The following is a 55,484-nucleotide window of genomic DNA, read 5'->3' on the forward strand; positions in this document are numbered from 1 at the left end:
GCCGAGACCGCCGCCTTCTATACGCTCGGCGAAATGACGGCGCTGCCGCTTGCCGCTTCGGTGTTTGCCGTTGCCGAAGAATTGCTCAGGAATGCAGGGGCGTAACCTCCAAAATCGCCTTGCAGCCGACAAATTGTTTGGCCACATAGACTTATGATCCGCGCATCGCTTTTCCTTGCAGCTTGCCTCGCCGCCAGTACGGCAATCGGCGCGCGGCCGGCGCTGGCCGCCGAGTCGCCGTTCGAGCCGGGGCTGATGCGGCTGGCGGAGGTGCTTGGGTCGCTGCATTTCCTGCGTAATCTGTGCGGCGAGAAGGGCGACCGCTGGCGGGTCGAGATGGAGAAGCTGATCGCTTCGGAAAATCCGGACCCGGAGCGGCGCGCCCGCTTCATCGCCAGCTTCAATCGCGGCTACCGCTCCTTCGGCGGCACCTACACGCAGTGTACCGCCTCGGCGACCGAAGCCATCAGCCGCTACATGAAGGAAGGCGAGACGCTGTCGCGCGACATCGCCTCGCGCTACGGCAACTGACCTTGGCACCCCCTGCTTGTGTCCGGTGGCGTCTTAGTGCAATCCTTGTGTTGCACTTCTGCAACGGCATTAACGAAACGTTACCGCGCGGATGTGGAATTAACTCAAACTGAAGGTTTTCATCCCGCTCGCCGGCCTAATCGGCTAAGTTTGAATCGGATCGAACGCAGGTTTGCAAAACGTGACGAGCCCTTGTCGAAACGACCCTAGAAATGTCGTATTTACAAGTACTTACTTAACCTGCGTGTAAAAGGGACAGCCCAAGCCTGATCCGCATCTGCCGGATCGCCGCTTGAAAAGGGTGGACATCGCAATGGAACATGGCGTCAACGACATCGACGCGCTGGTCAGGGAAGAAAAGCGCCTGACTGCCGTGGAAAGCCACAGCGAGGCCTGGGCGGAAGGGCTTTCGGCCGGAATCGAGCCGGAAATCATCGCCGAGGCGGCCCTTGAAACCGCGTTCGGCGAAATGCTGCGCGCCAATGGCGAGACCTCGGCCCTTGCCCTGCTCGACCGCATGCGTGAAAAGGTGATAGCCGGGGCCTTCGAACCAGGACGGCTGCGGCACTGAACCGGCATCAGGCTCTTTGACCACGGCGTGCCGCTTGGGCGGTCATGCCCCGGGCACCTGGGCGGGCCTGGGCACCTGTAAGGGCCTGGGCATCTGTAAGGGCCTGGGCATCTGGACGGAATCATGGAGAGGCAGGCGGTGAACTTTTCGACGTCAGGCCAGCCGCGTGGCTTGGCCCTCAGCATCCGGCTCGCCGCTTTTTGCGCCGCGGTTCCGCTCGCGCTTTGCCTCGCAAGCAGCCCCGGATATGCGCTGAGTGAAATCAAGCGCGAGGACCTTCCTTCGCCGGTCGCGCCGCCCGCCGACGACGACATGCCGCCGCCGGGAACTGCGGTGCCGATGCCCGACCCGCTCGCCACGACGCCGCCTGCGGCTAGCCAGCCAACGCCCCCCGACGAGCGGGAACAGATCGAACCGGAGAGGCCAACAGACGATGGTGGCATAGCCAATCCGCAAGTCGACCCGGATGAACCCTTGCCCGAGGTCGTCTACGATCTCAGCAAGCTGCCGGAGCCGGTCAGGCGCATGCACGATCTGATTATCGGGGCCTGCAAGAGCGGCGACATCGAAAAGCTCCGGCCGCTGATCGGCCAGGGCGATACGATGACCCAATTGTCGCTGAGCGAGATCGAAGGCGACCCGATCACCTTCCTGAAAGGTCTTTCGGGCGACACGGAAGGCCAGGAAATCCTCGCCATCCTGGAAGAGGTACTCGGTGCCGGCTATGTCCATGTCGATGTCGGCACGCCGCAGGAGCTCTATGTCTGGCCATATTTCTTCGCGCTGCCGCTGGACAAGCTCGACGCCAGGCAGCGGGTCGAGCTGTTCAAGATCGTCACCGCCGGCGACTATGACAGCATGAAGCAGTTCGGCGCCTACATCTTCTACCGCGTCGGCATCACGCCGGACGGACAGTGGACGTTCTTCGTCGCCGGGGATTGAGCGGCTTGAAAGTCCGACGCTCTAGACCGCCAGCGCCTCGGAAAACTCCACCGCCCGGCCCTGCCCGGGCGTGACGATCTCGCCTTCCCACATCACGCGGCGGCCGCGCACGACTGTTCCGACCGGCCACCCGGTCACTTCTCTGCCGTCATAGGGCGTCCAGCCAGCCTTCGAGCCTGCCTGCGCATTGGTGATGGTCTCGCGACGTTTCAAATCGACGATCGTGAAATCCGCGTCGTAGCCGGCGGCGATGCGGCCTTTGCTGGCCATGCCGAAGATACGCTGCGGGCCGTGGCTGGACAGGTCGACGAAACGTTGCAACGTCAGCCGGCCGGCATTGACGTGGTCGAGCATGATCGGCACCAGCGTCTGCACGCCGGTCATGCCCGACGGCGAGGTCGGATAGGGCTTTGCCTTTTCGGCCAGCGTGTGCGGGGCGTGGTCGGAACCCAGCACATCGACGATGCCTTGCGCAATGCCGTGCCAGATGCCGTCGCGGTGGCGTGCTGCACGCACAGGCGGGTTCATTTGGATCAGCGTGCCGAGGCGTGCATAGTCGTCAGCGCTCAGCGTCAGATGATGCGGTGTCGCCTCGCAGGTCGCGACGTCCTTGTGCCGTTCGAGGAGGGCGATCTCCTCGGCGGTCGAGATGTGCAGCACATGGATACGCGCGCGGGCTTTGCGAGCAATGCGCACAAGGCGCTCGGTGCAGCGGAAGGCGGCGATCTCGTCGCGCCAAACCGGATGCGAGGCCGGGTCGCCCTCGATGCGTTCGCCGAGCCGCTCGCGCAGCCGGAATTCGTCCTCGGAATGGAAGGCCGCACGGCGGCGGGTATTCCTCAGGATCGAGGCGACGCCCTCATCGTCCTCGACCAAAAGGTCACCGGTGGACGAGCCCATGAATACTTTTATGCCGGCAGCACCGGGTAGCCGCTCCAGTTCGCCGGCATCCCCGGCATTGTCGCGGGTGCCGCCGACCCAGAAGGCAAAGTCGCAATGCATGCGGCCGGAGGCGCGCCGCACCTTGTCGGCAAGGGCTGCCTCGCTGGTGGTCAGCGGGTTGGTGTTGGGCATCTCGAAGACGGTGGTGACGCCGCCCAGCACAGCTGCCCGCGAGCCGGTCTCCAAATCTTCCTTATGCTCCAGCCCCGGCTCGCGGAAATGCACCTGGCTGTCGACGACGCCGGGCAGGACGTGCAGGCCACGACAGTCGACCGTCTCGCCGGCTGAAGTCTGGCCAAGATCGCCGATGGCGGCGATGCGCCCGCCGTTGATGCCGACGTCGCGCCGGCCCTCGCCATCGTGATTGACCACCGTGCCGCCTGTCAGGATGAGGTCGTAGGTCGTGGCCATGCTGATCCGGTCTCTTGCGGGGGGAGTGTGAGCGGCTTACGTAATGGCCGACTGTTTTGCAAGATCAGGTTCTTTTTCCGCCCATGCCCTTTGCCCTACTGAGAGATCGCGCACTCGTTTCCGTGTCAGGCCCGGATGCCGAGAACTTTTTGCAGAACATCCTGACCACCGACCTCGACGCACTGGCTGCCGGCGAAGCAAAGCCTGGCGCCTTGCTGACGCCGCAAGGCAAGATCCTGTTCGACTTCCTGATCTCCCGCGCTGGCGAGAATTCCTTCCGCCTCGAATGCCGAGCCGATGTATCAGATGATTTCATCCGGCGGCTGATGCTCTACAAATTGCGCGCCAAGGTCGAGATCGCCAAGGCAGATCAGGGACTTGTCGCTGTTGCGTGGGGGGATGACTCAACCGCTTCGCAGTTTGATTCAACGCCGGTTGCAGATGCACGGTTCCGCGACGCGTCCGTAACGCGCTTTTATGGCGGCACGGCCGCCGGCGGCGATCCGGCCGCATGGCAAGCTCTGCGCATCGCCCATGGGATTGCCGAAAGCGGCAGCGACTATCAGCTCGGCGACGCCTTCCCGCATGATGTGCTGCTCGACGAGACCGGCGGTGTCGGCTTCAGGAAGGGCTGCTATGTCGGCCAGGAGGTGGTCTCGCGCATGCAGCATCGCGGCACCGCCAGACGGCGGGTACTGATCGTTTCGGCCGAGCGGCCCCTGCCGGCTCCTGGTGCCGAACTGACAGTTGCCGGGCGACCGGTCGGCACGCTTGGTACTGCCGCCGGCACGGCAGGCCTCGCCATAGCCCGTATCGACCGAGTCAAGGCAGCGCTCGACGTCGGCCAGCCGATCATGGCGGATGACGTCACTGTGTCGCTCACCATCCCTGCCTGGGCGAAGTTCACTTTTCCGCTGGAAACCGTTGGCCCGCAGGAATCCGTCGGCGCGGAGGAGGCCTGATGGCGGCCGACCGTGCCGGCGCGCCGCCGCGCGCCTGGCAGCGCATGCTGTCGGGCCGGAGGCTGGATCTGCTTGACCCTTCGCCGTTTGATATCGAGATTTCGGACATCGCCCACGGGCTTGCCCGCGTCGCCCGCTGGAACGGCCAGACCAGCGGCGATCACGCCTTTTCCGTCGCCCAGCATTCGCTGCTGGTCGAGGCGCTTTTCGGCGAGCTGGCGCCGGACGCCCCGGCCGACGCGCGGCTGGCGGCTTTGCTGCACGACGCGCCGGAATATGTCATCGGTGACATGATCTCACCGTTCAAATCGGTGATGGGCGGCAGCTACAAGGAGTGCGAGCTGAGGCTGCAGCGCGCCATCCATCTGCGCTTTTCGCTGCCGGTCGAACCTAGTGCGGGCCTGCGCAAGGAAATCAAGCGCGCCGACCAGATCGCCGCCTATTTCGAGGCGACGCTGCTTGCCGGCTTTTCGACCGCCGAGGCGACCGAATTCTTCGGCCGACCGCGCGGCTTCAATGCCGAACGCTTCGATTTCACCCCGCGTTCGGTGACCTGGGCGCAAAACGCGTTCCTCAAACGGTATGCGGCAATCGAGAAATCGCGGCGTCAAACGCTGCAGCCGGCCGACTGAAAAACGGTAAATTAACCGAAAAGGACAACAGTGCCGTGTTCGATCACGGTCTGCAGGCACGCCTCATGTCCGTCACTCATGCCAAGGCTGGTTCGCCCGTCCGCGGACGGAGGGCCGAAGGTATAGGCCTGCCGCGACGGATAGAGGACGAACTGCGAAAACAGGATGATCGTTTTTCGGCCGCCGTCGAGAACATGTCGCATGGCTTGGCCATGTTCGATGCCGACGAGCGTATGATCATCTGCAACGGCAATTATACCAGCATCTTTTGCCTCGACCCCGAGATCGTGCAGCCCGGCATCCGGTTTTTCGACATCCTCCAGCACAGCGTCGACATCGGTGTCGCCTCGCACAGCGCCGAAGAACTCTACGCCATCCGCAAGCCCTATATCGACCGGGCGAAACCCTCGACCTACGAGGAAACGCTGTCGGATGGCCGCATCATCAACATCTCGCACCGGCCGCTGGCTTCAGGCGGCTGGGTGTCGATCTACGAGGATATCACCGAACAACGGCGCGCCGAGCAGGAGCTGAAGGAGCAGCATCGACGCTTCGACGCGGCACTCGCCAACATGTCGCAAGGCCTTTTGATGTATGACGCAGACAGCAGGCTGATCGTGCGCAACGAACGTTTCCTGGAACTCTACCACGTGACGCCGGCCGATTTTCCGCTTGGCATGAGCCACGGCGACGCGCTTGAGCAGCTCGTGCGCCTGGGTATCTATGCAGAGATCGACATCGACAGCGAGATCTCGAAAACCGCAGCCTGCCTTCAAGCCGGGGAAATGCGGTCAACCTATCGCCATCTTGCCGATGGCAGAACGCTTTTGGTCGTGCGGCGGCCGATGAGTGGAGGTGGCTGGGTCGCAACTTTCGACGACGTCACCGAGCGCAGGCGCGTCGAAGAGCGCATGACCCACCTTGCACATCACGACACGCTGACCAATCTGCCCAATCGCTCGATGTTCCGCGAACGGCTCGACCAGGCCTTGGGCGAGGCCACGGACCTGGCGATATTCTCGCTCGACCTCGACCGCTTCAAGTCCGTCAACGACACCTGGGGGCACCCGGCGGGCGACTGGCTGCTGAAATGCGTGGCCGAGCGGCTGCAAAATTGCCTTCGCAACGAAACGGACGTGGTCGCTCGTTTCGGCGGCGATGAGTTCGTCATCATCCAGTTCAATACAAAAGGTGCCGGCCCAAAAGGTGCCGGCGATGCGGAAAAACTGGCAAAACGCATTATCGATATCATCGGAAAGCCATTTCGCGACAAAAGCCGCGACATGCATGTCGGCATCAGCCTTGGCATCGCCCTTTTCCCCAATGACGGCAGGGATGCCGACACGCTGCTAAAAAACGCCGACATGGCCCTCTACAGGGCGAAAAGCGAAGGACGCAACGTCTATCGCTTCTTCGAGCCAGGCATGGATGCGATGGTACGGGCACGACGCGCACTCGAAACCGACCTGCAGGCAGCGCTGCGGCGGCGGGAATTCGAGCTCGATTTCCAACCCATCATGAACATCGCCTCCAGCGAAATCGTCGGCGCCGAAGCGCTGATGCGGTGGCACTCGCCGGCACGCGGCTTGGTGCCGCCAGACGACTTCATCCCGGTCGCCGAAGAAACCGGGCTGATCGTGCCGCTCGGGGAATGGGCGCTGAGGAAAGCCTGCACGGTTGCGGCGGGCTGGCCGCATGGGTTGCGTATCGCGGTCAATGTCTCGGCTGTGCAGATCAAAAGTGGCACCTTTGCCCGCAGCGTGATCTCCGCGCTGGCATTTTCCGGCGTGCCGGCCGATCGGCTTGAACTAGAAATCACCGAAACAGTGCTGATGGACGAGAGCGATACCGTGCTCAAGACGCTCAGGCAGTTGCGCGACCTCGGCGTCCGAATCGCGCTGGACGATTTCGGCATCGGTTATTCGTCGCTCGGCTATCTCCGCCGCTTCCCGGTCGACAAGATCAAGATCGACCGCTCCTTCATCCGCGACATCGACAACCGCGACACGGCCGCGATCGTGCGCACGGTTATCGGGCTCGGTGCGCAGCTTGCAACGACCGTCACCGCCGAAGGCGTCGAAACCGGAGCGCAACTTGAATTCCTGCGCAGGGAAGGCTGTGTCGAGGCCCAAGGCTACCTGATCGGTGTGCCGTCGAATGCGGCGGATATCCAGCGCCTGCTGAAGTCGAGCGCGGTGGTCAGACAATCCGGTTGAACGCGACAGCGCCGAGCCAGTCATCGGCTCGGCCTGAGATACCTGCCATCAGCGCAATGTTTCGATATATTTTTCCTGGAAGCGCACGTAACCGGCTTCGATCTCCTTGAGATGGCGCTCGATCAGCGCGTGAAACGCCGGCAGTTGATGGAACGGCACACCCGGATAGGCATGATGCTCGGCGTGAAAGGGCATGTTCCAGGCGAGCTTGCGGACAAACCAGTTGGTCAGCGTCGTCCGGGTGTTTTCCAGCATGTTGGCCACGAAAGGGCAGCGGCCATGCTCGGCCAGCAAATAGAGGCGTAGGAACGGCTGCCCGAGAAGCGCCGGCACGATCCAGACATAGACGAGCGTGGTTGCCCGGAACCAGACGGCCAGCACAAGCACGACGGCATAGAAGGCAATCATGGCGCGGGCCTCGGCGCGCACCTTGGGCCGGCCTTTTGGCGGTACGCAACTGTCCTGGCATCTGCCGGTGGCGTTGATGTAGAGCCTCTTGAAGTGGCCCCACCACACCGGAATGCCGGAGACGTGGACAATATACTGCCGCAGCGTTTCCGGCTTGGGAAAGGCCAGTTCCGGGTCGTTCTCCGGATCCTGGGTCACTATGAATAGCATCTCTCCGTCTCCCCAAGTGGAACGGTTACCGACCCTGTCGGTCGAGCCGTTCCAGGAACCACTGCGTCAGCCGCACCCAGACCTCGTCTTTTTCGCCGGAGTCCTCCCAGCCATGGTCGAGATTGGGATTGTCGTTGACCTCGATGACGAAGACACCGTCCTTGGTCTCCTTGAGGTCGACGCCGTAGAGGCCATCGCCGATGCAGCGCGCCGCCCTCACCGCCGTCTCGACGACATGGGCCGGCGCCTCCTTCAAGGTAAAGGTCTTGATGCCGCCCTGGTCCGGCTTGCCGTTGGCCTTGTGGTTGACGATCTGCCAGTGCTTCTTGGCCATCAGATAGTGCACGGCAAACAGAGGTTGACCGCCGAGCACGCCGACGCGCCAGTCATATTCGGTCGGAATGAATTTCTGCGCGATCAAGAGATCGGAATCCTCCAGCCATTCGGTGGCAAGCGTCTTCAGTTCCTCGAAGGTGGCGCATTTCTTGACGCCGCGCGAAAACGACGAGTCCGGGATCTTCAGCACCAGCGGAAAGCCCAGCGCCCGCGCCGCAACTTCGAGATCCGAGGTGCCGGCGATCATCACCGTCGGTGGCACCGGCACCTTGTTGTAGGTCATCAGCTCGTTGAGATAGACCTTGTTGGTGCAGCGGATCATCGACAGCGGATCATCGATGACCGGCATGCCTTCCTGCTGGGCGCGGCGCGCGAAGCGGTAAGTGTGGTTGGAGATCGAAGTGGTCTCGCGGATGAACAGCGCGTCGTAATTGGCGAGCTTGGCCAGATCCTTTTTGGTGATCGGCTCGATTTCGACGCCCATCTTTTCGGCGATCTTGGCCCAGTAGCGCAGCGACGAAATCTCCGACGGCGGCAACTCCTCATGCGGATCGACCAATGTGGCGAAGGTGTAGCGCGCCGGCGTGCGGCCCTTGGTGTCACGCCATTCGCGGTTGGTATAGGTCTCGAGGCACTGAAGGAAGCGCTTTTCTTCCTCCTCGGTCATCCTGGCCAGCGGATGGAAGCCGATCTTGCGGACCGACGCCCATTCGGCGCCGTCGGTGATGCGGACTTCCAGCGCCGGCGCTCGAAACCAGTCGAACAAAAGCTTGGCGAAGCGATCCCATATCCTCGACGGGCCGATGCCGAAGAAGATGCAGACTTTTTGCGGAAAGGCGCCGCCCAGATCCTTGCGGCATTTGTTGAGCGCGAGTTCCAGCTCCGGCAGCGCGTGATCGTAGAGCTTGCGCTCGGACAGGTCGATCATCGTCTCGACCGTCGGGATGACCTTGTGGCCGCGCGAACCGGCCAGCAGCGAGGCATAGTAGCCGCGGCTTTGGTAGCCGTAATTGTTCGACAGGTTGATGACCTTCGGCCGCTGTCCGCGAAACAGCGCAGGATGGGCAAGGTAGTCGCGATTGGTGATGATCTTGTGCGGTGTCGCCACCTGATCGAGATCGTTCTGCCGGCCGGTAAGGATGACCCAGGTCATTGTCTGTCGCGCTTTCCGAGGGTAATGGCGGCACGCAATCCGTCGCGGCCGAACTGCGCCATGTTCATGAAGATGCCGTAAGGCACGGGAATGTTGGCGGCATCAAGAATGGTCTCCTGTCTCTCGTCTTCGACCCAGGGATCGTGGATCAGGATATGGTCGCCGTCGTCGCCGATGGCCAGCACCCAGTGCGGAACCTTCTTGCCGAACATCAGGAAGCCGCTGATCAGGACCAACACCAGTTTCCCCTCGGCGATCGCGGTGCGGATATCGTCGATGGCGAATGGACGGTAATTCACCGGGATGCCGTAATGTTCCGCGCGCCGGCGAAAGTCGACCTGCGCCAGTTCCATCACCCGGCGCTTGTCTTGGCTGCGCACCGACTGCAGGAACAGCGCGCCATGGAAGGAGACATATATCTCGGCAGAGAGCCCGCTTTCATGGCCGGCAACGGCGAGGCCGAACGGCTCGCAGCCGCCAGGCCCCGACATCATGAAAACGGTGGTCGCCTCGCGCCACAAACGGATTTCCATGACCGGGTCGGGCACGAAGCCGGGCTCGAAATTGGCCATTGCCATCATCAGGCAGCACGGGCCGCAGGTGAATTCGCAGGTCTGCTGGTAGAACGGCACCCTGGTGGCGACCGGAATGTCGCCCCGCAAGGTCTTTTCGTAGCGCAGCGCCGAGGCGCCGTCCTCGTAATAGCCCGGTTCGCGGCCGATCTTGCGGTAGCCGCTCTGCTCGTAGATGCGAATGGCTCGGCTGTTGTCCTCGCGCACCTCGAGGCGCAGCATCATGCGGTTGTGTTCGAAGGCGGTCTCCTCCGCCGATGCCAGCAGCATGCGGCCAATGCCGAGCCCGCCGAAAAAGGGACCGATGGCGATGGAATAGAGCCGCGCGACGCCGCTGCCTTTGCGAAACAGCACGACCGCATAGCCGGCGACGCGGCCGTCGCTTTCGGCAACCAGCAGCTCGGCACTTTCGCGTTCGATCAACTGGCGAAAGGAGCGGCGGGAAATGCGATCGCTCGAGAAAACAGCCTTCTCGATGACGGCGAGGTCATCGACGTCGGACGCGCGGGCCGTGCGAATCTCGGCAGGCATGCGGGCTCGGAAAACCTCGATTGCGTTGTGGAAAAGGCCCTGGTCAGAAGTGTCGACAACACAGCCGAAGCGCCAGCATCCGTCAAGCGCTATCGCACCTCGATTCGGGCTCAATTGTGACAGTTTCGCCGGGTGCACGGCCCGAAAATCGAAATCGATTTTCGGAAAGGATCATGCGCAAAAATTAAAGTGCTACAGCGTCCTTTGCGCGTCCAAAGGACGCGCGGCGCTGTAGACGCAACCTTTGAAAAACAGGCGCAGCTCAGCTGGCCAGCCCGGCAAGAAGCTGGCTGTAGGCGCTCTTCGCCACCGCAGTCAGCTGCGCGCGCGGCAGCGAGCCGACGACGGCGCAGCCATAGCCCTTATCCAGCCAGTAGACGGCCTCGGGGCCGTTCTCTTCCGACCCATAGGTGCCCTTGGCCTTCTCGGCCGATTCGGCCGTGACGAACAGCGAGATGCGCTCGCCTTTGTCGTCCTCATAAAGCAGCATCGCGGCCTTGCTCTCGCCAGCGGGCAGCAGCCGGCCGCCGACGAGCTGGAATCCTTGCGCCGCCAGATCCGGTGCGACCAGCTTCAGGCCGACCCGATTGGACAGCCAGGTCTGCAGATGATCCTTGTCGCTGGCGGGCACTTCCACCGCATGTCGCTGCTCGGCGGCATAGATGACATGGGCTGCGATCGCCTGCTCGGCGAGTTGGTCCTCGGCGGGGTCTTCCAGGCCGAGATGGTCGATGCCGGCGAAATAACCGCCAACACCGCCAATGGCCAGCATCGCCGCTGCGGCAGCCGGGAGCCACCAGCGCGAGCCCAATGGCACCGTCTTGACCGGCGCCTCGCCGAACACGATCTTCTGCAACCGCGCCGGCACCGGCTCGTCGAGCACGCCGGCAAAGGCGGCACGAAGCGCTGCGCGGTCGGCGACATAGCGGGCGCTCCTCGCCTTCATTTCAGGATTGGCGTCGAGCCAGGCGTCATAAGCCACGCGCTCGTCAATCGGCAACTCGCCATCGAGGGCCATGTGGATGTCGCGTTCGGAAAAATCGCGCCGGGTCATTTCTCGACGATCCTTATCGCCCGGCGACGCGCGGCGTCATCCAGCAGCCCGCGCAACTCATCACGCCCGCGCGCGATGCGCGACATCAGCGTGCCGGCCGGCACGCCGAGGATGTTGGCGGCTTCGGCATAGGAAAAGCCTTCGATGGCGACCATGACCAGTGCTGCGCGCCGATCGGGGCTTATCGCCTGCAACGCGTCGATAATTTCGCGCGAGGCGATGCTCTCCACCTGCTCGGCTGGTGCTGCCTGCGCCTCGCTCGCTTCCAGCGGCAGCATCGCGGCTTCGCCGCGCCGGTTCACCTTGCGCATTTGGTCGATGAACAAATGATGCATGATCGTAAACAGCCACCTCCTGGGGCTTTCTCCAGTCTGCCAATTGTCGAGCCGCACAAGCGCCCGTTCGAGACAGTCCTGAACGAGATCGTCGGCGGAATCGCGGTCGCGCAGCAGCGAGCGCGCATAACGGCGCAGGCGTGGTATTTCGCCCAGGATTGCTGCCTTCTTTTCGTCCATGACCGCTGGTTCTGAGGTCGCCCTTGTTCATCCGATTGAACGCGCCTTCACGGCGCGGCGCAAGCGGCCAGCGCGAAGCGGTCCGCCGCCCCGGCCACCCAAGCAACAAGATAACGCGGCCGGCGGGCGATTTATTCCCGGCCGGCGCTGGAGGGCCACCTGTCAAGGCGCCGCACGCCATGAATGAGAGGTGTGAGGTTGAAAGCGCGCCCTGAAGGCGTATATTCGAAGTCATATATTTTGTATATTCGACTTGGAATATACGTTTGGAGAAATCGATATGTCTCTGTACATCCGCGATAACGAGGTCGACGCGCTGGCTCGTCAGTTGCAGTCCGCCATCAAGGCGCCCACGAAGACTGAAGCAGTGCGAATCGCTCTCAAGCGCGAGCTTGAACGAGCGAACTCTGTCCTTCCGCTGAGCGAGCGTATCAAAAAGTATCAGGATGCCGCGAGCGCACTTGGTCCCGATGACCCCACCTTCGATATGAAGAAATTCATGGACGAGGCCTGGGGGGAACCCGATGTTTCTTGATGCGTCCGCCATTATTGCGCTGATTTTGAGAGAGGCAGATGCGGCTCGTCTGCTGAGAAGGATTGAAGCTGCCGAGACGCTCTATTTCTCGCCGAGTTCCGCTTTTGAAGCTATCCTCGGAATCGCCCGCAGGAAATCTGTGGCTGAAAGCGGCGATCAAGCTCCGACACCGCCTGCTCTGATCGATCAATGCCAAACGATCGTCATCGGCTTCTTGGCCGAACTCATGGCCGTGGAAGTTCCACTGGATGCTGCCATTCGCGAACTCGCAGTAAAAGCCGCGCGCGACTACGGTCGATACGTCGGCCATCCCGCCAAGCTGAATTTCGGCGACTGCTTCAGCTATGCATGCGCCAAGGCCTACCGGGTACCCCTGCTCTACAAGGGCAATGATTTCTTGCAGACCGATCTGGCCTGAATACTATCCGGCATCGGATTTGACCGTTCTTGTCAGCAGACGCTGATAGAACAGGCCGATGCCGATCAGCACCGCGCCGAGGCCGATGAAGGACAGCGCCCTCAGCACGCCTTCCAGTTCCGACATGTCGAAGAGGAAGACCTTCAACACGGCGACCGAGATCAGCGCTGCCGACGCAATGCGCAGCGCCTGCGACTTCAGCCAGACGCCGGCGGTGAGCAGCGCCACGCCGATGATCAGCCACAGCGCGGAATAGGTGTAGGTCTCGAGCTGGCCGAGGCCGCTCCAGAGGCCAATGAACTCGCCCTTGAACAGCCGCCTCACCGACAGCGTCGCATAGGCGAAGGCAAGCAGTGCCGCCGCCAGCGCCAGCATCGCGGCGTACCATTTCGGCCGCTTGTCTCTGGTATAGAGCGCGAGCCCCCCGGCAGCGACGGCCGGCAAGAGATAGGCGAGGAACAGCAGGTTGAACACCAGGATTCGCCCGGTCGATTCGTCAGTAAACAGCGGGTTCAGCGCCACAAAATGCTGGATGACGATGAAGGCGACCGAGACCACGCCCGCGGCAAGCGAACCATAGCGCAGCACCGAGCTTGGCGAGCGCATGTCGATGGCGACCAGGATGGCGCCGGCGCCGATGGCGATCAGCGTATAGATTGCCTGCTCGGCGAGCGTGATGGCACCCGTGTCGATGACGCCGCCATGCATGGCGTGGCGCACCAATATCGCAACCGTGAGCAGCGCAAAGAATGCTGCGCCAGCTTCCATGGCGAGGCGTGGCCGGCCATTTGTGGTGCGGGCAAGCTGCCAGGCGGCAAAGCCGAAGGCAAGCGCCGGCACGCCGTAGCCCGGCAGCAGCCAGTTGAATACCGGCGTCGTCGACAGGAATTCGGCGCCGACGATTGTCGGATCGAAGGCGACGCGGCCGAGCACCGCGATGACCGTACCGACCGAAATCCAGCCGAGCACCGGATAGGCGCGCCAGCGGGTGACCAGCGCCGGCACGATGGCCGCGGCACCCAGGAGGATGGTGGTCCAGCCGGACCCGAAAGCCATGTAGATCATCAGCAAGGCGGCGACTGCTGTCCCGCCAAGCGCGAAGGAGACGGCAGCACCGCCCTGTAGCGGCGGCTCTTCACCGCGCGCGATCCACTCGCCGCCGGCGGCGAAGACCACGACCAGAAGGGCTGCAACCGCCGCGTAGACAAGATCACGGTCGAGATTGCCGAAGGTGAACCAGAGCGCCAACAGAATGACCAGCGGCGCGACAGCGCCCCATGCCGCCCATGAGGCGGCGCGGATTTGTGCCGACGCGGCAAATTTGCGCGCAGCCCAGAATCCGGCGCCGATGAACATAAGTCCAAGAAAGATACCGATCCTGAGCATCAGCGTATCGGCAACTCCCGCCGGCAGACCTTCGACGTCGAGAACGCCACCTGAAAACTCTGCAGCGACGGAGGTTGGCGGAATAATGCCGAGATAGACCAGCACCGTCGCCAGCCCTGCGGCGTGCAGAAGCGCCAGCGCCAGCGGCCGGTAGAGCGCTACCGCGACCAGGGCTGCGATAAGGGCTGCTCCCGGCAGAGCATCGCCGGCAGCGTATGCCGGGTCGACGAACAGCGCCATCGCCGAAAGGCCGACGAAGAAGCCAGGTGCGATCGACGGCCAGTCGAAGCCCCTGGCGGGCTCTGCTTCGCCACCGCGACGGCCGAGCCATACGAAGGCAAGCACGGCCAGGGTCACCGCATTGATGAAGAGGATGACAGGCAGGTCGGTGCCCGGCGCATCAGTCATGTAAAGAATGGTCCAGAGGCCGGTGCCCACAAACGCTGCCGCCATCAGCAATTTCCAGTCGCGCAGGCGGGCGATGACGCCGGTGGCGGCGAGCACGATCGCCAAATAGCCGAACAGCGCCCAAGGATTCGGTGCCTGCGAGGCGACCAGCATCGGCGTCACCACCGCGCCGAGCAGGCCGATGCCGGCCAGCGCCTGGCCGTGGACGAGGGCGGCCGCGATGGTCGCCACACCGATGGCGCCGAGCAGCGTGAAAGCGAGCGCCGGCCCGATGAAGCCGTAAACGCCATGCGCGGCATAAACCGTGCCGAACAGGATGAAAGCACCGGCCGCCGTCAGGATCGCCGGAATATAGGCGCCGGCGACGCCCTGCACCGGCACCCTGAAGCCGGTGCGGCGGATGAACTCGCCGACGGCGACCAGCACCAGCCCGAGCATTGCTGCCATGCTCAGCCGCACGCCGGGACCGAAAATGCCGGCCTCGATGGTGTAACGGATCAGGAACAGGCCGCCCAGCGCCAGCGCGATGCCGCCGACCCAGACCGCCCATCGGGTACCGAGCGCCGTTTCAATGTCAGGCTTTTGCGTCGCTTTCGCCGTCGCGGCGGCCGGTTGCGCAGGTGCAGATCCAGCCGGCGCCGCTTCGCCCGCAGCCCACGGTCCGGATGCAATCTCCCCGGCTTCAACCTCTGTGGACGGCTTTTCCTCAGCCTCGCCCGCCGATGACGGGACAATTTCGGTCACGGCCGCAACTGCCGCGTCTGTTGACATGCTGTCGTTTGCGGCCTGTTCTGCCGGCTTGGCCTGCGGCGGGGCCACATGCGCGCCCGAAAGCACGAGGCTGCGCAGCGCACCAAGTTCGCGCTCCATCAGGCCGATGCGGCTCTGCTGGCGCGAGATAATGACGAACAGCGCGATGATCGCGACTAGGCCGATCAGGCTTTCGAACATGGCGGTTCCCCCAAACCAAGCCAGTAGTTACTGACAAATACGGCGGCCAGACGGCCAGCCGAGTCAGCGCGCCGCCAGATTGGCGGCCGGAAAGATCGAGCACGTTTCGGTGCCGAAAGCCAGCAGCTTGCCGTTGGCATCCTTCAGCGTCGCTTCCGAAACCGCCAATGTGCGGCCCTTGTGCACCACCCTGCCCTCGCACACCACCTCGCCGGTCTTCGGCGTGATCGGCCGTGTCAGGTTCACCTTGAACTCCGCCGTCGTATAGGCCTCGCCCTTGTCGAGCAGCGTTTGCACCGCGCAGGCAAGAGCCGAATCCAGCAGCGTCGCGGCCCAGCCGCCATGCACCCCACCCAGCGGATTGAGATAGCGCTCGTTCGGCAGGCCGCGAAACACCGCACGACCTTCGGACACTTCGGTAAGGTCGAAGCTGAGCTGGAAGGAAATCGGCGGCGCCGGATATTTGTTGTCGATGATGCGCTGGAGCAATTCCAGGCCGGTATATCTATGGATGTCGCCGTGCGGAATGGTGCCGAGGCCGAGCGGCGAGACCCGGCCGGGATAGAGTTCCACTTCGCTCATCTGGTGATTTCTCCGGCGGCGGTCTCGGCGCCAATCTCTTTGCCCGCCGCGTGGTGCTTGCGCAAGGCGGCGAGGAAGCCGGCTCGGGCACCGGGCGCCTCAATGCCGCGCGGCTCGTAGACATGGCGGGTAAAAAAGAAGCCGGTCAGCCGGAAGGCGTCCTCGATCGCCGCCGGATCGGCGCGCAGGCTGGAGCCGCGCTGCAGGAAAGCGGGGAGCACCAGCATCTTGTCGCGCCATGGCGCGCCGGCCTGGCGCGACACGGCGCGCCCGGACTTCGGCGAGACATAGGCAAGGTCTTGCCTGGCGCCGGTCGCAGCACACTGGCTGAGATCGAGGCCGAAGCCGAGTTCGTCGAGAATCAGCAATTCGAAGCGCGCCACCAGCTCGCCGGCGGCGTCCGCATCGTCTAGATGGGCGATCATCACGGCCAGCGTCTCGTAGAGGCCGTCATGGGCGTCGCGCTCGGGCAGCAGGCGCAGATGCGCAGCCATGGTCTGCAGCCCATAGATGGCGACGGCGCTGTCCATGAGCCGGGCGGCGTTCATCTCGATCGCCTCGGCCTGAAAGGTGCCAAGATGTTCGTCGAGCCGCGCCCGCCACAGCAGGTCGACGCGGTTGCCGGGCTGCAGAACCGGCTGCTGCTTGCGCGAGCGGCCGCCGAGCACAAGGCCGAGGTGGCGGCCATGCGCACGCGTCATGACCTCAAGAATGGCGCTGGTTTCGCCATGCTTGCGGGTGCCGAGAATAATTCCCTCGTCGCGCCATTCCATGAACGGAGCTTGTCACCGCTTCGGTGGCGAAATCAAGTTTTTCAGGCGCTCTGTGGGTGCCCTCCGCGGCGGTCCGCGCGGAGGTGATCGGCAAGCACTTCATTGATCACGCGTCGCGACTTTTCAACTTCGACTGGATTGATGTCTATATGGCCGGCGATCGTGATCAGCGCTTTCCATAGCGTCCAACCACGGCCCCGTGCCCAGGTTGCCTCATCGGCATGAAGAACCGCGCGAAACACCTCTCGGCTTTTCCCTTCGAGGAGCGCCCACGCAATCGCCAAGTCGCACGAGGGATCGCCCACGCCGGAAGTCCCGAAGTCGATCACGGCGCTCAAAGCGCCTTGCCTGACCAACAGGTTTCCCCAACTGACGTCACCGTGGAACCAGACGGGCGCACCATGCCATGTCGCGGCAAGCGCTGCTTCCCACACCGCGCTCGCAGCGCCAGTGTCGATCTTGCCGTCGAGGGCCGCAATTGCCTGCCGGGTCTCGCCGTCATAGACGCTCAGTGGTCCGCCGCGAAAAAAATTGTGCTGCCCTGGCGCCGGTCCACCGGCGGGATCGATCCGTTGCAAGGCGACCAGGAATTGGGCCAGGCCGGCCGCGAATTGCGGCAGGCTGGCAATACGCTCCAGCGTCGCCGTCTCGCCTTCGATCCAGCGGTAGACGGACCAATGCCAGGGATAGCCGTCGGCCGGGGCTCCCATCGCCAGCGGGACCGGGACAGGCAGCGGCAGCAGAGGCGCAAGCCTTGGCAGCCAGCGATGTTCCTTTTCCACTTGCAAGGCATAGGCCGCCGCACTCGGCAGTCTCACCAGCATATGGTCTCCGAGATGAAAGGTCCTGTTGTCCCATCCGCATGATGAAACCGGCCGGACAGCAAGATCCTTCCATCGGGGAAATTGCGTGGCGACCAACCGGCTCACGAGGGCTGTGTCGATAGTAACTTCGTGTTTGAGCATGATCTTTGCCGAAAACCGGCTCCCACTTTTCGGGAACATGCTCTAATGCGGAAACTCCAGCCCCATCTCGCGATAGCGCTCGGGGTCGTCGCCCCAGTTCTCGCGCACCTTGACGAACAGGAAAAGATGCACTTTCTGTTCGAGGATACCTGATATCTCCATGCGTGCCGCCTGGCCTATGGCACGGATCGTCTCGCCCTTGTGGCCGAGCACGATCTTCTTCTGGCTGTCGCGCTGGACATAGATGGTCTGGTCGATGCGCACCGAGCCGTCCTTCTTCTCTTCCCATTTCTCCGTCTCGATATGGGAGGAATAGGGCAGTTCCTGATGCAGCCTGAGATAGAGCTTTTCGCGAGTGATCTCCGCCGCCAGCTGACGCATCGGCAGGTCGGAGATCTGGTCCTCCGGGTAATACCAGGGGCCGGCAGGCAGGGTTTCGGCCAGATAGTCGAGCAGGTCCTTGCAACCCGACCCGGTTAGCGCCGAGACCATGAAGGTGCGCTTGAAGGGCACCCTTTCATTCGCTGCCGCGGACAGCGCCAGCAGCGCCTCGGGCTTGACCCGGTCGACCTTGTTGAGGATCAGCACCATCGGCTGGCGGACATCCTTCAGCCGTTCGAGGATCGCGTCAGCGTCGCCCCTGATGCCGCGCTCGGCGTCGATCAGCAACAGCACGATGTCGGCGTCCTTGGCGCCGCCCCAGGCGGTCGTCACCATCGCCGTGTCCAACCGCCGCTTCGGCTTGAAGATGCCCGGCGTGTCGACGAAGACGATCTGTGCGTTACTGTGGATGGCGATGCCGCGCACGATGGCGCGCGTCGTCTGCACCTTGTGGGTGACGATCGACACCTTGGCGCCGACCAGTTGGTTTACCAGCGTCGATTTCCCCGCATTGGGCGCGCCGATCAGCGCAACGAAGCCAGAATGCGTGGTGGCGGCTTCTGTTGCCGGCGGGACGTCTTCGGTGGCGGTCATGCCGCGCTCCCCTTATTTAGCCAGACGCCTTCGCGCAACAGCAGTGCAGTAGCGGCGGCTTGCTCGGCCTCGCGCTTGGAGCGCCCGCTGCCGGTCGCCGGCGGATAGGCGCCGACCTTGACGCTGACAGTGAATAGCGGATCGTGGTCCGGTCCCTCGCGGCTGTCAATTATGTAGACCGGGACGGCGCCTGCCGCCTGATGCGCCCATTCCTGCAGTTCGGTCTTGGCATCGCGGCGGGCGGCACCGATGGCCTGCGAGCGCGGCCGCCAGTATTTGTGGATGAAGGCGCGGGCCGCCTCCAGCCCGCCGTCGAGATAGAGCACGGCGATCAGCGATTCCAGCGCATCAGCCCGCAGATTGACGCGTTTGCGCCCGTCCAGGCCGCGTACGTCCGAGCCGGCACGGATCAACTCCGGCAGGCCGATCTCCTCGGCGATGTCCGCCAGCACCTCGGCATTGACCAGCGCGTTGAGCCGGAGCGACAGCTCACCTTCGGCAGCGTCAGGATACGCCGCCAGCAGCATGTCGGCGACGACCAGGCCGAGGACGCGGTCGCCCAGGAATTCGAAACGCTCATAGTCGATGCCGGCATGGCTGCTGCGGGCGCTGGCATGGGTCAGCGCGCGCTGCAAGCGCTGGCGGTCGGCAAAGGCGTGGCCGGTGCGCTCCATGAGCGCTTCGGCGAGCGCGTCGACGGTCAGCCGTTTTGTTGCCGCCATGACCCTAATTGACGAAATGGAGCAGGCGCGACGCGCGCATCAGCGACGGCCATTTCCAGATTTCGAGCGGGCTGGCGCTGCCACCGATCGAGAAGAAGATGAGATTGGCGCGGCCAACCAGGTTGTCGTCGGGCACGAAACCGACGGTGAAGCGGCTGTCCGAGGAATTGTCTCTGTTATCGCCCATCATGAAATAGTGCCCGGGCGGCACGTCGAATTCCTTGGTGTTGTCACCGATCGAGTTGGGTATCAGGTCGAGCGTGTCATAGCTGACGCCATTCGGCAATGTCTCGCGATAGACGTCGACCGGCCCGCTCTCCTCGGTGATGTCGCGATTGTCGATCTGCCCGACCTTCTGGCGTGGCACGCCGACGCCGTTGATGAAGAGCTGGCCGTCCTTGACCTGGATCTTGTCGCCCGGCAGGCCGACGACGCGCTTGATGTAGTCGACGGAGGGGTCCGGCGGGAACTTGAACACCGCCACGTCGCCGCGCTTCGGCTCGGCGCCCCAGATGCGGCCCGAAAAGAGGTCCGGCCCGAACGGCAGGGAATAGCGGGAGAAGCCATACGACCATTTGGTGACGAAGAGATAGTCGCCTTCGAGCAAGGTCGGCCGCATCGACCCGGACGGGATAGAGAATGGCTGAAAAAGCAGCGTGCGGATGACCAGAGCGAGCAACAGCGCCTGGACGATGACGCTGACGGTTTCGCCAAGCCCGCCGGATTTCTTCTGGGATTTTTCAGCCACGCTCATGTCGTCCTCGATTATGCGTTGGTTGGTATAGAGTCTCGGCGTGCGCTGGGCAACGTCATGCCGGTGGTCAGATGCAATCAATATGGCGCTTCTTCGACGGGCAACGCCTCGATGATCACAAAGGCTTGAGCAAGCGGAAAATCGTCGGTGATGGTGAGGTGGATCGCCGCCCTGTGCCCGTCAGGCAGGATTTTGTCCAGCTGCGCCGCCGCTCCGCCGGTCAACGCCATGGTCGGCTGGCCGCTGGCCAGGTTGACGACGCCCATGTCGCGCCAGAACACCCCTTGCGCCATACCGGTGCCCAGCGCCTTGGCGCAGGCCTCCTTGGCAGCGAAGCGCTTCGCATAGGAAGCGACGCGGGCGCCGCGGTTTTCGGAGCGGGCCTGTTCAACCTCGGTATAGATGCGCTGGATGAAGCGCTTGCCATGGCGCTCCAGCGATTTTTCGATGCGTCTGATATCGATCAGGTCGCTGCCGATACCAATGATCATTCGGCGGGAACTTCCCGTCTGGCGATTCCGGCTCTGTCCGCCAGGCGCAGCGAGCGCGAGAACGAGCGGCATCGCCATAGATAGGTACGCACCCGCTCGAGAAAACCTTCAGGCTTGCGGCGTCGAAAAAGCACTCTGTTCCTGTCCTGATATCCAAAGCTGCCGCTCCGACCATCCCGGGCCGGGCACGACAGCTACACTTTGCGGCCGTCGAAAGGCAACAACGACCTTGATATAGCGATACGCTGGCCGCAGAACAACCGTAGCTACATGCCGTCCGCTTGCTGTCGCCTGCGGGGCCGGCGTTTCGCCACTCCGGACACAGTATAATCGCGGCGGATTTGAGGAGGCGAGTCGCCGCAGAAATCGGCAGCAACTCCAGCTATCTACGGCCCATACTCGCTGACCTCGACGAGATTGCCGTCCGGGTCGCGGAAATAGACCGACATCATCGGGCCACGGGCGCCGATCCGCTCGACCGGCCCGACTTCGACGGCAACGCCGTTGGCCGCCAGGCTGGCGCATATCTCCGAGAGCGGACGGCCGGCGACCAGGCAGAAATCCGCGGAGCCCGGAGTCGGCGCCTTGGCCTTGGGCTCGAAGGTGCGCCCGACCTCATGCACATTGACCTTTTGCGTTCCAAACAGCAGCGCCGTCGGCCGGTTCGGCTCGTCGAGGCGCCTGAAACCAAGCACGCGCTGATAGAAGGCGCAGGTGTCTTCGACGGAGCGAACCGTCAGTACGAAATGATCGATGCCTGCAATCACGGCAGCGCCTCAGTTAACGTTGTTCTATGCATGTCATTGTCCCAAAACCGCTGCGCACTTTTGGGCGACATGCATCAGATATTGCGGCTGCCCGGCTTGACGGCCGGTATGGCGGCGAGCTCGGGCGGCAGCCTGTCGACCGGGTAGGCCGGAACCTCGTACTCGGCGAGCGCGATCAGCGGCACGCCGACATCCGTCTTGCCGGCCGAGCGGTCGATGATGCAGGCAGCGGCAACGACCTCGGCGCCAAGCGCGCGCAGGCAGTCGACGGTCTCGCGGATCGACAGGCCGGTGGTGACGATGTCCTCGACGATGACGACGCGCGAACCCTTGGCGATCTCGAAGCGGCGGAGCCTGAACTCGCCCCCTTCCCGCTCGACCCAGATCGCCGGTGCGCCAAGATGGCGCGAGGTTTCGTAGGCCGGGATCAGCCCGCCGATCGCCGGGCCGACGACGTAATCGATCCTGCCGGACACAGCAGCGCGGATCTTTTCGGCCAGCGCCTTGCACAGGCGCTCGGTCTTGTCGGCATGCATGAAGACCCGCGCCTTCTGCAGGAAGACCGGGCTTCGCAAGCCCGACGTCAGGATGAAATGCCCTTCGAGAACGGCACCGGCTTCACGGAAAATGCCCAGCACTTCGTCGGTGTTCATTGTTCGCTCCCTATTCACCCGTTCACGCGCCGCGCATCGCTGACGCTCGAATTGTCCTTGAGCTGCGACAGCAGCCGGTTCAGGTGCTTCAGGTCCCAGACTTCGAGATCGATCAGCATTTCGGTGAAATCGGGCGCGGTGCGCACCATCGACAACGTATGGATGTTCGCGTCGTTGGATGCAACGACCTGCGCGATGTCGGCCAGCGAGCCCGGCGCGTTGATGGCGGTGACCGAGACTCGCGCCGGAAATCGTTCCTTGGTGCGCTCGTCTATGTCCCAGCGCACGTCGATCCAGCGTTCGGGCTGGTCATCGAAGGCCTGCAGCGCCGGCGACTGGATCGGATAGATGGTGATGCCAGTTCCCGGCTGCACGATGCCGACGATGCGGTCGCCGGGCACGGCACCTTCCGGCGCGAAGCGCACCGGCAGGTCGCCGCGGACGCCGCGGATCGGCACGGCGCCGTCCTTTGGCTGGTCCTTGTCCTTGCGTGCGGCGCGGCCCGGAATCTGGAACAGCATGCCGGCGGCGTTGCGGATCTTCGACCAGCCCTCTTCGCGCTGCTTGGGCGCAACCAGCGTGACGCGCTCGTCCTTGTAGTCGGGAAACACCGCCTTCATCACGTCGGTGGAGGCAAGTTCGCCGCGTCCGACCGAAGCCAGCACGTCCTCGATGTCCTTGCGCGCCAGCCGGTGCAGTACCGACTTCAGGCTTTCCTTGGTGAAGGTCTTGCCGGACCGCTCGAACGCACGCTCCAGAATACGAACGCCGAGACCCGAATACTGCTTGCGGATGGCGGCCTTGGTGGCGCGACGGATTGCCGAACGCGCCTTGCCGGTGACGACGACCGATTCCCACGCCGCCGGCGGCACCTGCGCCTTGGAGCGGATGATCTCGACCTCGTCGCCATTCTTCAGCTCGGTCATCAGCGGCATGATGCGACCGTTGACCTTGGCGCCGACGCAGGTGTCGCCGACATCGGTGTGCACGGCGTAGGCGAAGTCGATCGGCGTGGCGCCGCGCGGCAGCGCGATCAGCATGCCCTTGGGCGTGAAGCAGAATACCTGGTCCTGGAACAGTTCCAGCTTGGTGTTTTCGAGGAAGTCCTCGGGATTGTCGCCTTCGGCAAGCTGCTCGATGGTGCGCCGCAGCCAGGCATAGGCGTTGGTTTCCTTCGAGATCGCATGGGCAGTGCCGTTCACCTTGCCGCCGCTGTCCTTGTAGATCGAATGCGCGGCAACGCCATATTCGGCAATCTTGTTCATCTGATAGGTGCGGATCTGCAGCTCGACGCGCTGGCGCGACGGTCCGACGATGGTGGTGTGGATCGAACGGTAGTCGTTCTGCTTCGGCGTCGAGATGTAGTCCTTGAAGCGGCCCGGCACCATCGACCATGTCGTATGGATGGCGCCGAGCGCCCGGTAGCAGTCCTCGACGGTGTCGACGACGACGCGAAAGCCGAAAATGTCGGACAGCTGCTCGAAGGACAGCGCCTTGGCCTCCATCTTGCGGAACACCGACCACGGCTTCTTCTGGCGGCTCTTGACCTCGGCCTTGATCGCATATTTGTCGAACAGCGTGGACAGCGCCATCTCGATCTCGGACAGCACGCCCTTGTTGCGCTCGAAGATTTCGGCGAGCCGCGCGGTGACGGCGCGATAGGCTTCCGGATTGATGAAGCGGAAGGCGATCTCCTCAAGCTCCTCGCGCATGCCTTGCATGCCCATGCGCCCGGCCAGCGGCGCATAGATATCCATCGTCTCCTCGGCGATGCGCAGGCGCTTGGCCTCGGGCACATGGTCGAGAGTGCGCATGTTGTGCAGGCGGTCTGCAAGTTTGACCAGCAGCACGCGAACGTCTTCCGAGATCGCCAGCAAGAGCTTGCGCAGGTTTTCAGCCTGCTCGGCCTTCTTGGAGACGAGGTCGAGTTTCTTCAGCTTGGTCAGGCCTTCAACCAGCTTGCCCATTTCCGGACCGAACAGCTCGTCGATCTCGGCCCTGGTCGCCGTGGTGTCCTCGATCGTGTCATGCAGCAGGGCAACCGCGATGGTCGCCTCGTCCATGTGCATTTCGGTGAGGATGGCGGCGACTTCGAGCGGATGCGAGAAATAGGGATCGCCGGAGGCGCGCTTCTGGTGACCATGCTTCTGCATGGCGTAGACATAGGCCTTGTTGAGCAGCGCCTCGTTGACGTCAGGCTTGTAGCGCTGGACGCGCTCGACAAGCTCATACTGACGCATCATGGGCGGGATCTCGCAAGGCTGAAATGAATCATGCGCCGCACTGGCGTACGGCGCATGTCATAGATAACCACGAAACCGCCGACGCGAAAGTGTCGGCAGCCGCGGCGAAGATCAATAATCGTCGCTTTTTTCCGGCGGCACCAGACCTTCGATGCCGGCCAGGAGATCTTCCTCGGTCATGCGGTCGAAGGTGATGTTGTCCTCAGTATCGTCGGCATCGGTTGCCGCGGCGGCGGTACCGGTCTGGTCGGCGATCGCCTCGCCATCGGCTTCCGGCTCGTCGACCTCGACATGCTTCTGCAGCGAGTGGATCAGATCTTCCTTGAGGTCGTCGGGCGACAATGTCTCCTCGGCGATCTCGCGCAGCGCGATGACCGGATTCTTGTCGTTGTCGCGAGGAACAGTGATCTGCGCGCCTTGGCTGATCTGACGGGCGCGGTGGCCGGCCAGAAGCACGAGCTCGAAGCGGTTGTCGACCTTGTCGATGCAATCTTCAACGGTTACGCGGGCCATGAGCTGCCCCTTTCATGCCTGGATTTGATGGAAAACAGGCGCGGTCCATAACCCGAACGCCGCCAAAATACAAGCTTTTTGGCAATGCCAAGATCGGGGCCAGGGCCGGGGCCGGGGCCAAGGCCGTCTGGGCGCGCGCCGCCTGCGACGATACGGCACCGATCACAATTGCTTGCTTGCAGCATCATACCCTTGGATTGCCGTAAAACCGGCGCTATCTCGAATGACGAAGGTCAGCCGGTTATTTCAAGCCGACCGATAGTCACGCGCATTTAGACGACCGCTTTTTTTCGAAAAGGAATATTTTCCATGTTCGACCCTCGCGAAAAAATCGCCCTTTTCATCGACGGTGCCAATCTTTACGCCACGTCGCGCGCGCTCGGCTTCGATATCGACTACCGCAGGCTTTTGTCGAGCTTCCAGAAGCGCGGCTATCTGCTGCGTGCTTACTACTACACCGCGCTCGTCGAGGATCAGGAATACTCCTCGATCCGGCCGCTGATCGACTGGCTCGACTACAACGGCTTCAAGGTGGTGACCAAACCGGCCAAGGAGTTCACCGACTCGACCGGCCGCCGCAAGATCAAGGGCAATATGGACATCGAGTTGACCGTCGATGCGCTGGAACTCGCCGATGTCGTCGATCACTATGTCATCTTTTCCGGCGACGGCGATTTCCGCACGCTGGTCGAGGCGCTGCAGCGGCGCGGGCGCAAGGTTTCGATCGTCTCCACCATGGCTTCGCAGCCGCCGATGATTTCCGACGATCTGCGCCGCCAGGCCGACCATTTCATCGACCTGATGACGCTGAAGAGCGAGGTCGGCCGCGATCCGTCCGAGCGGCCGGTGCGCCGGCCCGAGCCGGCCGAAGTCGACGAGGACGATTATTGACGGCGGCGGTCTTGACCGCTCCCCTGGTCGCATCCCCCGAGCCGGATCGCGACTGCCCGCTCTGCCCGCGGCTGCATGATTTTAGAGCGCAATGGCGGCAGCGCGAGCCGTCCTGGTTCAATGCGCCGGTGCCGACCTTCATGGCGCCCGAGGGCGAGGATACGGTGCGGCTGCTGATCGTCGGGCTGGCGCCGGGCCTGCGTGGGGCGAACCGCACCGGACGCCCCTTCACCGGCGACTATGCCGGCGACCTGCTCTACAACACGCTGATCGCACACGGCTTTGCGCGCGGCCAATTCAAGGCGCGGCCCGATGACGGGCTGGAGCTTGTCGGCACGGCGATCACCAATGCGGTGCGCTGCGTGCCACCGGACAACAAGCCGGTCGGCGCCGAGATTGCCACCTGCCGGAGGTTCCTGGTGCCGACGATCGCGCGGTTTAAAAACCTGCGCGCCGTGCTGGCGCTGGGCTCGATCGCGCACCAGTCGACTGTGCGGGCGCTCGGCCAGCGTGTTGCCGCCTACCCTTTCAGGCATGGCGGACAGCAGCAAACCAATGGCATCACGCTGTTTTCCAGCTATCACTGCTCGCGCTACAACACCAACACGGGCGTGCTGACGGAAGCGATGTTCGTCAACGTGTTCAGGGAGATAGCGGCGCTTCTCGAGAGATAGATTCGGGCGGCGGCGCAAACAGCTCGGCCAATTTCTCCTGCCCGCCCTGAAGGACATTCAGATCGACATCGCCAGTGATGCCGTCGACGCGACCCCTGTCGTGGTACTGCCAGTAGATCCACTCGTCATGACCTGGCTGTAGCGCCAGCGAACGAACCCAGTGCGGGCGGCCGACAATCTGCCCGGCATAGGCCCGCGCCGCGTCGTCGGTCACGTAAAGGATCGCCGTTTTGCCGAAGGCTGCTTCGACAGGACCAAGGAAAGCGGAGAGTTCGACATTCAATTCTTCGGGCGATGGCCGCCGCGGACAATTGCCGACGAATTCGATATCCACCACCGGCGGCAGCAGCGGTTGACCGCGCGGCACGACGGAGATGAAATTCTTCGCCTGATCGGCGCCAGGCCTGCAGAAGGTGAAGAAATGATAGGCACCGACCGCCAGACCGGCCGCACGGGCCTCACGTAGATTGGCGGCGAAGGCGTCATCAATATAGTCGCCGCCTTCGGTTGCCTTGATGACGGCGAAGGCGACATCATCGGCGGCAACACGCCGCCAGTCGATCTGCCGCTGATGATGGGAAACGTCGATGCCCCTGACCGGATATTTGCCGCGGTCCGGAGAAAACGGATGGAAATAGACATAGCCGCCGACCGCGACGAGGCACGCCAGGATCAGGCTGGCCGCACCCCAAAAGACGATCCGGTTCTTCAAAAGAGTGGCTCCCAGCCTACCCACGCTCCTTCAGCAGCCGGCCCTTCTCGCGCGACCAGTCGCGCTGCTTTTCGGTTTCGCGCTTGTCGTGCAATTTCTTGCCGCGGCCGACGGCGAGTAAAAGCTTCGCCCGGCCCTGGTCGTTGAAATAGATTTTTAGCGGCACCAGCGTCATGCCTTCACGATCGACGCTCTGCGCCAGCCTGGCCATCTCGCGCTTGTTGAGCAGGAGTTTGCGGCGCCGGCGCGGCTCGTGGTTGAAGCGGTTGGCCTGCAGATATTCCGGCAGATAGGAGTTGATCAGCCAGATCTCGCCGCCCTCGACCGAGGCGTAACTGTCCTGGATGTTGGCCTGGCCCTGGCGCAGCGACTTCACCTCGGTGCCGGTCAGCACCAGGCCGGCCTCGATCGTGTCGAGCACCTCATAGGAAAACCGCGCCTTGCGGTTTTCCGCAACGGTCTTGTTGTTGGGGTCGGCTTTTCTGACTTGATTCATGACGCCTAGAGTCCGTTTCGAAACTCGCTCCTGCGAGTCAGATGATGGTGGCACTAGAGCGCCGCGCGTTTTTCAAACGCGCAAAGGGCGCTCTAAAAGTCTGACTTTGCGCATGGTCCTTTCCGAAAGCGAACGCTTTCGGGGCCATGCGCGAACCGGAGCGGAGCGTACATATAGTACGTGAGCACCGGAAGCGCAGGTGACGCCTTCAGATGGCCGCAGGAGTAGAGTTTCCAAACGGGCTCGCTAATTAATCAAGCCGGCGTGCTTCATCGCCGCATCGATCTTCTCGGCGGTCGACTGCTCGACGGTGACCAGCGGCGAACGCAGCACGTTCTCGACCTTGCCCAGCTTCGATAGCGCATATTTCGCGCCGGACACGCCAGGTTCCAGGAAAATCGCCTTGTGCAGCGGCAGCAGGCGGTCCTGCAAGTCCAGCGCCTTGGCGTTCTCGCCGGAAAGCGTCGCCTCCTGGAATTCGGCGCACAGCCGCGGCGCGACATTCGCCGTCACCGAGATGCAGCCGACGCCGCCATGGGCGTTGAAACCGAGCGCCGAGGCATCCTCGCCGGAAAGCTGGATGAAATCCTTGCCGCAGGTGGCACGCTGCTCGGAAACCCGCTCGACCTTGCCGGTGGCGTCCTTGACGCCGATGATGTTCTTGAAGTCGTGCACCAGCTGGCCCATCGTCTCGGGCATCATGTCGATCACCGAGCGCGGCGGAATATTGTAGATGATGATCGGCAGGCTGGTCGCCTTGGCGACCGCGGCGAAATGCGCGTAGAGGCCGCGCTGCGTCGGCCTGTTGTAGTAAGGCGTGACGACGAGTGCCGCGTCGGCGCCTGCCTTCTCGGCATACTGGACCAGGCCGACCGCCTCTTCGGTGTTGTTGGAGCCGGCGCCGGCGACGACCGGAACGCGGCCCTTGGCTACCTCGATACAGACCTTGACGACTTGGCGGTGCTCGTCATGCGACAGCGTCGGCGACTCGCCGGTGGTGCCGACCGGAACCACGCCCGTCGTGCCTTCAGCGATCTGCCAGGCGATGAAGGCGCGAAAGGCTTTCTCGTCGAAACGGCCGCTCTTTTCGAACGGTGTCACGAGCGCGGTAAGCGAGCCTCTCAGCATGTCGTCCAACTCCTTGGGACTAGCGCATGACCCGAAAATCGGTGTCGATTTACGGAAAGATCATGCGCCAAATTTAAAGTGCTACAGCGTCCTTTGCGCGTCTGAGAAGACGCGCGGCGCTGTAGGTGTTTTGTCGTGCGCGCCTTCTAGCCGAAAGCGAAGCGGCGCACCATAGTCTCGACACTGTTGCGCGGCAAGCGTGGCGTTAGTGCCAGCAAGCGCAATTTGAAAGACCTCGACAGCCTTTGTTTACGGGCTCTTCATCACAGCCAACTAGGCTTCAGTTGATCTGTGCCTGTTGGTAATGTGCAAGGCAGGAATGATGAAAGCCATGCCGACCAGGCAGCCTCATTTTTTCGCGCTGCTTGGCGCAATTCTCCTGTTGACGCCGAGCCTTGTGGCCGCCGGCAAAGTCGATGTGCAGGTCACTTCGGCCATTCCGATGCCAAACCTGCAGGATACGGGCCCGCAGGGTCCGGAATCCCCTCCCGCCAGTGTCGCCAGGCTGAAGAGCGGCCTCGATGCGCTGGCGGCAAACGACATTGCCGGCGCGCGTCGAGTGCGCGATGCCCTGCCGGTCAATTCGCTCGACCAGCACATCCTTGCCTGGTCGATCGCGCTCTATGGCGGCGACAAGGTGCCAAGCGGCGAGATCGCCGATGCTGCGAAAATGCTGCCGAACTGGCCGGGCATGATCGCCTTGCGCAGGAACAGCGAGCGCGCGCTCTACCGTGAAAACCCCGCGCCGGAGATCGTGGTGCAGGCTTTTGGCGGCAGCCAGCCGCAAACAGTCGAGGGCGTGGTGATCCTTGCCCGCTCCTATGTGTCGCACGGCAACGTCGAGGCGGCGCGCTCGGTGCTGTCGCCTTTCTGGCGCACCGAAAAACTGGAAGCCAGGGACGAGGCGGCGATCATCCAAGAATTCGGCAAGCTGATCGCCGCCGCCGACCACCGATTTCGCATGGAGCGCATGTTCTATGCCGACCGGATCAATTCGGCGCTGCGCGTCGCCGACCTTGCCGGCGCCCGGCAGCTGGCTGACGCCTGGGCGGCGGCGGACAGGGGCGACAAGAATGCGGCCAAACTGCTGAAGGCCGTGCCGGCCGCGCAGCGTTCGGCCGGCTATCTCTTCGCGCAAGCCCAATATCTGCGCAAGCAGGAGAAGTTTTCCGACGCCGCCGCTATGGTGATGAAGGCGCCGAGCGATCGCATCGCGCTTGTCGACCCGGATGCCTGGTGGGCCGAGCGCCGGGTGCTGTCGCGCGAACTGGTCGACCAGGGCGATATGAAGACCGCCTACAGAATAGTCGCCGCGCACGCCGCCGAAAGTGCTACCAACGCGGCGGATGCCGAGTTCCATGCCGGCTGGTACGCGCTGCGCGGCCTCAACGACCCCAACCCCGCTGCCAGGCATTTTACGCGGATCGCCGTTCTCACCCAGGGGCCGATATCGCTGTCGCGCGCCTATTACTGGCTCGGCCGTGCGGCCGAAGCCGGCGGCCCCGGCAGTGCGAAGGATTATTTCATCCGTGCCGCCGCCTATGGCACGACCTTCTACGGCCAGCTCGCCGGCGAGCGCGTCGGCCGGCAGGTCCTCAACATCGCCCATCCGCAGCCGAGCGCCGCCGATCACCGGAATTTCGCCAATCGCGAGGCGGTCAGCGCCATCAGGCGGCTGCAGGAGGCGGGCTATGAGCGCTACGCCGACACGCTTTACCGCGACCTCGCTGGACAGTTGACCAGCCCTGGAGAGCTGGCGCTGCTGGCCGCGATGGCGGAAAAGCAGGGCAATCACTTCCTGGCGCTGAAAGTCGGCAAGATCGCCGGCGCGCGCGGCATCGCTGTCGGGGCGCTGTCGCATCCGCTCGGCGTCATTCCCGAGACCGCCAACACTTCCGGCTCGGGCAAGGCGCTGGCCTATGCGATCGCCCGCCAGGAAAGCGAGTTCAACATCGGCGCCGTCTCCAGCGCCGGCGCGCGCGGGCTGCTGCAGCTGATGCCGGGGACCGCCAGGCAATTGGCGAAGAAGGCCGGGATGATCTTCTCGCAGGCGCGGCTGACCACCGACGCCGGCTACAATGCGACCTTGGGCGCCGCCTTCCTTGGCGAGCAGCTCGGCCGCTTCGACGGCTCCTATGTGCTGACATTTGCCGGCTACAATGCCGGCCCCAGCCGCGCCGCCCAGTGGGTGGCTAGATATGGCGACCCGCGCGGCAAGGACATCGACGCCGTCGTCGACTGGATCGAGCGGATTCCCTACACGGAAACAAGAAGTTACGTCCAGCGCGTGATGGAGAATTACGAAGTCTACAAGATGCGTATTACCGGTAAGTACGATATTGTCGGAGATCTGGTGAACGGGCGGAGTTGAAGGGCGCGATTGGACAAAAGCAAGCGATCTTTCGCGCCCCCCCTCTGGCCTGCCGGCCATCTCCCCCACTTGGGGGCACTTGGGGGGGAGATTGGATGTCACTTCGGCCTTCGCCAATCGCCAACGTCGCAGAACTGGCGGGGCGCCCGAACTGCCAATCTCCCCCCAAGTGGGGGAGATGTCCGGCAGGACAGAGGGGGGCGCTGTCCCGCCGACGGCTAAGCCGATTTGACCACCCCCGCCCTCGCCTGTAGCAGTCTCGACGATCCGGCAACGGCGAGGAATCGAGTCCAAATGTCGAGCGGTTTTTCCGATTTTTTCTACCCCTCGCCGGACGGGCTGCAACTCCACGCCCGTATCTATGGCGAAGCGAACTCCGGCCACTGGCCGGTCGTCTGCCTGCCCGGCCTGACTCGCAATTGCCGCGATTTTCATGAGCTGGCGCTGCACCTGTCGCGACGGACGGAAAGTCCGCGAAAAATTATCGCCTTCGACTATCGCGGGCGCGGGCAATCCGCCTATGACCCCGATGTCGGCCACTACAATGTCGGCGTCGAAGCCGGTGATATCCTCGCCGGGATGGCGGCGCTTGATATCGAGGAGGCAGGTTTCATCGGCACGTCACGCGGCGGGCTGATCATCCATGTGCTCGGCGCGATGCGCCCGGCCGTCCTGAGGGCTGTCGTACTCAACGATATCGGCCCGGTGGTCGAGGCCGGCGGCCTCGCCCATATCCGCTCCTATCTCGAGAGCGTGCCGAAGCCGAAAACCCGCGCCGAGGCGGTCGGCGCCCAGCGCGGCGCGCATGGCAGCGACTTTCCTGCTCTGACCGAGGCGGATTGGGAGCGGATGGTATCGGCCCTCTACCGAGAGACGGATGAGGGGCAGGTGCCGGATTTCGACCCGAAGCTGGTCGACACGCTGGCGGGACTCGACCTGACCCAGAACCTGCCTGACCTGTGGCCGCAGTTCGAGGCGCTGACGGCGATTCCGTTGCTCGCCATACGCGGTGCCAATTCGAAGCTGCTGTCCACTGAGACGCTCGAACAGATGCGAAAGCGTCACCCTTGTGTCGAGACGATCATGGTCGAGGGCCAAGGCCATGCGCCTTTCCTCGAGACCGGCGGCCTGCCCGGCGCCATCGCCAACTTTTTTGATATGGCCGAGCAATGCTTCGCCGCAAAGTAAGACCTCCAAGACCCTCAAAAAAAGCGCTGCCACCCAACTCTTTGACATAGCAAGTTTGACAGATTGGCTCACCCTTTGTCGGTGGCGATCGCACACATTTCTCCCTTCGTCATCCTGGGGCGGAGCAAGGAGCGAAGCGACGCGGCGCAGACCCCAGGATCCATGCCGTGACGTTTACGCGTCGCAACGGTGCAAGCTCTGCTTCCCCCTTGGCGACTGCACTCGTCGAACGACCATCCTGAGCCGCTGCATTCTTTGGCTGATGTCACGGCATGGATCCCAGGGTCTCCGCGACGTCGCTTCGCTCCTGCTTCGCCCTGGGATGACGAAGCTGGGAAAGGCTTCGGAGCAGGCTTTGCAGGGGATTCACGGGATGGATTCGCTGGACTTGTCCTGCGAAGCGCGAAGCGCGAAGCAGGATGGCGGAGAGGATGGGATTCGAACCCACGAGAAGCTTTTGACCTCTACTCCCTTAGCAGGGGAGCGCCTTCGACCACTCGGCCACCTCTCCGTTGCGCCGGTGGATAAAGAAAAGCGCCGGCACAATCAACAAGCCTGACCCATTATCGTTGAAAAAACCGGCTTCTGCCGAAACGGCGCTTTTGCCATGCGGCGATTCTGCGGCAATCCCTTGGCTGACGACTCACGACATCGTCGCAATTCCGGGAGGGGCAATTGCCGGAATCGGCCGGATTGCAAGGGCTCGCCCAAGGGTCTCCGACAGCTCAATGGTTAACGGGAGCTTTCCGAGTGAGGCCAAATCGTGTCATTTGTGCAACAACGCAGGGGGATAGCACCCGCACAGACCTTTCGCCGATGCGATGGTGGTTGAACGCCGCCGCCTCATGGGTAATGTCGAATTCGAAGGAGCGGCGCGGTGCGCATCTTTTTCGGTAGTGGGGATGGGGCAGGGAACGCTGTCCTTCAGCAAAGAATACCCAGACCCGTTTTTTAACTTTTGACTGGAGGTCAGAAAATGAACATCAAGAGCCTTCTTCTTGGCTCCGCTGCGGCACTGGTCGCAGTTTCCGGTGCGCGCGCCGCCGACGCCGTCGTCGTTGCCGAGCCGGAACCCGCTGAATACGTCCGCATCTGCGACGTCTACGGCGCTGGCTATTTCTACATCCCCGGCACCGAGACCTGCCTGCGCATCGGCGGCTATGTCCGCTACGACATCGGCATCGGCGACGTCGGCTCGTTCGACGGTGCTGAGAACTTCGACGTCGAGGATGGCGACATCCAGGACACGTACTACAAGCAGGCCCGCTTTAACTTCAAGACCTGGACCGGCCAGGAAACCGAGCTCGGCACCTTGAAGACCTACACCGAGACCCGCTTCAACTTCGGCAACCGTAACCGGCACGTCAGCGCCACATACGTCCCCGGTCCCGATCCGGACGGCGCGGGTCCGCTGCCCCCGCTGCCAGGTGAGACGATCTATGTCTTTAACCCTGCCGAAAACAAAGGCATTTCGCTGAACTTCGCCTGGATCCAGCTCGGTGGGCTGCGCGTCGGTAAAGACGAATCGGCCTTCGATACGTTCATCGGTTATGCCGGCAACGTCATCCAGGATACGCTGGTTCCCTACGGTGGTTTCGACACCAACGTCGTTCAGTACTACTTCGATGCCGGCAATGGCTTCTCGGCCGTGGTCTCTCTCGAACAAGGTTATGGCGACTTCACGATCGACAGCTATGTTCCGAATGTCGTCGGCGGCGTGAAGTGGACGCAGGGCTGGGGCGCCATCACCGGCGTCATTGCTTACGACGCCAACTATGAAGAAGTCGCCGGCAAGGTTCGCCTCGACGTCACCCCGATGGAGAACCTGTCGCTGTTCATCATGGCCGGCTACGGCACCGACGACAACCTCACGGACGGCGGCTATGCATTCCCCGCCGCCGGCGGCCGCGGCTTCTACAAGCTGTGGTCCGGCAACTGGGCGGTCTGGGGCGGTGGCACTTACACCATCAACGAGAAGACCTCGTTCAACACCCAGATCTCGTATGACGAAGGTGAAAACCTCGGCATCGCCGCCAACATTGCCTATGACATCGTTCCCGGCCTGACGATCACGGCCGAAGTCGACTACCTGCACGCCGGCGAGTTCGGCGAGGACGGCTTCTCCAACTGGACCGCTGCGGACGACGAAGACAGCCTCGGCGGCATGCTCCGCTTCCAGCGCTCGTTCTAATCAGCAGCATTTGACTGAAATCGAACCCGGCGGGCAACCGCCGGGTTTTTTCGTGTCGGCGTGGCTGTCAAGGGCGGAATGTATGGCGCCGCCAATGCCGGCCAAGGTCGTTCGCTGCTGGATCTCGGTCTGTGATTTCTGACAGGTTGGAAGCCGATCGGCTGCGCAGAATGAAAGCAGCAGCGATCCTTCGCGCCCCCCTCTGTCCTGCCGGACATCTCCCCCACAAGGAGGGAGATCGGCAGCTTCGCTGACAGCGCCTGTTCATAAAGGTTGGAGATTAGCGAAAGCCGCAATGACGGACATCTCCCCCCTCGTGGGGGAGATGTCCGGCAGGACAGAGGGGGGCGCTGTCCCTCCAGCGTCTTGAAAGATTCTGCACCGCAGCAGCGCTTGGAAGGAACAGGATAAGCCGTTCGCTCCGCCCTGCGAAGGCATGGTGGCCTGCGGCCAATCGCAGATGTTGGGCATTTGGCGGCTGAAGATCAGCCTATGCTCTTGCGACCCTCGCGGTCCACACAATGCGGACCGCCCGACCTCGAGTCAAATCTCTGCGAGATCGCCCAGCGACTGTATAAGCGGCTGAATTTCGTTTTCATAATTCTTCCAGCGCTTGACCGACGATTTATAAATCGGTTGACGAACCTGCCAGCGACTGGGCGTGTTGACCGAACCATCCCTGTCAAAAAAGCGCAGGCAGGCGTCGTCCCAAGGCAGCCCGAGGTAATCTATCAGGCGGCGTGACTGCGCTTCCTGGTCCTCGACCAGCGTCTCGTAGCGATTTTCGAAGATAAGGCCCGGAAAAACCTCGTTCCAATGCTGCATCAGGCGATCATACTCGCGATAGTACAGGCCTAGTGTTTTCAGGTCGGTGTTATAGCTGTGTGCCTCGCTAAAGTTGAGGACAAAGCAGGAGACGCAATTGTCGATGGCGTCGCGACGGCAATGAATGATGCGCGCGTTGGGGAAGAGAAGGCCGATAAGGCCGATCAGTTCAAAATTGTGCGGCATCTTATCCACGACGCGAAGCGCGGCAGGCGCCCGCTCCCGCAAATAGGACAGATGCTCTTCGGCCAGCGTTCTGGACAGGACTTCTGTGATCGACGTAATTGGCTGGTTCAAATCTCCAGCCGATGATGTCTTGAGGCCGATCGCATTCGCGACCCGCCTTAGTTTGCTAAGCTCCCCTGCACCATGAACATTTGGATGGCTGGCGCAGATCTGCTCCGTGAGCGTCGTCCCCGAGCGTGGCATGCCAACCACGAACACAGGCACTTCGGAAGGATTTCCATAGCCGGCCCGAGCAGCTAAAAAATCCGGCGTGAAGGTTTCAATCATCGAATCGATCCACCGACGATACAAGTCGATGTCGAACTTGTAGCCGGAGGCCTGTTTCGCCCTGTTGAAATGGTCGAATGCCTCATCGTAGCGCTTGAGGTCGTTCAGCACCTTGCCGGCGGCGTGATGGAGTTGCTGCGCGGCTTCCGAACCAAGTTTCGGATTGCCAAGTTCACCAAGGATGGATTGGAGCTCCTCGGGCTCCTCGGTGAACTTTCGCGTCTGTACAAGGTCGTTGTAGGCAGCCGGCACCCCAATACGGCGATCGATCGCTTCTTTCAGATAGACGGCGGCTTCATCCATACGCCCCAGGCCGCTGAGCGCGCCGGCCAGCCCGGCTCGCACCTTGGGATGATCGCGGTTGATTTTCAGCGCCTTCTCGTAAAGCGGCAAAGCCATGTCGGGCTTGTCAAACGCCGTGTAGGTGAGGCCCAATGCGCAAAGTGCTTCGATAAGGCCGGGCTGCAGTTCCAAGGCGTACTGCATATGCCTGATTGCGGGCGAATACTCGCTGACCTTCACATAGGCCTCGCCCAGGCTGAGGTGGTAGTAGGGGTTTTTAGGTTCCTCGCCGACCGCCCGTGCGAAATATCGCAAGGCCCTCTCATCATCGTAACCCAGGTATACGGTCCCCAGGATGTACAAGGCGAGCGGATGGTTCGGCGTGCGCGCCAGAACCCGAAGGCATAGGTCCTGAGCCTCGTCGAGCCGCTTGGCCTGCTGAAAGGCATATGCCTGTTTCAGCAGCGCGTCGTCGGCCTGCGCACGCGACTGGGCGTTTCCTTTCTGCGGGCTCGCTAACGGCTTCGCTATCGGCACCTTCGCTTTCGGCGCGGGTCCGGGCTTGATGTGCTTTGACCAAGCAGGTGGGAGTCGATTGTTCATGAACATCTCGCTAGCAAAAAGAGATATCTCGCTAGCAAAAAGAGCGGGGGGAATCCAGCATGATGGTAGCAGCCAAGGCGGGAGCTTGCGCGGCCAACTGTGCCGCGCTAGCAAGAAGGCCCTTTTCGAACGAGCCTTTGCCATGCGCCAGCGCCCTTCCCTCACGCCAATCGTCAGTGCGCTTCCCTCGACGGTGCCGTTTGTCGGCCCGGAGGCGCAGGAACGTGACCGGGGCCGCGCGTTTCGCGCCCGCATCGGCGCCAATGAGAGCAGTTTCGGGCCCTCGCCGCGCGTCGTCGCCCGCATGGCCGGCATTGCCAGCGACATGTGGATGTATTGCGACCCCGACAATCACGATTTGAAGGTGACTGTTGCCGCGCATCTTGGCGTTAGCACCGAAAACGTGGTGGTCGGCGAAGGCATCGATGGGTTGCTCAGCCTGGTGGCGCGCATGTATGTGGCATCAGGCGACGCGGTTGTCACCTCGCTCGGCGCCTATCCGACTTTCAATTTCCATATTGCCGGCGTCGGCGGCCGGCTGGTCGCGATTCCCTACGAGAACGACCGGGAAAGCCTGGACGGCCTGTTGGCTGCGGTCGCCAAGGAGAATGCGCCGCTGGTCTACCTGTCCAACCCGGACAATCCGATGGGCAGCTGGTGGGAAGCGGCCGAACTCATCCGCTTCATCGAAGCCTTGCCGGAGACCACAATGCTCGTGCTCGACGAGGCCTATGGCGAGTTGGGCCCGGCCTCGGCGCTGCCGCCGATCGATGTCGCGCGGCCCAACGTCATCCGCATGCGCACCTTCTCGAAGGCCTACGGGCTGGCCGGCATACGCTGCGGCTACGCGGTGGCCGACGCCCAGGTGATCCGTGATTTCGAGAAGATCCGCAACCATTACGGCGTCAGCCGCATGGCGCAGATCGCCGGCGTCGAGGCGCTTGCCGATCAGGACTATCTCCAAAGCGTGGTGACGCGGGTTGCTGCCGGCCGCCGGCGCATCGCTGAGATAGCCGAGGCGAACGGGCTGAAGCCGCTGCCGTCTGCAACCAATTTCGTCACCATAGATTGCGGCGGCGACGGCGCCTTCGCGCTGAACGTGCTGCAGGCGCTGCTGTCGCGTGACGTGTTCATCCGCAAGCCGATGGTGCCGGTGCTCGACCGCTGCATCCGGGTCAGCGTTGGCCTCGACCACGAACTCGACATTTTTGCCGAGGAATTGCCCGGTGCGTTGGCGGCGGCGCGGGGGAACTGAAGGCGCTCTTCCTTCTCCCCTTGTGGGAGAAGGTGGATCGGCGCGTAGCGCCGAGACGGTTGAGGGGTGTTGGACGGAGTGCCGGCGGTGCCAAGCTGGAACACCCCTCATCCGACCTCGCGGAGCCTGTCCTCGGGCTTGCCGGAGGCAAGACCCGTGGGCGAGGCCACCTTCTCCCAGAAGGGGAGAAGGAAGAGCCGCGCGGCTTGCGCCGTCTCGCCTGCCGGAACGTTCGATCCACATCCCTTGAATTAATTGAACGTTCGTTTTATTGTTGCCTCTCGATGAGGTGGCCATGGCGCGCACGACCGGTTCCGACGGAGAAAAGACCGAAGCTGCGGTCCGCGAGGCGGCGGTCAGCCTGATCGCGCGTCTTGGCTACGAGGCAATGTCGATGCGCCAACTGGCCGCCGAGGTCGGCGTGCAGGCGGCGGCGCTCTACCGCTATTTTCCGACCAAAGAAGACCTCTTGTTCACGCTGATGCGCGAGCACATGGAAGGGCTGATTGAGGCATGGAATACGGCGCGCCCCGTCGTGGCCGATCCGGCGACGCGGCTCGCCGCCTATGTCGAAAACCACATCGCCTTCCACATCGAACGCCGCCATTCCACCCATGTCTCGAACATGGAATTGCGCAGCCTGTCGCATGATAGCCTGACGCAGATCCTGCGCATGCGCACGACCTATGAAAAGGAGCTGCGCGCCATTCTGCGCGATGGTGCAGAAGCCGGCGTCTTCGACATCGAAGACACGGGGCTGACTGCCATGGCGCTGATCCAGATGATGACCGGCGTCATCGTCTGGTTCCGGCCGGGCGAACGGCTATCGATGTCGGAGGTAACCGCCACATATCTTTCAATGACGATGCGCCTGGTTGGAGCAAAGGCCCACGGCGCGACAACGACCGACAGCGCCGGCGAGCAAAGGACGCTGTAGCACTTGATTTTGCGCATGACCCACCGCGAAAATCGAATTCGATTTCGGGGTCGTGCGCCGGGAGGAACGGCATGTACACGCACACACTCAACTTCGGGCTTGACGAAGACATCGAGGCGCTGCGCGACCTTGTGCGGCGCTTCGCCCAGGAAAAGATCGCGCCGATCGCCGCCGAGATCGACCGCTCGAATGAATTTCCGGCGCATCTGTGGGCCGAGCTCGGTGGGCTCGGCCTGCTCGGCATCACCGCCGATCCGGATTTCGGCGGCACCGGCATGGGCTATCTCGCTCATGTTGTCGCTATGGAAGAGATTTCCCGCGCCTCGGCATCGGTCGGCCTCTCCTACGGCGCTCATTCCAACCTCTGTGTCAACCAGATCAATCGCTGGGCAACGCCGGCGCAGAAGCAGAAATATCTGCCTGCGCTGTGCACCGGCGAAAAGGTCGGCGCGCTGGCAATGTCGGAATCCGGCGCCGGCTCCGACATCGTGTCGCTCAAACTGCGTGCCGAAAAGCGCAACGACCACTACGTGCTCAACGGCACCAAGATGTGGATCACCAACGGCCCGGATGCCGAAACACTGGTCGTCTACGCCAAGACCGAACCGGCGCTTCATTCGCGCGGCATCACCGCCTTCATCGTCGAAAAATCGATGGCCGGGTTTTCCGTCGCGCAAAAGCTCGACAAGCTCGGCATGCGCGGCTCCAACACCGGCGAACTTGTGTTCGAGAACGTCGAAGTGCCGTTCGACAATGTGCTGCATGAGGAAGGGCGCGGCGTCGAAGTGCTGATGTCGGGCCTCGACTACGAGCGCACCGTGCTCGCCGGCGGCCCGCTCGGGCTGATGGCGGCTTGCCTCGATGTGGCGGTACCTTATGTGCACGAACGCAAGCAATTCGGCCAGCCGATCGGCGAGTTCCAGCTGGTGCAGGGCAAGCTCGCCGACATGTATACGACGATGAATGCCGCGCGCGCGTATGTCTATGCCGTCGCCGCCGCCTGCGACCGCGGCCAGACGAGCCGCAAGGACGCCGCCGCTTGCGTGCTGTTCGCCGCCGAGAAGGCGACGCAGATGGCGCTCGACGCCATCCAGCTGCTGGGCGGCAATGGCTACATCAACGACTATCCGACCGGCCGGCTTCTGCGCGACGCCAAGCTCTATGAGATCGGCGCCGGCACAAGCGAAATCCGTCGCTGGTTGATCGGGCGCGAAATCATGGCGGAAGGGGTCTAATGGCGCTATCTCCAAAATTTGCCATGGATGAGAACTTGTGCCATGTTTTCCAGAATATGCCATATTTCTGGAACGAGGCAGAACCATGGGAACGGAAAAGGCTGGGTTAGACGAGAATCCGCAAACGCACTTCGACGCAGGAGCTCAAAAAACTCCGCTCCGGGTGCCAGCGAAACGCGAGCGCGTCAGACTTGGCGAGGGCGGGCGTTTCGTCATTCCGGCTGCGATGCGCGAGGAGATCGGCGTGAAGCCTGGTGAAGACTTGATCCTTCATGTCGAGAACGGCGAGTTGCGGGTAAGGTCGTGGCTTCGAAATCTCAGGCGCGTCCAGGCCGAATTGTCAGCGTTGAAAAAGCCGGGCGAAAGTGTCGTCGACGAATTTCTGAAGGAGCGGCGGGAAGAACAGCGCCGAAGCGACAAGCGTTTCGACCGGCTGCATGCCGAAGGAACGGCGAGAAAGGGAGCGAAGTGAAACCCTACGTCATGGACAGCTCGGCGGCGCTTGCGATCCTGCTCAACGAGACAGGCACCGACATTGCCTTGGGTTTCGCGCCGGATGCGCAATGCAGCTCCGTCAATGCAGCCGAAGTGATCGCCAAGCTGATCGACAGGGGACGCAGCATGGAAGAGGCCGCTGACGACCTCGCCAGCCTAGGCATGCCAGTCGCTGTTTTCGACGAAATGCTGGGCATCACCGCCGGTCAGCTTCGCGAGCTGACGCGGCATCGCGGCTTGTCGCTGGGCGATCGGGCCTGCCTGGCGCTGGCAATTCGCGAGAACGCCATTGCCGTCACCGCTGACCGTGACTGGGGCGACCTGGATATCGGCTGCAAGATCGAACTGATCCGGTAACACCATGCCCACCCTCACCTCGCAGATCTCGCCCGCCTCCGACACCTTCCGCGCCAATGCCGCGCGCATGCGGGCGCTGGTCGCCGACATTGCGGAAAAGGCGGCAACCGTCGAGCGCGGCGGCTCGGAGGAAGCGCGTGAGCGGCACCAGAGCCGCGGCAAGCTTTTGCCGCGCGAGCGCCTCGCCCAATTGCTCGACACCGGCTCGCCATTCCTTGAAATCGGCCAGTTCGCCGCGTGGTCGATGTATGGCGAAGACATCTCATCGGCCGGCATCATCGCCGGCATCGGCCGCGTCGAAGGCACCGAAGTCATGGTCGTCGTCAACGACGCCACGGTGAAGGGCGGCACCTATTATCCGCTGACGGTGAAGAAGCATCTGCGCGCCCAGGAAATCGCGCTGCAGAACAAACTGCCTTGCGTCTATCTTGTCGACAGCGGCGGCGCCAATCTGCCCAACCAGGACGAGGTGTTTCCTGACCGCGACCATTTCGGCCGCATCTTCTACAACCAGGCCAACATGTCGGCTGCAGGCATACCGCAGATCGCCTGCGTCATGGGCTCGTGCACGGCGGGCGGCGCCTATGTGCCGGCGATGTCGGACGAGACGATCATGGTGCGCAACCAGGCGACCATCTTCCTTGGCGGTCCGCCGCTGGTGAAGGCCGCCACCGGCGAGGACGTCAGCGCGGAGGAACTGGGCGGCGCCGATGTGCACACGCGGCTTTCCGGCGTTGCCGACCATTTTGCGCTGGACGACGAGCATGCGCTGGCGATCGCACGCCGCATCGTCAAGAACCTGAATCGAAAGAAGGAGATCGGGCTGGCACTTCGCGATCCGATTCCGCCGCTTCATGCAGCCGATGAGCTCTACGGCATCGTACCGACCGATCTGCGCCAGCCCTACGATGTGCGTGAAGTGATCGCGCGCATCGTCGACGGCTCCGAGTTCGACGAGTTCAAGCAGAACTACGGCGCCACGCTGGTCACCGGCTTTGCCCATCTCAACGGCATGCCGGTCGGCATCATCGCCAACAACGGCGTGCTGTTCTCCGAAAGCGCGCTGAAAGGCGCGCATTTCATCGAGCTGTGTTGCCAGCGCAAGATCCCGCTCATCTTCCTGCAAAACATCACCGGCTTCATGGTGGGGCGAAAATACGAGGCCGGCGGCATCGCCAAGGACGGCGCCAAGCTGGTGATGGCCGTCGCCACGGCCCGGGTGCCGAAGGTAACCATCATCATCGGCGGCTCGTTCGGCGCCGGCAATTACGGCATGTGCGGACGCGCCTATTCGCCGCGCTTCCTGTGGATGTGGCCGAATGCCCGCATTTCGGTGATGGGCGGCGAGCAGGCGGCCACCGTGCTGGCCGTCGTCAAGCGCGAGGGGATCGAGCGCAAGGGCGGGGAATGGAGCGCGGAGGAGGAGGCAAAATTCAAGAAGCCGATCCTGATGAAATACGAGCATGAGGGTCACCCGCTCTATTCCTCCGCCCGGCTCTGGGACGACGGCATCATCGATCCGGCCATGACGCGCGAGGTGCTGGCGCTCAGCCTTTCAGCCGCGCTGAACGCCGAGATCGAGGAGACACGGTTCGGCGTGTTCAGGATGTGAGATGAGCGAAATCAATCAGAGGATTCGCGTTCATATCGGCGACATTACGAAGCTGGCGGTCGATGCCATCGTCAACGCCGCCAACACGTCACTTCTGGGCGGCGGTGGCGTCGACGGCGCCATTCACCGGGCGGCCGGCCCTGAGCTTCTGGCCGAATGCCGAACACTCAGTGGCTGCAAGGTCGGCGACGCAAAACTCACCAAGGGTTACAGGCTGCCGGCACGCTATATCATCCACACGGTCGGTCCGGTCTGGCAAGGCGGCGGCAAAGGTGAAGCCCATCTGCTCGCCTCCTGCTATCGCCGGTCGCTCGAACTCGCCGTCGCCAAGGATTGCCGGACCGTGGCATTCCCGGCGATCTCGACCGGTGTATACCGGTATCCAAAGGACCAGGCGACGCAGATCGCCGTTGGCACCGTGAGCGCCTTCGTCGGCCAGAACGCGGTTCCGGAAACTGTCATTTTCTGCTGCTTCGACCAGCAGACGGCAGAACTATACCAGCAGGCGTTGCTGCGCTTGGCGGGGGCGTGACCTGTCCCGATGAGAAATCCCATCCACACCCTTCAGACTCATTTTCAAACATCGAACTGGCCAGACGGAAAAATTGCGGCTATTGCTGATTTGCAATTTCCATGGGGATGGGGCGAAGATGAGACTGCGACTTTCTCAGAAAACTACTGTATCGATACTTGCAGGGCTTCTTATATTAGCTGTTCCAGGCGGCAGCGCTGCGGAATCACTGGCGGGCAACAAAGGCGACATCCGTTTCTACCCGACTTTGGCTGGAAACCCGAAGGATCCGTGTACCAAGACGTACAACGCCTATGTGGCGGCCAGCGGCCATTCAGCCTATGCAACGACCTTTTATTCGCGCGTCGTCGACATCTCCATCATTTGCGGCGCGCGGCTGAACGCACCGTCGCAAAAGGCGGCGGAAGATCTGGCGCTGCGGAACTGTCAGTCAGGCTTGAAAAAGTGGAAAGTCAGGCTTGCGAGCGGCGGCTGTCAGATCGCGCTTTCCAAATAGTCAGTCGCCTGGCTGACTGGCACCGCCCGCGGAAAATCCGGGAGGTTTCATGTTCGCCAAAATCCTGATCGCCAACCGCGGCGAGATCGCTTGCCGGGTGATCCGCACGGCGCGCAAGCTGGGCGTACGTAGCGTTGCCGTCTATTCCGACGCCGACGCCGGGGCTTTGCATGTCGAGATGGCCGACGAGGCGGTGCATATCGGTCCCTCCCCGGTCGGCGAAAGCTATCTGCGCGGCGACAAGATCATCGCCGTGGCTTTGGCCACCGGCGCCGAGGCCATCCATCCGGGCTACGGCTTCCTCTCGGAAAACCCCGATTTCGTCGATCAGGTGACGGCGGCGGGGCTCGTCTTCATCGGCCCGTCGGCCGCCTCGATCCGCGCCATGGGGCTGAAGGACGCGGCCAAGCGGCTGATGGAGAAGGCCGGCGTGCCTGTCGTGCCGGGCTATCACGGCGAGGCGCAGGAGATTGTGCTGCTCGCCTCCAAGGCACGCGAGATCGGCTATCCCGTCCTGATCAAAGCGCGCGCCGGTGGCGGTGGCAAGGGCATGCGGCGCGTGGAACACCCCGACGACTTTTCCGAGGCGCTCTCGGGTGCGCGGCGCGAGGCCAAGGCCGCTTTCGGCGACGACCGCGTGCTGGTCGAGAAATATATCGACAAGCCGCGCCACATCGAGGTTCAGGTATTCGGCGATATCTTCGGCAACGTCGTGCATCTCTACGAGCGCGACTGCTCGGCGCAGCGCCGCCATCAAAAGGTGATCGAGGAAGCCCCCGCCCCCGGCATGACGCCAGCATTGCGCAAAGCGATGACGGAGGCGGCGGTGAAGGCCGCCAAGGCGATCAATTATTCCGGCGCCGGCACGATCGAGTTCATCGTCGATGCCTCGCAAGGGCTGAAGGCCGACCGCTTCTGGTTCATGGAAATGAACACCCGCCTGCAAGTCGAGCACCCGGTCACCGAAATGGTTACCGGTACCGATCTGGTCGAGTGGCAGTTGCGGGTGGCGTCCGGCGAAAAACTGCCGAAGACGCAGAGCGAGATCACGCTCTCCGGCCATGCCTTCGAAGCGCGCATTTATGCCGAGGACGCGGCAAAGGGTTTTTTGCCGGCGACGGGCACGCTGCATCACCTGAAATTTCCGGATACTGCGCCCGAGGGCGCCAGCATGCGGATCGAGACCGGCGTGCGGGCCGGCGATGCCATCTCGCCCTTCTACGATCCAATGATCGCCAAGCTGATCGTCCACGGCAAGGGCAGGCAGGCGGCGCTCGAAGCGCTGAGCATGGCCCTTTCGCAGACCGAGATCGCCGGCTCGACCGTCAACACCGCCTTTCTCGCCGCTCTTGCCGCTGACGCCGATTTTTCGGCAGGTGATGTCGATACCGGCCTGATCGGCAGGCATCAGCAAGCGCTGACCGCAGTGCCGCCGCCGAGCAGCGAGATCGTCGCCGCAGCCGCATTTGCGGCGTCCGGCGCCGGGGCTCTGGCGCCGTCCGACGATCCATGGTCGTCGCTTGCCGGCTATGGACATTTTCACACCTTGGCACGGCGCACGCGGCTGCGCTACGGCGAGGATGAGATCCTCGCGCTTGTGTCGGTGCGGCCGGACGGACGCTTCCAAGTGGCACTGGACGCACCTTATGACAGCGCGCTTGATCTTCGCGCTGCCCCTCGCCTCGCCAGCTGGCCCGGCCACGTCACTGTCTTTTCGGGCGCCGTCGGCTACAGCTTCGCGGTGCCGGACCCGTTGGCAAGGGCCGACGAAATCGCCGCCGGTTCTGACAGCCTGCGGGCGCCGATGCCGGGTCTGGTCAAGCTGGTGCGTGCAGCCAAGGGCGAGGCCGTCATCAAGGGCCAGCCGCTGTTGATCCTGGAAGCGATGAAGATGGAACACACGATTTCCGCCACCCATGACGGCACGATCGCCGAAATCGCAGCGGAAGGCGCGCAGGTCACCGACGGGACCGTGCTGGTGCGTTTTGCCGAGGAAGCCCACGGCTGACCGCTGTTCTCCCATTCATAAGGTGACGTTGAAGACACGCGCCACAGACGCATGCCCAAATGAAAATGGCCGGTCTGACGCGGCCATTTCCGTTTTACCGCAAGCGACGCCAATTGTTACGGCTGGATCGGCGCGTATTTCCCGTCGTGCCACTGGTTGATGTCGTAGCTGACGTTCTTGAGGTCGCCCTTTTCATCGAAAGTGACAGAGCCGACGACGGTGCTGATCGGCTCACCGTTCTTCAACGCTTCGGCAACCTTGGCCGGGTCGTCGCTGCCGGCGCGCTTGATACCCTCGGCAAAGGCCTGGATCACGGCATAGGAGAACAGCGTAAAGCCCTCGGGCACGAAGCCGCCCGCCTTGATCTTTTCGATGGCTTCCTTGGCTTCGGGCTTCGCCCGCGGATCCGACGGGAAGACGAACATGGTGCCTTCGCCGGCCGGGCCGGCAACCTGCCAGAATTCCGGGGTGGCAATCGAGTCCGGCATGATCAGCTGGAACTTGAGGTTCTGTTCCGCCGACTGGCGCAGGATGAGGCCGGCCTCGGGGTGGTAGCCGCCGAAATAGACCACATCAGCCTTCAGTTCCTTGAGCTTGGTGACAAGCGCCGAGTAGTCCTTTTCGCCGGCGTTGATGCCCTCGTAGAGGATCTCAGTGAGGCCGTTCTGGTTCATCGTCGCCTTGACGGCATCGGCCACGCCCTGCCCATAGGCGCTCTTGTCATGCATGATGACGACCTTCTTGCCGGCATATTTCTTGGCGATCCATGGACCGATGAAGGCGCCCTGCGCATCGTCGCGCGTATAAAGGCGCATGATCGTCGGCCAGCCGGCTTTCGCCGCCGCGTCGGTCAGCTCTGGGTTCGACGAAGCCGGACTCATCATCAGCGCACCGGCTTCGGCATAGACGGCCGAGGCCGGGATGCTCGAGCCCGAGCAGGCATGGCCATCGATGAACTTGACCCCGTTGGCGACGATGCGGTTGGCAACCGAAACCGCCTGCTTCGGATCGCACTGGTCATCCTGGACGTCGAGCTTGACCTGGCGGCCGTCGACACCTCCAGCGGCGTTGATCGCGTCGGCGGCGGCTTGCGCGCCCTGCTTGAACTGGTCGCCGATGGTGGCAAGCTGTCCGGTCATCGGTCCGACCACCGAAAAGGTGATGTCTTCGGCGAAGGCAATCGGCGCGCTCATCACCAGGCCCACTATGGCCGCGCTCAAAATAACCAACTTTTTCATGGCGATACAACTCCTCCACTCCGCGCACGGCCGCTTCGGCCGCGCCTCTTCCAGAATAGGTGGGAGAATTTCACCCCTCGCCAAGCCTGTCTAGGCGCATCGGCGGCACTCGATTGGGCCTGCAACCTGAGGCCTGAACACAAAAGCCGCGCCTGCCTTGTTCCGGCCGGTCGCGGCTTTTGTCGATCGAACGATCCCAAGCGCTCCCGCGTCCGAAAACCGCTCGCCTTCCCCGTCCGTCGCGCAGCTTGGCCGTATCCGGCCTGCCGCGTTCTTGTCATTGTTGGTACGACCGTCTTGCGCGGCCTTGTTCTTGCCGGTCCGGCCGTCTTGCGCGGCCTTGACCTGAAGCGTCCCTGTCGATGATCTCAGTGCCCGATCAACTCAGTGCCCGATGAACTCAGGGCCAACTTAGTGCATCGTCATCCATTCGCGGGCTTCGCGCAGCGCCCTGGCGATCTCGACCTTCGACATGGCGGCCGACAATTCCGAGCGCAGTTCCGCGGCGCGGACCGAGCCCTTGATCGCCGCGATGTTGAACCATTTGTGGGCGGCGACGACATCGGTCTCGCAATCGCGGCCGGTCGCATACATCATGCCCAATTCGAAAAGGATGTCGGCCTGGGCAGTTGCCCCCATGGCGCCGAAGCCGGCTTCAGGCATTTCAAAACGTGCCATTTCAATCCCCTGTTCTAGCCCCTGTCAGGCTCCCGAGAGCTGCCTCGTTCTGTCCCTTGGTGTCTGTTGATAACCCTTGGGGGTGGCCGCTCTTTCGATGCTTTCGAGAATGAACCGGAGGCTTGAATCCGCGGTTAAGTGGCGTGCTTAATTTGAGGAAAACAAAGCTAAAACAAGAGGTAAACACGAGAATTCGTTAAGGATGCAAAGCCAGCAATTGCGCCGGTTTGCACTAAATTTGACGAAAATTTGCGAGGCGAAGATCAAGACTCCGCTAACCACGGGAGACAAAGACGGAGTTGCGAACTTTTCATTTCCCACCGACGAGACCGCTTCGTGCGGCCAGAAAATCCTGAAGTCTTCCGCAGCGGCACCGCTTTTGTTTTGTCGGGAGGTGAATTAGCTTACGTTTGCGTAAAAGGCAGACAGGCCGGGCAGAACACCCGGCCGGATGCCCAGAGGGAGGAGAAACATGTTTCGCAAAATCAGCATGGCCCTTGCGGCCACCTTGATCATGGCCGGCGCGGCTTGGGCCGATCCGATCGAAGGCAACTGGAAAACGCAAGCCGGTTCGACTGCCGCCATCTCAAGCGGCGGCGGTGCATTTTCGATCACGCTCAAATCAGGCAAGTTTGCCGGCAAGCGCATCGGTTCGTTCAAGGTGTCCGGCGCCAACAAATATACGGGGACCATAGCCGACCCGGAGACCGACAAGACCTATTCGGGCAAGGCCTCGGTCTCGGGCGCTTCGCTCAAGATGAGCGGCTGCGTGCTCGGCGGGCTGATCTGCAGGAGCCAGACCTGGCACAAGCTCTAATCGTTTCCGCTGCCACAAATTGAAAACGGGGCCGCGAAGGCCCCTTTTTTTGTTTGCGCCGTCTGCTTGGGACAACGGATCAATCGTGCGGGCCGTGCCTTCAGCGCCCTAATAGCAATTTTACCCGCCCTTGTCGGCAGCAAGATTGGATGTCGGTAGCAAGACTGCGGCGGCGCTCGTGGCCGGCGACGGCGCGGTGGCGGCGGGCACTCGACCCTCCGTCGATAAATTTGAACCGCAGATGAACGCCGGCATCAGAACCGGTTCAGTTGCATAAGGGCATTCTCATGCGTGTTGAAGGAGACACCACGCAATGTTCGCCCGCCGCTTCACCATCGTCTGCCTGCTGATGAGCCTGTTCGGCATGTCGTTCGCCATCCTCGTTGCCGAGGCCGGCCGCCCAGCCCGCTCCTGGGACCAGGCCAATTCCTGCCGGTTCGGTTGCCCGAGCCACCTTCGCCATTGACGCCGACAGAAACCCTTAGAGAGAAGCAACACACCATGAACCGCATCATCGCCAACGCCCTCAAGACCCTTCGGCTTGTGCCGCGGGCGACGCTCATCCTGATGGTTCTTGCAGCGCCAGTTCTGGCCGTGCCCTCGATGCGCGCCGATGCCGGCTCGACGATCGAAGCGCCGGCGTTGAAGAAGACCGGCGTCGGCTTTGTGCTGTTGGTCAGCCTGCGGCGCGGCTAGGCGCAATCGGCCTTCATCGAAACTATCCAAAAACAAAAAACGACCCTTTGGCCCCTCCCAACCGCATGGCCAAGCCTCTATATTGGGTCATGGAAAAGCGAATCTATCCCCAAGCCATAGACTCAGTCGTGATGCCGGAGCCGTTTGGTCGGCAAAGCTTTAATGATGCAGGAAAGGCCGTCGCGGCCTTGCAGGTCCTCTACGATCGCAACACCAAATTCCTGCGCGATTCATTTACGGCGCTCGCCGCAGGCGGCGACAACAACAAGCGCTACCGGGCCTTCTATCCCGAGGTCGGCGTCACCACGACTTCATTCACCCAGATCGACTCGCGGCAGGCTTACGGCCACATGCCGACACCTGGGCATTTCTCGACTACCATAACCCAGCCTGCCCTTTTCGAACGCTATCTTACCGAACAGCTTGGCCTGATCATGCGCAATCACGGCGTTCCGGTCACGGTTTCGGAATCAACGACGCCCATCCCGCTGCATTTCGCGTTCCTGGAAGGCTCCCATGTCGACGGCGCGGCAGCCGAGCGCATCAGGCGGCCGATTCGTGACCTGTTCGACGTGCCGGACCTCGACGGCACCGACGACCAGATCGCCAACGGCACGTTCGAAGTGGCGTTAGGCGAAGCCAGGCCGCTGGCGGCGTTCACGGCGCAACGCATCGACTACTCGCTGCACCGGATGTCGCACTACACGGCGACCAGTCCGCAGCATTTCCAGAATTTCGTGCTGTTCACCAACTACCAGTTCTACATCGACGAATTCGTCGCCCGTGCGCACAAGCTGATGGCGAATGGCGGCGGCGGATACGTCGAATTCGTCGAGCCGGGAAACGTCGTCACCAAGGCTGGACAAAGCGCGCCTAGCGATGGCGTGGCACCGCCGCGCCTGCCGCAGATGCCGGCCTATCATCTGAAGAAGCCGAACCATGGCGGCATCACCATGGTCAACATCGGCGTCGGCCCCTCCAACGCCAAGACGATCACCGACCACATCGCGGTGCTCAGGCCGCATGCCTGGGTGATGCTCGGCCATTGCGCCGGGCTGCGTAACACCCAGGCGCTGGGCGACTATGTGCTGGCGCATGCCTACGTGCGGGAAGACCATGTTCTGGACGACGATCTTCCGGTCTGGGTGCCGATCCCGCCGCTGGCCGAAATCCAGGTTGCGCTGCAGGAGGCGGTCGCCGAAGTCACCGGCCTTTCCGGCTACGACCTCAAGCGCATCATGCGCACCGGCACCGTCGCCACCATCGACAACCGCAACTGGGAGTTGCGCGACCAGCGGGGGCCGGTGCAGCGGCTGTCGCAGTCACGGGCGATCGCGCTCGACATGGAATCGGCGACGATCGCAGCCAATGGCTTCCGTTTCCGCGTGCCCTATGGCACCTTGCTTTGCGTCTCGGACAAGCCCCTGCATGGCGAATTGAAGCTGCCCGGCATGGCGACCGAGTTCTACAAGCGACAAGTGGCACAGCATTTGACCATCGGCATCAGGGCGATGGAAAAGCTGGCCGAGATGCCGATGGAACGGTTGCATTCGCGCAAGCTCAGAAGCTTTTCGGAGACGGCGTTCCAGTAGCACCGATCGGCTTGCATCGACCGGACCTTGGTAACCGCGCGGCAGGGCATTTCGTAATCTTGATTTGGGCTGCATTTCTGCCGATAAACAAAGTAGATGGCACGCGTTCGAAACATGATGGCGTCGGCAGCATTCGTAGCAATGCTCGTCTTCTCGGTCGCGCTGGTGGCCGGGTTTTTCGGAACGCTGCATCCGGCCTTCGATTCCTTCGCTCATTTCCGCGCTCATCTTGCTGTGCTGATGGCGCTTTGCGCGCTGCCGCTGCTGGCGACCTCGTTTCGCCTGGAGGCGGCCACAGCACTGCTCTTTGCGGTGGCTGCCTTTGCCACCACCTCGAACGCCCTGTCGGTGCCCCGCCTGTGGCCGGTCCAGGCAGCCTACGAAGCCGAGGCCGGCGATCAGGCGGTCCCCGGTGACCAGGCGGTCTACCGCCTGCTGCAGATGAATCTGCGGTTCAACAATCCAACGCCTGAAAAAGTCCTGTCGCTGATCGGCCGGACCCAGCCTGATGTGATCACCCTCGATGAGGTATCTGACATGTGGAAGGCGAAGCTCGGCCTTCTCGCCAGTGCCTATCCTTACCGGATCCTCTGCCCCTACCCCAATGGCGTTTTCGGCGTTGCGCTGCTGTCCAGACGGCCGTTTGCCGCCGGCACGCAACCGCGCTGCGACAGCCGCGGTGCGATGGCCATCGCAACGGTCGATTTCGGCGGATCCGAGGTCGACGTCGCCGCCATGCACCTGACTTGGCCATGGCCGCGCAACCAATCATGGCAGATCGGCGATTTGTCGGATGAACTCGCCTCGCTTGGCGAGACATCGATCATGGCATGCGACTGCAATGCAGCGCCGTGGAGCGCCGCCGTCCGGCGAGTCGCAGATATCGGCAAGCTGACCGTGGCGCCTTCGCCGGGGCCGACCTGGCTCTATATCGAGCTGCCGGATTTCCTGCGCTTCGCCGGACTGCCGATCGACCAGGTTTTCAGCAAGGGCGCGGTTCTCATCCATTCGGTGTCGAGGCTGGAAGGCACCGGCTCCGACCATGTTCCGCTGATGGTGGAATTCTCGCTCAGGCCGGAACAGAAAAAGCCGGTCGACGAACATGAAACCGCAACCGCCTCCGTGAGACAGGACGGCAGGACTCGAAGCTGAGCGGCTACTGCTTGCGCAACAGGGCACCGATGAGGCGTTCGACATGGCCGCCGGCGCGATGCTCGCGCGCGTCGAAAGCGTTCTGTTTCGCCTCGTATTCGGCATAGACAGCCTTGATCCGGCGCCTCGCCTCGCGATGCGTCTTGCTGCAAACCCAGTTGTCGGCGAGTTCCAGTCCGGTGATCGATTTCTCGGTCGCCCGCATCATTGTCCTGGCGATGCGGCCGTGGTTATGCTCGTGGGCACGAACGCCCGCGAAAAACCGCTTCCAGCGCTTCTGAAGCGCCGGCGTCGCGGCTGAGACCATGCGCGGTAAGGTGTAGGTGAGATCGAGTGTCCCATTGGCCTGCCGCAGACGGCAGACACCACCCTCCCTGGTGATCTCAAGGTCCCAATTTACCGTATAGGCGGCCAGCGCGATGGCGTGCGTCATGAAGCCGTGCCGCTTCGGACCTTTCCGGTCCATGGCCTCGATCAGGGCGGCGCCCGTGGTTCCTGATATGTCGTAGGTTCGGGTCTTGACCAGCACCTTCGTGTCAGCCGATGCCGATGGTGCGAAGCCGCACAAGCCACCAATAGCCACAAGGCACGTCAAAACCGCCAGGCGCATGGTCATTTCTCCGCGTCAGGAGGGAAGGGAACCACAAGCGCCGCGCCGCTTCAACGTCTTTTAAACGCCGCAAATATAACGGGCGTTCCCCGGCTTTCATTTTGGTCGACGGTTCCGGTGGACTTCACACGCTGACGTTGTGCTCCATTGATCCACGCATGACAGCGACGCATTCGATCGCACATTGAACTGGCCGGAACGTCTCTCGATCCAGAAGCGGACTTCCTGCGCTTCCGGGTTCTCGTACCCGAACATACGCTCTCGGAAACCACCATGTCGGCGCGGCCTGGCTTGAATCTCAACACACCCCGCGTTCCCGATGGTCCGCTGGCTGGCGCAAACGCGGCGTCTCTTAAGCGCCTGCGGCACGGAAAGGGGGCGACGCGTCATGCGTTCGGCAGCGCGGCGTGCTGCGCGCCAATCGCGATCCTTGCGGATTTCCTCAACGCGGCGGACCCGTCGATCCGCGGACCGCCAGCTCAACCGACATGATGATCTGCCTCGGCTGGCCGTTTTCAAACACCATCTGGGCAGCAAGGCGACCCTTCCCGACGATGTCATGCGTGACAGTGGTGAGTGGGGGCGTGGTGCGTGCCGATTCCGCGGTGCCATCGAAGCCCACAACCGACACGTGCTCGGGTATGTTTATGCCGCGACGAACCGCTTCGTCGAGCACGGTGATTGCCTGCCAGTCCGACATAGTCAGGATTGCCGTTGCTTCTGGAAATCGATCGAACACGACAGCTCCGGCCGAAGGCTCCCCAGGGGTGGTTTCGATGATCGGAAAATCATCGATCGACAGATTGACCTCCGCCAAGCCTTGGGCGAAGCCATCAAGCCTTTCATAGTCGAGTTGAAAGCCCGCGGTAATCTTGCCCTTGCCCGGCATGTGGACAATCGGTGGTCCGGATGTGCGCCGGATGGAGAGGATCACAAAATGCCGGTGCCCGAGAGCAGCCAAGTGCCCGACAGCCATCAGCGCTCCGCTCCTGCCGTCGATCCGGATCGAATTGATATCCGGGCCGGCATCGCTTTCGAGGATGACGAATGGCAAGCGCCGGCGCTGCGCCGAGGTGATCAGGTCGATGTCTACGCTATGGCCCAAAATGAAGCCGTCAACCAACGCCTCCCGGATGGTGGAGGTGCGCGTTTCTTCCGTACCGTTGACTAGGCTCAGCGTCGCCCCGGCCTCGTCGCACGCAAGCGAAACGCCAAGCACAAGTTCGCGTCCATATGGGCTTCTGATCACGTCGGCAATGGCATAGGCGCCCGGCGGCATAAACCCGATGGCGTTGAATTTGCCATTACGCAGTACCCGCCCCCTAGGGTCGGGACCATCATAACCAAGCTGGCGCGCCGCAGCTTCGACGCGCTCGCGCACGTCGGACCGCACCAGGTCCGGGTGATTGAAGACATTGGAGACAGTGCCGCGGGAGACCCCGGCAACTCTCCCGACATCCGCGAGGGTCGGCGTTTTGGAATGGTTCACCCCTTCAGTTAAACACTTTTTTGGAGCGCTCCAAGTTTATTCTTGACTCGTCATCATAAAAGGCAGACCCTACATTGGAGCGCTCCAATTAGCAAAATAGCAGATTTATAAGCATTCTGTGCCAGCGAAGGCTCGTGTGCCCAACTCTGGGCGTGTGAGCGCTAAATCATCACATCAAAGGAGGAATAGGATGGCTGCTACCAGTGGTGGGGCGACATCGCTCGTCGGGAAGACTTTCGACTGTGCATTCGGCCCGTTCGTGCCGCGGCTGACGGTTCTGTCGCCGACAGAATTGCATGTGCGGGCGACGCTCGGCGCTACTCAGATCGACGAGGTCGTGAAGAGCGATCTGACAGGCGTCCGCCCTGATCTGTTCATCATGAGCTGGACGGAGCAGAGCGGTAACTTCGTCGTGCAGGTTCAGGATCACGAGAACAAAGTCGTTCATAATTATGCGCGGCTGGCCGACGGGCAATTGTTCTGTGCGCAGGGGATCATTCAGCCGGTACCGGCGGCCTGACAGGGTATCACACCGCGCCGCGCGAACTACGCGAACTGTTGTGCGGCCACTTGAGGAATACAGGAGTACATTTCCCTCAATATAGACCCGTTCACCTTCAGGAGTGTCGTTATGAACACCCTTTCCGAACCAATCTTCGATGTCGCCCAGCTCGCGCATGTCGAATTGCTGACGCCCGATTTCGATGGGACATTACGCTTCTTCATGGACCTCATGGGTATGCAAGAGACCGAGCGGCGCGGCAAGTCGGTCTATCTGCGCGGCTATGAGGAGCAGTACCACCACTCGCTGAAGGTGACCGAGGCACAGCACGCCGGACTGGGGCACGTTGCTTGGCGAACGCGCAGCCCGCAGGCGCTGGAGCGCCGAGTCGCAGCGGTAGAGGCGACCGGCCTCGGGCGAGGCTGGATCGACGGTGACGCCGGCCATGGCCGCGCCTTCAGATTCGCAACGCCCGAGGGGCACTCGATGGAGCTGCTGTGGGACGTCGACTATGTCAGCATACCGCCCGGGCAGGCTACGAAATTGCTTAATCGCCCGCAGAGACGCCCGCTCAACGGCATTCCGGTTCGCCGCATCGACCACCTGAACCTGATGGCCGCCAACACCGGCGCCTGCCGCGATTTCATGGTTGACGTGCTAGGCTTTCGCGAGCGCGAGCGGGTCGTTGGTGACAACGGGTCGGCGATCGCGAGCTGGCTCAGCGTGACCAACCTTTCGCACGATATTGCAATCGTCCCGGAGCCGACGGAGATGCGTGGACGCTTCC

55 protein-coding genes, 1 tRNA gene and 1 pseudogene (2 of these 57 only partly in view) are annotated in these 55,484 nt (G+C 62.5%); 30 read left to right on the forward strand and 27 right to left on the reverse strand.

Annotated features, from left to right (window positions below; genetic code table 11):
• The 4 genes from AC0L14_RS17540 to AC0L14_RS17555 all read left to right on the forward strand — a co-directional run.
• On the forward strand, positions 1-105 hold the 3' portion of the coding sequence (locus AC0L14_RS17540) for an NUDIX hydrolase (protein WP_473486659.1). Its footprint begins 315 nt before the window's first position; the window shows 105 of its 420 coding nt (coding positions 316-420); its start codon lies beyond the left edge, outside the window; its stop codon occupies positions 103-105.
• A gap of 48 nt (positions 106-153) precedes the next feature.
• Positions 154-531, forward strand: coding sequence for a TIGR02301 family protein (locus tag AC0L14_RS17545; RefSeq protein ID WP_123149796.1), 378 nt, complete (start codon positions 154-156; stop codon positions 529-531).
• A gap of 313 nt (positions 532-844) precedes the next feature.
• Complete coding sequence (locus tag AC0L14_RS17550; RefSeq protein ID WP_077381793.1) at positions 845-1,102, forward strand: hypothetical protein; 258 nt, start codon at positions 845-847, stop codon at positions 1,100-1,102.
• Between the two features lie 138 nt (positions 1,103-1,240).
• Positions 1,241-2,044, forward strand: coding sequence for a hypothetical protein (locus AC0L14_RS17555; RefSeq protein WP_473750208.1), 804 nt, complete (start codon positions 1,241-1,243; stop codon positions 2,042-2,044).
• Positions 2,045-2,065: 21 nt separating this feature from the next.
• On the opposite strand, the gene AC0L14_RS17560 is transcribed toward AC0L14_RS17555, so the two are convergent.
• Complete coding sequence (locus AC0L14_RS17560) at positions 2,066-3,397, reverse strand: dihydroorotase (protein ID WP_473486657.1); 1,332 nt, start codon at positions 3,395-3,397, stop codon at positions 2,066-2,068.
• Positions 3,398-3,480: 83 nt separating this feature from the next.
• On the opposite strand from AC0L14_RS17560, the gene ygfZ reads away from it, so the two are divergent.
• From ygfZ to AC0L14_RS17575, 3 genes are all read left to right on the forward strand, one after another.
• Positions 3,481-4,359, forward strand: coding sequence for a CAF17-like 4Fe-4S cluster assembly/insertion protein YgfZ (gene ygfZ, locus AC0L14_RS17565; protein ID WP_473486656.1), 879 nt, complete (start codon positions 3,481-3,483; stop codon positions 4,357-4,359).
• On the forward strand, positions 4,359-4,991 hold the full coding sequence (locus tag AC0L14_RS17570) for an HD domain-containing protein (protein ID WP_473486655.1): 633 nt from the start codon (positions 4,359-4,361) through the stop codon (positions 4,989-4,991). The genes ygfZ and AC0L14_RS17570 overlap by 1 nt, the downstream gene beginning before the upstream one ends.
• Before the next feature lie 65 nt (positions 4,992-5,056).
• Positions 5,057-7,207: a putative bifunctional diguanylate cyclase/phosphodiesterase gene (locus AC0L14_RS17575; protein ID WP_473486654.1), complete on the forward strand. Its 2,151-nt coding sequence runs from the start codon at positions 5,057-5,059 to the stop codon at positions 7,205-7,207.
• A 48-nt stretch (positions 7,208-7,255) separates the two neighbouring features.
• On the opposite strand, the pseudogene AC0L14_RS17580 reads toward AC0L14_RS17575, so the two are convergent.
• From AC0L14_RS17580 to AC0L14_RS17600, 5 genes and pseudogenes are all read right to left on the reverse strand, one after another.
• A pseudogene (locus tag AC0L14_RS17580) lies at positions 7,256-7,810 on the reverse strand (fatty acid desaturase); the annotation flags it as partial.
• Positions 7,811-7,850: 40 nt separating this feature from the next.
• A complete protein-coding gene (locus AC0L14_RS17585) occupies positions 7,851-9,314 on the reverse strand; it encodes a RimK family protein (protein ID WP_473486653.1) in 1,464 nt (487 codons plus the stop codon).
• On the reverse strand, positions 9,311-10,510 hold the full coding sequence (locus AC0L14_RS17590) for a peptidase C39 family protein (RefSeq protein ID WP_473486770.1): 1,200 nt from the start codon (positions 10,508-10,510) through the stop codon (positions 9,311-9,313). Before AC0L14_RS17590 ends, AC0L14_RS17585 begins: the two co-directional genes overlap by 4 nt.
• Before the next feature lie 169 nt (positions 10,511-10,679).
• The gene (locus tag AC0L14_RS17595) at positions 10,680-11,471 is read right to left on the reverse strand and encodes an anti-sigma factor family protein (RefSeq protein WP_473486652.1); all 792 of its coding nucleotides are present in this window, start codon (positions 11,469-11,471) and stop codon (positions 10,680-10,682) included.
• Positions 11,468-11,986, reverse strand: a complete 519-nt coding sequence (locus AC0L14_RS17600; protein WP_135936357.1) for a sigma-70 family RNA polymerase sigma factor — start codon at positions 11,984-11,986, stop codon at positions 11,468-11,470. Before AC0L14_RS17600 ends, AC0L14_RS17595 begins: the two co-directional genes overlap by 4 nt.
• Positions 11,987-12,266: 280 nt before the next feature.
• Here AC0L14_RS17600 and AC0L14_RS17605 point away from each other — a divergent pair, with 280 nt between their 5' ends.
• The gene (locus tag AC0L14_RS17605) at positions 12,267-12,521 is read left to right on the forward strand and encodes a type II toxin-antitoxin system VapB family antitoxin (protein WP_292216872.1); all 255 of its coding nucleotides are present in this window, start codon (positions 12,267-12,269) and stop codon (positions 12,519-12,521) included.
• A complete protein-coding gene (locus AC0L14_RS17610) occupies positions 12,511-12,939 on the forward strand; it encodes a type II toxin-antitoxin system VapC family toxin (protein WP_473486651.1) in 429 nt (142 codons plus the stop codon). The genes AC0L14_RS17605 and AC0L14_RS17610 overlap by 11 nt, the downstream gene beginning before the upstream one ends.
• A gap of 3 nt (positions 12,940-12,942) precedes the next feature.
• Here AC0L14_RS17610 and AC0L14_RS17615 read toward each other — a convergent pair whose 3' ends face one another.
• From AC0L14_RS17615 to rpoZ, 12 genes are all read right to left on the reverse strand, one after another.
• Positions 12,943-15,684, reverse strand: coding sequence for a DUF2339 domain-containing protein (locus AC0L14_RS17615; RefSeq protein ID WP_473750209.1), 2,742 nt, complete (start codon positions 15,682-15,684; stop codon positions 12,943-12,945).
• Between the two features lie 63 nt (positions 15,685-15,747).
• Complete coding sequence (locus AC0L14_RS17620; RefSeq protein WP_473639349.1) at positions 15,748-16,266, reverse strand: PaaI family thioesterase; 519 nt, start codon at positions 16,264-16,266, stop codon at positions 15,748-15,750.
• Positions 16,263-17,039: a DNA repair protein RecO gene (recO, locus tag AC0L14_RS17625; protein WP_473750210.1), complete on the reverse strand. Its 777-nt coding sequence runs from the start codon at positions 17,037-17,039 to the stop codon at positions 16,263-16,265. The genes AC0L14_RS17620 and recO overlap by 4 nt, the downstream gene beginning before the upstream one ends.
• A gap of 41 nt (positions 17,040-17,080) precedes the next feature.
• Complete coding sequence (locus AC0L14_RS17630) at positions 17,081-18,004, reverse strand: aminoglycoside phosphotransferase family protein (protein ID WP_473486647.1); 924 nt, start codon at positions 18,002-18,004, stop codon at positions 17,081-17,083.
• Between the two features lie 42 nt (positions 18,005-18,046).
• A complete protein-coding gene (gene era, locus AC0L14_RS17635) occupies positions 18,047-18,979 on the reverse strand; it encodes a GTPase Era (protein ID WP_473486646.1) in 933 nt (310 codons plus the stop codon).
• Positions 18,976-19,701 (reverse strand): ribonuclease III, encoded by a 726-nt coding sequence (rnc, locus tag AC0L14_RS17640; RefSeq protein ID WP_095496687.1) that lies wholly within the window; start codon positions 19,699-19,701, stop codon positions 18,976-18,978. The genes era and rnc overlap by 4 nt, the downstream gene beginning before the upstream one ends.
• Positions 19,702-19,705: 4 nt before the next feature.
• Positions 19,706-20,455: a signal peptidase I gene (gene lepB, locus AC0L14_RS17645; protein ID WP_123149901.1), complete on the reverse strand. Its 750-nt coding sequence runs from the start codon at positions 20,453-20,455 to the stop codon at positions 19,706-19,708.
• 77 nt (positions 20,456-20,532) lie between these two features.
• Entirely contained in the window at positions 20,533-20,946 is a 414-nt protein-coding gene (gene acpS / locus AC0L14_RS17650; RefSeq protein WP_473528067.1) for a holo-ACP synthase, read from the reverse strand.
• A gap of 386 nt (positions 20,947-21,332) precedes the next feature.
• Entirely contained in the window at positions 21,333-21,713 is a 381-nt protein-coding gene (locus AC0L14_RS17655) for a VOC family protein (protein ID WP_123149812.1), read from the reverse strand.
• A gap of 74 nt (positions 21,714-21,787) precedes the next feature.
• A complete protein-coding gene (gene pyrE / locus AC0L14_RS17660) occupies positions 21,788-22,366 on the reverse strand; it encodes an orotate phosphoribosyltransferase (protein WP_123149813.1) in 579 nt (192 codons plus the stop codon).
• A 14-nt stretch (positions 22,367-22,380) separates the two neighbouring features.
• Positions 22,381-24,609, reverse strand: a complete 2,229-nt coding sequence (locus AC0L14_RS17665) for a RelA/SpoT family protein (RefSeq protein WP_123149814.1) — start codon at positions 24,607-24,609, stop codon at positions 22,381-22,383.
• 111 nt (positions 24,610-24,720) lie between these two features.
• Positions 24,721-25,122: a DNA-directed RNA polymerase subunit omega gene (rpoZ, locus tag AC0L14_RS17670; protein ID WP_029354482.1), complete on the reverse strand. Its 402-nt coding sequence runs from the start codon at positions 25,120-25,122 to the stop codon at positions 24,721-24,723.
• A gap of 309 nt (positions 25,123-25,431) precedes the next feature.
• Between rpoZ and AC0L14_RS17675 the strand changes: the two genes are divergently transcribed.
• Both AC0L14_RS17675 and AC0L14_RS17680 read left to right on the forward strand, forming a co-directional pair.
• A complete protein-coding gene (locus AC0L14_RS17675) occupies positions 25,432-26,013 on the forward strand; it encodes a LabA-like NYN domain-containing protein (RefSeq protein ID WP_123149816.1) in 582 nt (193 codons plus the stop codon).
• Positions 26,010-26,687 (forward strand): uracil-DNA glycosylase, encoded by a 678-nt coding sequence (locus AC0L14_RS17680; protein ID WP_473486642.1) that lies wholly within the window; start codon positions 26,010-26,012, stop codon positions 26,685-26,687. The genes AC0L14_RS17675 and AC0L14_RS17680 overlap by 4 nt, the downstream gene beginning before the upstream one ends.
• Here the strand turns inward: AC0L14_RS17680 and AC0L14_RS17685 are convergent.
• The 3 genes from AC0L14_RS17685 to dapA all read right to left on the reverse strand — a co-directional run bounded on the left by AC0L14_RS17685 (position 26,656) and on the right by dapA (position 29,023).
• On the reverse strand, positions 26,656-27,399 hold the full coding sequence (locus AC0L14_RS17685; protein ID WP_473750211.1) for a glycoside hydrolase family 25 protein: 744 nt from the start codon (positions 27,397-27,399) through the stop codon (positions 26,656-26,658). The genes AC0L14_RS17680 and AC0L14_RS17685 overlap by 32 nt on opposite strands.
• Before the next feature lie 16 nt (positions 27,400-27,415).
• Entirely contained in the window at positions 27,416-27,895 is a 480-nt protein-coding gene (gene smpB, locus AC0L14_RS17690) for an SsrA-binding protein SmpB (RefSeq protein WP_473486640.1), read from the reverse strand.
• Between the two features lie 246 nt (positions 27,896-28,141).
• Positions 28,142-29,023 carry a 4-hydroxy-tetrahydrodipicolinate synthase gene (dapA, locus tag AC0L14_RS17695; protein ID WP_473639336.1) on the reverse strand — a complete coding sequence of 294 codons (882 nt, stop codon included), beginning with the start codon at positions 29,021-29,023 and terminating at the stop codon, positions 28,142-28,144.
• 331 nt (positions 29,024-29,354) lie between these two features.
• Between dapA and AC0L14_RS17700 the strand changes: the two genes are divergently transcribed.
• Entirely contained in the window at positions 29,355-31,394 is a 2,040-nt protein-coding gene (locus AC0L14_RS17700; RefSeq protein WP_473750212.1) for a lytic transglycosylase domain-containing protein, read from the forward strand.
• Between the two features lie 294 nt (positions 31,395-31,688).
• Positions 31,689-32,582: an alpha/beta fold hydrolase gene (locus tag AC0L14_RS17705; RefSeq protein WP_473486637.1), complete on the forward strand. Its 894-nt coding sequence runs from the start codon at positions 31,689-31,691 to the stop codon at positions 32,580-32,582.
• Positions 32,583-33,002: 420 nt separating this feature from the next.
• Here AC0L14_RS17705 and AC0L14_RS17710 read toward each other — a convergent pair.
• Positions 33,003-33,093, reverse strand: a tRNA-Ser gene (locus tag AC0L14_RS17710).
• Positions 33,094-33,558: 465 nt separating this feature from the next.
• On the opposite strand from AC0L14_RS17710, the gene AC0L14_RS17715 reads away from it, so the two are divergent.
• Positions 33,559-34,773, forward strand: a complete 1,215-nt coding sequence (locus AC0L14_RS17715; protein WP_473528071.1) for a porin — start codon at positions 33,559-33,561, stop codon at positions 34,771-34,773.
• A gap of 543 nt (positions 34,774-35,316) precedes the next feature.
• Here the strand turns inward: AC0L14_RS17715 and AC0L14_RS17720 are convergent.
• Positions 35,317-36,996, reverse strand: coding sequence for a tetratricopeptide repeat-containing sulfotransferase family protein (locus tag AC0L14_RS17720; RefSeq protein WP_473750213.1), 1,680 nt, complete (start codon positions 36,994-36,996; stop codon positions 35,317-35,319).
• A gap of 142 nt (positions 36,997-37,138) precedes the next feature.
• Between AC0L14_RS17720 and AC0L14_RS17725 the strand changes: the two genes are divergently transcribed.
• The 9 genes from AC0L14_RS17725 to AC0L14_RS17765 all read left to right on the forward strand — a co-directional run bounded on the left by AC0L14_RS17725 (position 37,139) and on the right by AC0L14_RS17765 (position 45,923).
• Entirely contained in the window at positions 37,139-38,251 is a 1,113-nt protein-coding gene (locus AC0L14_RS17725; protein ID WP_473750214.1) for a pyridoxal phosphate-dependent aminotransferase, read from the forward strand.
• Positions 38,252-38,546: 295 nt separating this feature from the next.
• Positions 38,547-39,188, forward strand: a complete 642-nt coding sequence (locus AC0L14_RS17730; protein ID WP_473750215.1) for a TetR/AcrR family transcriptional regulator — start codon at positions 38,547-38,549, stop codon at positions 39,186-39,188.
• 71 nt (positions 39,189-39,259) lie between these two features.
• Positions 39,260-40,423 carry an isovaleryl-CoA dehydrogenase gene (locus AC0L14_RS17735; protein ID WP_473750216.1) on the forward strand — a complete coding sequence of 388 codons (1,164 nt, stop codon included), beginning with the start codon at positions 39,260-39,262 and terminating at the stop codon, positions 40,421-40,423.
• Between the two features lie 163 nt (positions 40,424-40,586).
• A complete protein-coding gene (locus tag AC0L14_RS17740) occupies positions 40,587-40,895 on the forward strand; it encodes an AbrB/MazE/SpoVT family DNA-binding domain-containing protein (RefSeq protein WP_473750217.1) in 309 nt (102 codons plus the stop codon).
• On the forward strand, positions 40,892-41,275 hold the full coding sequence (locus AC0L14_RS17745) for a type II toxin-antitoxin system VapC family toxin (protein ID WP_473750218.1): 384 nt from the start codon (positions 40,892-40,894) through the stop codon (positions 41,273-41,275). The genes AC0L14_RS17740 and AC0L14_RS17745 overlap by 4 nt, the downstream gene beginning before the upstream one ends.
• 4 nt (positions 41,276-41,279) lie before the next feature.
• Complete coding sequence (locus AC0L14_RS17750) at positions 41,280-42,887, forward strand: carboxyl transferase domain-containing protein (RefSeq protein WP_473750219.1); 1,608 nt, start codon at positions 41,280-41,282, stop codon at positions 42,885-42,887.
• Position 42,888: 1 nt separating this feature from the next.
• Positions 42,889-43,419 carry an O-acetyl-ADP-ribose deacetylase gene (locus AC0L14_RS17755; protein ID WP_473750220.1) on the forward strand — a complete coding sequence of 177 codons (531 nt, stop codon included), beginning with the start codon at positions 42,889-42,891 and terminating at the stop codon, positions 43,417-43,419.
• 118 nt (positions 43,420-43,537) lie between these two features.
• The gene (locus AC0L14_RS17760) at positions 43,538-43,915 is read left to right on the forward strand and encodes a hypothetical protein (protein WP_473637332.1); all 378 of its coding nucleotides are present in this window, start codon (positions 43,538-43,540) and stop codon (positions 43,913-43,915) included.
• 49 nt (positions 43,916-43,964) lie between these two features.
• Positions 43,965-45,923, forward strand: a complete 1,959-nt coding sequence (locus tag AC0L14_RS17765; RefSeq protein WP_473750221.1) for an acetyl/propionyl/methylcrotonyl-CoA carboxylase subunit alpha — start codon at positions 43,965-43,967, stop codon at positions 45,921-45,923.
• 116 nt (positions 45,924-46,039) lie between these two features.
• Here AC0L14_RS17765 and AC0L14_RS17770 read toward each other — a convergent pair whose 3' ends face one another.
• Both AC0L14_RS17770 and AC0L14_RS17775 read right to left on the reverse strand, forming a co-directional pair.
• Positions 46,040-47,161: a branched-chain amino acid ABC transporter substrate-binding protein gene (locus AC0L14_RS17770; RefSeq protein ID WP_473750222.1), complete on the reverse strand. Its 1,122-nt coding sequence runs from the start codon at positions 47,159-47,161 to the stop codon at positions 46,040-46,042.
• 411 nt (positions 47,162-47,572) lie between these two features.
• Positions 47,573-47,839: an SEL1-like repeat protein gene (locus AC0L14_RS17775; protein WP_027152750.1), complete on the reverse strand. Its 267-nt coding sequence runs from the start codon at positions 47,837-47,839 to the stop codon at positions 47,573-47,575.
• A gap of 472 nt (positions 47,840-48,311) precedes the next feature.
• Between AC0L14_RS17775 and AC0L14_RS17780 the strand changes: the two genes are divergently transcribed.
• From AC0L14_RS17780 to AC0L14_RS17800, 5 genes are all read left to right on the forward strand, one after another.
• Positions 48,312-48,656, forward strand: a complete 345-nt coding sequence (locus AC0L14_RS17780) for a DUF2147 domain-containing protein (RefSeq protein WP_473489803.1) — start codon at positions 48,312-48,314, stop codon at positions 48,654-48,656.
• Between the two features lie 313 nt (positions 48,657-48,969).
• Complete coding sequence (locus tag AC0L14_RS17785) at positions 48,970-49,122, forward strand: hypothetical protein (protein WP_165848692.1); 153 nt, start codon at positions 48,970-48,972, stop codon at positions 49,120-49,122.
• Positions 49,123-49,157: 35 nt separating this feature from the next.
• On the forward strand, positions 49,158-49,352 hold the full coding sequence (locus AC0L14_RS17790; protein WP_473489802.1) for a hypothetical protein: 195 nt from the start codon (positions 49,158-49,160) through the stop codon (positions 49,350-49,352).
• Between the two features lie 131 nt (positions 49,353-49,483).
• Positions 49,484-50,944, forward strand: coding sequence for an AMP nucleosidase (locus tag AC0L14_RS17795; RefSeq protein WP_473489801.1), 1,461 nt, complete (start codon positions 49,484-49,486; stop codon positions 50,942-50,944).
• A gap of 96 nt (positions 50,945-51,040) precedes the next feature.
• Positions 51,041-52,096 (forward strand): endonuclease/exonuclease/phosphatase family protein, encoded by a 1,056-nt coding sequence (locus AC0L14_RS17800; protein ID WP_473750223.1) that lies wholly within the window; start codon positions 51,041-51,043, stop codon positions 52,094-52,096.
• A 4-nt stretch (positions 52,097-52,100) separates the two neighbouring features.
• Here the strand turns inward: AC0L14_RS17800 and AC0L14_RS17805 are convergent, their stop codons facing one another.
• Together AC0L14_RS17805 and AC0L14_RS17810 are read right to left on the reverse strand one after the other, a co-directional pair.
• The gene (locus AC0L14_RS17805; RefSeq protein ID WP_473528083.1) at positions 52,101-52,706 is read right to left on the reverse strand and encodes a DUF922 domain-containing protein; all 606 of its coding nucleotides are present in this window, start codon (positions 52,704-52,706) and stop codon (positions 52,101-52,103) included.
• Between the two features lie 442 nt (positions 52,707-53,148).
• Entirely contained in the window at positions 53,149-54,195 is a 1,047-nt protein-coding gene (locus AC0L14_RS17810) for a LacI family DNA-binding transcriptional regulator (RefSeq protein ID WP_123149869.1), read from the reverse strand.
• Positions 54,196-54,385: 190 nt separating this feature from the next.
• On the opposite strand from AC0L14_RS17810, the gene AC0L14_RS17815 reads away from it, so the two are divergent.
• Entirely contained in the window at positions 54,386-54,715 is a 330-nt protein-coding gene (locus AC0L14_RS17815) for a MoaF-related domain-containing protein (protein ID WP_133254826.1), read from the forward strand.
• Positions 54,716-54,826: 111 nt separating this feature from the next.
• Positions 54,827-55,484, forward strand: partial view of a VOC family protein gene (locus tag AC0L14_RS17820; RefSeq protein ID WP_473489798.1) — the 5' portion only. It continues 338 nt past the right edge of the window; 658 of the gene's 996 nt are visible here — the first part of the coding sequence; the start codon lies at positions 54,827-54,829; its stop codon lies off the right edge, out of view.

It is taken from the genome of Mesorhizobium sp. WSM4841, from assembly GCF_055811515.1.

What these genes read in the sequence shown, in the direction of transcription:
- AC0L14_RS17545 (WP_123149796.1), top strand. Translation starts at nt 154, where the DNA reads ATGATCCGCGCATCGCTTTTCCTTGCAGCTTGCCTCGCCGCCAGTACG.
- AC0L14_RS17550 (WP_077381793.1), top strand. Translation starts at nt 845, where the DNA reads ATGGAACATGGCGTCAACGACATCGACGCGCTGGTCAGGGAAGAAAAG.
- AC0L14_RS17560 (WP_473486657.1), bottom strand. Translation starts at nt 3,397, where the DNA reads ATGGCCACGACCTACGACCTCATCCTGACAGGCGGCACGGTGGTCAAT.
- ygfZ (WP_473486656.1), top strand. Translation starts at nt 3,481, where the DNA reads ATGCCCTTTGCCCTACTGAGAGATCGCGCACTCGTTTCCGTGTCAGGC.
- AC0L14_RS17570 (WP_473486655.1), top strand. Translation starts at nt 4,359, where the DNA reads ATGGCGGCCGACCGTGCCGGCGCGCCGCCGCGCGCCTGGCAGCGCATG.
- AC0L14_RS17575 (WP_473486654.1), top strand. Translation starts at nt 5,057, where the DNA reads ATGTCCGTCACTCATGCCAAGGCTGGTTCGCCCGTCCGCGGACGGAGG.
- AC0L14_RS17585 (WP_473486653.1), bottom strand. Translation starts at nt 9,314, where the DNA reads ATGACCTGGGTCATCCTTACCGGCCGGCAGAACGATCTCGATCAGGTG.
- AC0L14_RS17595 (WP_473486652.1), bottom strand. Translation starts at nt 11,471, where the DNA reads ATGACCCGGCGCGATTTTTCCGAACGCGACATCCACATGGCCCTCGAT.
- AC0L14_RS17600 (WP_135936357.1), bottom strand. Translation starts at nt 11,986, where the DNA reads ATGGACGAAAAGAAGGCAGCAATCCTGGGCGAAATACCACGCCTGCGC.
- AC0L14_RS17605 (WP_292216872.1), top strand. Translation starts at nt 12,267, where the DNA reads ATGTCTCTGTACATCCGCGATAACGAGGTCGACGCGCTGGCTCGTCAG.
- AC0L14_RS17610 (WP_473486651.1), top strand. Translation starts at nt 12,511, where the DNA reads ATGTTTCTTGATGCGTCCGCCATTATTGCGCTGATTTTGAGAGAGGCA.
- AC0L14_RS17615 (WP_473750209.1), bottom strand. Translation starts at nt 15,684, where the DNA reads ATGTTCGAAAGCCTGATCGGCCTAGTCGCGATCATCGCGCTGTTCGTC.
- AC0L14_RS17620 (WP_473639349.1), bottom strand. Translation starts at nt 16,266, where the DNA reads ATGAGCGAAGTGGAACTCTATCCCGGCCGGGTCTCGCCGCTCGGCCTC.
- recO (WP_473750210.1), bottom strand. Translation starts at nt 17,039, where the DNA reads ATGGAATGGCGCGACGAGGGAATTATTCTCGGCACCCGCAAGCATGGC.
- AC0L14_RS17630 (WP_473486647.1), bottom strand. Translation starts at nt 18,004, where the DNA reads ATGCTCAAACACGAAGTTACTATCGACACAGCCCTCGTGAGCCGGTTG.
- era (WP_473486646.1), bottom strand. Translation starts at nt 18,979, where the DNA reads ATGACCGCCACCGAAGACGTCCCGCCGGCAACAGAAGCCGCCACCACG.
- rnc (WP_095496687.1), bottom strand. Translation starts at nt 19,701, where the DNA reads ATGGCGGCAACAAAACGGCTGACCGTCGACGCGCTCGCCGAAGCGCTC.
- lepB (WP_123149901.1), bottom strand. Translation starts at nt 20,455, where the DNA reads ATGAGCGTGGCTGAAAAATCCCAGAAGAAATCCGGCGGGCTTGGCGAA.
- acpS (WP_473528067.1), bottom strand. Translation starts at nt 20,946, where the DNA reads ATGATCATTGGTATCGGCAGCGACCTGATCGATATCAGACGCATCGAA.
- pyrE (WP_123149813.1), bottom strand. Translation starts at nt 22,366, where the DNA reads ATGAACACCGACGAAGTGCTGGGCATTTTCCGTGAAGCCGGTGCCGTT.
- AC0L14_RS17665 (WP_123149814.1), bottom strand. Translation starts at nt 24,609, where the DNA reads ATGATGCGTCAGTATGAGCTTGTCGAGCGCGTCCAGCGCTACAAGCCT.
- rpoZ (WP_029354482.1), bottom strand. Translation starts at nt 25,122, where the DNA reads ATGGCCCGCGTAACCGTTGAAGATTGCATCGACAAGGTCGACAACCGC.
- AC0L14_RS17675 (WP_123149816.1), top strand. Translation starts at nt 25,432, where the DNA reads ATGTTCGACCCTCGCGAAAAAATCGCCCTTTTCATCGACGGTGCCAAT.
- smpB (WP_473486640.1), bottom strand. Translation starts at nt 27,895, where the DNA reads ATGAATCAAGTCAGAAAAGCCGACCCCAACAACAAGACCGTTGCGGAA.
- dapA (WP_473639336.1), bottom strand. Translation starts at nt 29,023, where the DNA reads ATGCTGAGAGGCTCGCTTACCGCGCTCGTGACACCGTTCGAAAAGAGC.
- AC0L14_RS17700 (WP_473750212.1), top strand. Translation starts at nt 29,355, where the DNA reads ATGCCGACCAGGCAGCCTCATTTTTTCGCGCTGCTTGGCGCAATTCTC.
- AC0L14_RS17705 (WP_473486637.1), top strand. Translation starts at nt 31,689, where the DNA reads ATGTCGAGCGGTTTTTCCGATTTTTTCTACCCCTCGCCGGACGGGCTG.
- AC0L14_RS17715 (WP_473528071.1), top strand. Translation starts at nt 33,559, where the DNA reads ATGAACATCAAGAGCCTTCTTCTTGGCTCCGCTGCGGCACTGGTCGCA.
- AC0L14_RS17720 (WP_473750213.1), bottom strand. Translation starts at nt 36,996, where the DNA reads ATGAACAATCGACTCCCACCTGCTTGGTCAAAGCACATCAAGCCCGGA.
- AC0L14_RS17725 (WP_473750214.1), top strand. Translation starts at nt 37,139, where the DNA reads ATGCGCCAGCGCCCTTCCCTCACGCCAATCGTCAGTGCGCTTCCCTCG.
- AC0L14_RS17730 (WP_473750215.1), top strand. Translation starts at nt 38,547, where the DNA reads ATGGCGCGCACGACCGGTTCCGACGGAGAAAAGACCGAAGCTGCGGTC.
- AC0L14_RS17735 (WP_473750216.1), top strand. Translation starts at nt 39,260, where the DNA reads ATGTACACGCACACACTCAACTTCGGGCTTGACGAAGACATCGAGGCG.
- AC0L14_RS17750 (WP_473750219.1), top strand. Translation starts at nt 41,280, where the DNA reads ATGCCCACCCTCACCTCGCAGATCTCGCCCGCCTCCGACACCTTCCGC.
- AC0L14_RS17755 (WP_473750220.1), top strand. Translation starts at nt 42,889, where the DNA reads ATGAGCGAAATCAATCAGAGGATTCGCGTTCATATCGGCGACATTACG.
- AC0L14_RS17760 (WP_473637332.1), top strand. Translation starts at nt 43,538, where the DNA reads ATGAGACTGCGACTTTCTCAGAAAACTACTGTATCGATACTTGCAGGG.
- AC0L14_RS17765 (WP_473750221.1), top strand. Translation starts at nt 43,965, where the DNA reads ATGTTCGCCAAAATCCTGATCGCCAACCGCGGCGAGATCGCTTGCCGG.
- AC0L14_RS17770 (WP_473750222.1), bottom strand. Translation starts at nt 47,161, where the DNA reads ATGAAAAAGTTGGTTATTTTGAGCGCGGCCATAGTGGGCCTGGTGATG.
- AC0L14_RS17775 (WP_027152750.1), bottom strand. Translation starts at nt 47,839, where the DNA reads ATGGCACGTTTTGAAATGCCTGAAGCCGGCTTCGGCGCCATGGGGGCA.
- AC0L14_RS17780 (WP_473489803.1), top strand. Translation starts at nt 48,312, where the DNA reads ATGTTTCGCAAAATCAGCATGGCCCTTGCGGCCACCTTGATCATGGCC.
- AC0L14_RS17785 (WP_165848692.1), top strand. Translation starts at nt 48,970, where the DNA reads ATGTTCGCCCGCCGCTTCACCATCGTCTGCCTGCTGATGAGCCTGTTC.
- AC0L14_RS17790 (WP_473489802.1), top strand. Translation starts at nt 49,158, where the DNA reads ATGAACCGCATCATCGCCAACGCCCTCAAGACCCTTCGGCTTGTGCCG.
- AC0L14_RS17795 (WP_473489801.1), top strand. Translation starts at nt 49,484, where the DNA reads ATGCCGGAGCCGTTTGGTCGGCAAAGCTTTAATGATGCAGGAAAGGCC.
- AC0L14_RS17800 (WP_473750223.1), top strand. Translation starts at nt 51,041, where the DNA reads ATGGCACGCGTTCGAAACATGATGGCGTCGGCAGCATTCGTAGCAATG.
- AC0L14_RS17805 (WP_473528083.1), bottom strand. Translation starts at nt 52,706, where the DNA reads ATGCGCCTGGCGGTTTTGACGTGCCTTGTGGCTATTGGTGGCTTGTGC.
- AC0L14_RS17815 (WP_133254826.1), top strand. Translation starts at nt 54,386, where the DNA reads ATGGCTGCTACCAGTGGTGGGGCGACATCGCTCGTCGGGAAGACTTTC.